The 56,368-nt window shown below is 72.2% G+C and carries 53 protein-coding genes (2 of these 53 only partly in view); 37 read left to right on the top strand and 16 right to left on the bottom strand.

All coding sequences use genetic code 11. The features are described 5' to 3' along the window. Positions 1 to 724: the 3' portion of a proteasome subunit alpha gene (prcA, locus tag AC3IYI_RS07800; protein WP_489409487.1), read on the top strand. 41 nt of this gene lie to the left of the window's left edge; 724 of the gene's 765 nt are visible here — the last part of the coding sequence; its start codon lies off the left edge, out of view; the stop codon is at positions 722 to 724. Positions 725 to 789: 65 nt separating this feature from the next. Here the strand turns inward: prcA and AC3IYI_RS07795 are convergent, their stop codons facing one another. Then, positions 790 to 1,791 carry a LacI family DNA-binding transcriptional regulator gene (locus tag AC3IYI_RS07795; RefSeq protein ID WP_489409486.1) on the bottom strand — a complete coding sequence of 334 codons (1,002 nt, stop codon included), beginning with the start codon at positions 1,789 to 1,791 and terminating at the stop codon, positions 790 to 792. A gap of 146 nt (positions 1,792 to 1,937) precedes the next feature. On the opposite strand from AC3IYI_RS07795, the gene AC3IYI_RS07790 reads away from it, so the two are divergent. The 13 genes from AC3IYI_RS07790 (at position 1,938) to AC3IYI_RS07730 (ending at position 15,014) form a co-directional block, all read left to right on the top strand. Next, a complete protein-coding gene (locus tag AC3IYI_RS07790) occupies positions 1,938 to 3,239 on the top strand; it encodes an MFS transporter (protein ID WP_489411464.1) in 1,302 nt (433 codons plus the stop codon). A 135-nt stretch (positions 3,240 to 3,374) separates the two neighbouring features. Continuing rightward, positions 3,375 to 4,736, top strand: coding sequence for a Pup--protein ligase (gene pafA, locus AC3IYI_RS07785; protein WP_053678744.1), 1,362 nt, complete (start codon positions 3,375 to 3,377; stop codon positions 4,734 to 4,736). 136 nt (positions 4,737 to 4,872) lie between these two features. Then, entirely contained in the window at positions 4,873 to 5,811 is a 939-nt protein-coding gene (locus AC3IYI_RS07780; RefSeq protein ID WP_489409485.1) for an FKBP-type peptidyl-prolyl cis-trans isomerase, read from the top strand. 49 nt (positions 5,812 to 5,860) lie between these two features. Continuing rightward, positions 5,861 to 6,238, top strand: coding sequence for an FKBP-type peptidyl-prolyl cis-trans isomerase (locus AC3IYI_RS07775; protein ID WP_243334032.1), 378 nt, complete (start codon positions 5,861 to 5,863; stop codon positions 6,236 to 6,238). 144 nt (positions 6,239 to 6,382) lie between these two features. Beyond that, positions 6,383 to 7,345, top strand: a complete 963-nt coding sequence (locus tag AC3IYI_RS07770) for a helix-turn-helix transcriptional regulator (RefSeq protein ID WP_489409484.1) — start codon at positions 6,383 to 6,385, stop codon at positions 7,343 to 7,345. A gap of 92 nt (positions 7,346 to 7,437) precedes the next feature. Then, positions 7,438 to 8,412, top strand: a complete 975-nt coding sequence (locus tag AC3IYI_RS07765) for a helix-turn-helix transcriptional regulator (RefSeq protein ID WP_489409483.1) — start codon at positions 7,438 to 7,440, stop codon at positions 8,410 to 8,412. Beyond that, positions 8,390 to 8,647, top strand: a complete 258-nt coding sequence (locus AC3IYI_RS07760; RefSeq protein WP_489409482.1) for a hypothetical protein — start codon at positions 8,390 to 8,392, stop codon at positions 8,645 to 8,647. Before AC3IYI_RS07765 ends, AC3IYI_RS07760 begins: the two co-directional genes overlap by 23 nt. 26 nt (positions 8,648 to 8,673) lie before the next feature. Then, a complete protein-coding gene (locus tag AC3IYI_RS07755; RefSeq protein ID WP_243334039.1) occupies positions 8,674 to 8,874 on the top strand; it encodes a hypothetical protein in 201 nt (66 codons plus the stop codon). A gap of 170 nt (positions 8,875 to 9,044) precedes the next feature. Next, entirely contained in the window at positions 9,045 to 9,344 is a 300-nt protein-coding gene (tatA, locus tag AC3IYI_RS07750; RefSeq protein WP_243334040.1) for a Sec-independent protein translocase subunit TatA, read from the top strand. 61 nt (positions 9,345 to 9,405) lie between these two features. Beyond that, positions 9,406 to 10,371, top strand: coding sequence for a twin-arginine translocase subunit TatC (tatC, locus tag AC3IYI_RS07745; protein WP_489409481.1), 966 nt, complete (start codon positions 9,406 to 9,408; stop codon positions 10,369 to 10,371). A gap of 37 nt (positions 10,372 to 10,408) precedes the next feature. Then, positions 10,409 to 11,335, top strand: a complete 927-nt coding sequence (locus tag AC3IYI_RS07740) for a diacylglycerol kinase (protein ID WP_489409480.1) — start codon at positions 10,409 to 10,411, stop codon at positions 11,333 to 11,335. A gap of 85 nt (positions 11,336 to 11,420) precedes the next feature. Then, complete coding sequence (locus AC3IYI_RS07735; RefSeq protein ID WP_489409479.1) at positions 11,421 to 14,273, top strand: DEAD/DEAH box helicase; 2,853 nt, start codon at positions 11,421 to 11,423, stop codon at positions 14,271 to 14,273. 90 nt (positions 14,274 to 14,363) lie between these two features. Next, positions 14,364 to 15,014 (top strand): TetR/AcrR family transcriptional regulator, encoded by a 651-nt coding sequence (locus AC3IYI_RS07730; RefSeq protein WP_489409478.1) that lies wholly within the window; start codon positions 14,364 to 14,366, stop codon positions 15,012 to 15,014. 20 nt (positions 15,015 to 15,034) lie between these two features. On the opposite strand, the gene AC3IYI_RS07725 is transcribed toward AC3IYI_RS07730, so the two are convergent. From AC3IYI_RS07725 to AC3IYI_RS07710, 4 genes are all read right to left on the bottom strand, one after another. Then, positions 15,035 to 16,006 (bottom strand): RluA family pseudouridine synthase, encoded by a 972-nt coding sequence (locus AC3IYI_RS07725; protein WP_489409477.1) that lies wholly within the window; start codon positions 16,004 to 16,006, stop codon positions 15,035 to 15,037. Positions 16,007 to 16,035: 29 nt separating this feature from the next. Further along, positions 16,036 to 17,583 (bottom strand): serine hydrolase, encoded by a 1,548-nt coding sequence (locus tag AC3IYI_RS07720; protein WP_489409476.1) that lies wholly within the window; start codon positions 17,581 to 17,583, stop codon positions 16,036 to 16,038. A gap of 65 nt (positions 17,584 to 17,648) precedes the next feature. Continuing rightward, positions 17,649 to 18,497: a siderophore-interacting protein gene (locus tag AC3IYI_RS07715; RefSeq protein ID WP_489409475.1), complete on the bottom strand. Its 849-nt coding sequence runs from the start codon at positions 18,495 to 18,497 to the stop codon at positions 17,649 to 17,651. Positions 18,498 to 18,558: 61 nt separating this feature from the next. Beyond that, positions 18,559 to 19,464 (bottom strand): 5'-3' exonuclease, encoded by a 906-nt coding sequence (locus tag AC3IYI_RS07710; RefSeq protein WP_489411463.1) that lies wholly within the window; start codon positions 19,462 to 19,464, stop codon positions 18,559 to 18,561. A 186-nt stretch (positions 19,465 to 19,650) separates the two neighbouring features. Here AC3IYI_RS07710 and AC3IYI_RS07705 point away from each other — a divergent pair, with 186 nt between their 5' ends. Together AC3IYI_RS07705 and AC3IYI_RS07700 are read left to right on the top strand one after the other, a co-directional pair. Beyond that, entirely contained in the window at positions 19,651 to 20,304 is a 654-nt protein-coding gene (locus tag AC3IYI_RS07705) for a helix-turn-helix domain-containing protein (protein WP_279345743.1), read from the top strand. Positions 20,305 to 20,308: 4 nt separating this feature from the next. Continuing rightward, positions 20,309 to 21,028 (top strand): helical backbone metal receptor, encoded by a 720-nt coding sequence (locus AC3IYI_RS07700; RefSeq protein WP_489409474.1) that lies wholly within the window; start codon positions 20,309 to 20,311, stop codon positions 21,026 to 21,028. Positions 21,029 to 21,045: 17 nt separating this feature from the next. Here the strand turns inward: AC3IYI_RS07700 and AC3IYI_RS07695 are convergent, their stop codons facing one another. Next, positions 21,046 to 22,203: a TDT family transporter gene (locus tag AC3IYI_RS07695; protein ID WP_489409473.1), complete on the bottom strand. Its 1,158-nt coding sequence runs from the start codon at positions 22,201 to 22,203 to the stop codon at positions 21,046 to 21,048. A 70-nt stretch (positions 22,204 to 22,273) separates the two neighbouring features. On the opposite strand from AC3IYI_RS07695, the gene AC3IYI_RS07690 reads away from it, so the two are divergent. Beyond that, a complete protein-coding gene (locus tag AC3IYI_RS07690; protein WP_489409472.1) occupies positions 22,274 to 23,215 on the top strand; it encodes a LysR family transcriptional regulator in 942 nt (313 codons plus the stop codon). A gap of 52 nt (positions 23,216 to 23,267) precedes the next feature. Here the strand turns inward: AC3IYI_RS07690 and AC3IYI_RS07685 are convergent, their stop codons facing one another. From AC3IYI_RS07685 to AC3IYI_RS07675, 3 genes are all read right to left on the bottom strand, one after another. Continuing rightward, positions 23,268 to 23,966, bottom strand: coding sequence for a gamma-glutamyl-gamma-aminobutyrate hydrolase family protein (locus AC3IYI_RS07685; protein ID WP_489409471.1), 699 nt, complete (start codon positions 23,964 to 23,966; stop codon positions 23,268 to 23,270). 32 nt (positions 23,967 to 23,998) lie between these two features. After that, the gene (gene eat / locus AC3IYI_RS07680; RefSeq protein ID WP_489409470.1) at positions 23,999 to 25,501 is read right to left on the bottom strand and encodes an ethanolamine permease; all 1,503 of its coding nucleotides are present in this window, start codon (positions 25,499 to 25,501) and stop codon (positions 23,999 to 24,001) included. Positions 25,502 to 25,710: 209 nt separating this feature from the next. Further along, on the bottom strand, positions 25,711 to 26,457 hold the full coding sequence (locus tag AC3IYI_RS07675) for a FadR/GntR family transcriptional regulator (protein WP_489409469.1): 747 nt from the start codon (positions 26,455 to 26,457) through the stop codon (positions 25,711 to 25,713). Between the two features lie 77 nt (positions 26,458 to 26,534). Here AC3IYI_RS07675 and AC3IYI_RS07670 point away from each other — a divergent pair, with 77 nt between their 5' ends. The 4 genes from AC3IYI_RS07670 to AC3IYI_RS07655 all read left to right on the top strand — a co-directional run bounded on the left by AC3IYI_RS07670 (position 26,535) and on the right by AC3IYI_RS07655 (position 31,610). Then, positions 26,535 to 27,914 (top strand): glutamine synthetase family protein, encoded by a 1,380-nt coding sequence (locus tag AC3IYI_RS07670; RefSeq protein ID WP_489409468.1) that lies wholly within the window; start codon positions 26,535 to 26,537, stop codon positions 27,912 to 27,914. Positions 27,915 to 28,024: 110 nt separating this feature from the next. Next, positions 28,025 to 29,389 carry an aldehyde dehydrogenase family protein gene (locus tag AC3IYI_RS07665; protein WP_489409467.1) on the top strand — a complete coding sequence of 455 codons (1,365 nt, stop codon included), beginning with the start codon at positions 28,025 to 28,027 and terminating at the stop codon, positions 29,387 to 29,389. A 5-nt stretch (positions 29,390 to 29,394) separates the two neighbouring features. Continuing rightward, a complete protein-coding gene (locus tag AC3IYI_RS07660; protein WP_243334068.1) occupies positions 29,395 to 30,189 on the top strand; it encodes a 3-oxoacyl-ACP reductase in 795 nt (264 codons plus the stop codon). A gap of 143 nt (positions 30,190 to 30,332) precedes the next feature. After that, entirely contained in the window at positions 30,333 to 31,610 is a 1,278-nt protein-coding gene (locus AC3IYI_RS07655) for a haloacid dehalogenase-like hydrolase (protein ID WP_489411462.1), read from the top strand. Between the two features lie 30 nt (positions 31,611 to 31,640). On the opposite strand, the gene AC3IYI_RS07650 is transcribed toward AC3IYI_RS07655, so the two are convergent. Beyond that, the gene (locus tag AC3IYI_RS07650; protein ID WP_489409466.1) at positions 31,641 to 32,843 is read right to left on the bottom strand and encodes an amino acid deaminase/aldolase; all 1,203 of its coding nucleotides are present in this window, start codon (positions 32,841 to 32,843) and stop codon (positions 31,641 to 31,643) included. Between the two features lie 252 nt (positions 32,844 to 33,095). On the opposite strand from AC3IYI_RS07650, the gene AC3IYI_RS07645 reads away from it, so the two are divergent. From AC3IYI_RS07645 to AC3IYI_RS07635, 3 genes are read left to right on the top strand one after another with little or no spacing between them, the layout of a single operon-like run. Next, positions 33,096 to 33,965: a hypothetical protein gene (locus tag AC3IYI_RS07645; protein ID WP_489409465.1), complete on the top strand. Its 870-nt coding sequence runs from the start codon at positions 33,096 to 33,098 to the stop codon at positions 33,963 to 33,965. Further along, on the top strand, positions 33,962 to 35,146 hold the full coding sequence (gene mycP, locus AC3IYI_RS07640) for a type VII secretion-associated serine protease mycosin (protein WP_489409464.1): 1,185 nt from the start codon (positions 33,962 to 33,964) through the stop codon (positions 35,144 to 35,146). Before AC3IYI_RS07645 ends, mycP begins: the two co-directional genes overlap by 4 nt. Positions 35,147 to 35,188: 42 nt before the next feature. Then, positions 35,189 to 35,929 carry an SseB family protein gene (locus AC3IYI_RS07635; protein ID WP_489411461.1) on the top strand — a complete coding sequence of 247 codons (741 nt, stop codon included), beginning with the start codon at positions 35,189 to 35,191 and terminating at the stop codon, positions 35,927 to 35,929. Positions 35,930 to 36,013: 84 nt separating this feature from the next. Here AC3IYI_RS07635 and AC3IYI_RS07630 read toward each other — a convergent pair whose 3' ends face one another. Then, positions 36,014 to 36,388: a DUF1844 domain-containing protein gene (locus AC3IYI_RS07630; protein WP_243334084.1), complete on the bottom strand. Its 375-nt coding sequence runs from the start codon at positions 36,386 to 36,388 to the stop codon at positions 36,014 to 36,016. 323 nt (positions 36,389 to 36,711) lie between these two features. On the opposite strand from AC3IYI_RS07630, the gene infC reads away from it, so the two are divergent. From infC to pheT, 7 genes are all read left to right on the top strand, one after another. Continuing rightward, the gene (infC, locus tag AC3IYI_RS07625) at positions 36,712 to 37,491 is read left to right on the top strand and encodes a translation initiation factor IF-3 (protein WP_489411460.1); all 780 of its coding nucleotides are present in this window, start codon (positions 36,712 to 36,714) and stop codon (positions 37,489 to 37,491) included. Positions 37,492 to 37,595: 104 nt separating this feature from the next. After that, entirely contained in the window at positions 37,596 to 37,790 is a 195-nt protein-coding gene (gene rpmI / locus AC3IYI_RS07620) for a 50S ribosomal protein L35 (RefSeq protein WP_215021864.1), read from the top strand. A gap of 103 nt (positions 37,791 to 37,893) precedes the next feature. Then, positions 37,894 to 38,280 carry a 50S ribosomal protein L20 gene (gene rplT, locus AC3IYI_RS07615; protein ID WP_214948116.1) on the top strand — a complete coding sequence of 129 codons (387 nt, stop codon included), beginning with the start codon at positions 37,894 to 37,896 and terminating at the stop codon, positions 38,278 to 38,280. Positions 38,281 to 38,413: 133 nt separating this feature from the next. After that, positions 38,414 to 39,274: a TrmH family RNA methyltransferase gene (locus AC3IYI_RS07610; RefSeq protein WP_489366455.1), complete on the top strand. Its 861-nt coding sequence runs from the start codon at positions 38,414 to 38,416 to the stop codon at positions 39,272 to 39,274. A gap of 56 nt (positions 39,275 to 39,330) precedes the next feature. Then, positions 39,331 to 40,626 (top strand): sensor histidine kinase, encoded by a 1,296-nt coding sequence (locus AC3IYI_RS07605; protein ID WP_489409463.1) that lies wholly within the window; start codon positions 39,331 to 39,333, stop codon positions 40,624 to 40,626. 151 nt (positions 40,627 to 40,777) lie between these two features. Further along, on the top strand, positions 40,778 to 41,905 hold the full coding sequence (gene pheS / locus AC3IYI_RS07600; RefSeq protein WP_489409462.1) for a phenylalanine--tRNA ligase subunit alpha: 1,128 nt from the start codon (positions 40,778 to 40,780) through the stop codon (positions 41,903 to 41,905). Next, positions 41,905 to 44,433: a phenylalanine--tRNA ligase subunit beta gene (pheT, locus tag AC3IYI_RS07595; protein WP_489409461.1), complete on the top strand. Its 2,529-nt coding sequence runs from the start codon at positions 41,905 to 41,907 to the stop codon at positions 44,431 to 44,433. The genes pheS and pheT overlap by 1 nt, the downstream gene beginning before the upstream one ends. Before the next feature lie 677 nt (positions 44,434 to 45,110). Here the strand turns inward: pheT and AC3IYI_RS07590 are convergent. Beyond that, a complete protein-coding gene (locus AC3IYI_RS07590) occupies positions 45,111 to 47,165 on the bottom strand; it encodes a proline-rich domain-containing protein (RefSeq protein ID WP_489409460.1) in 2,055 nt (684 codons plus the stop codon). A gap of 175 nt (positions 47,166 to 47,340) precedes the next feature. Here AC3IYI_RS07590 and AC3IYI_RS07585 point away from each other — a divergent pair, with 175 nt between their 5' ends. Continuing rightward, a complete protein-coding gene (locus tag AC3IYI_RS07585; RefSeq protein WP_489409459.1) occupies positions 47,341 to 48,678 on the top strand; it encodes an NsdA family TPR-like regulatory protein in 1,338 nt (445 codons plus the stop codon). 100 nt (positions 48,679 to 48,778) lie between these two features. Beyond that, positions 48,779 to 49,309, top strand: a complete 531-nt coding sequence (locus AC3IYI_RS07580) for an NUDIX hydrolase (protein ID WP_489409458.1) — start codon at positions 48,779 to 48,781, stop codon at positions 49,307 to 49,309. Positions 49,310 to 49,334: 25 nt separating this feature from the next. On the opposite strand, the gene AC3IYI_RS07575 is transcribed toward AC3IYI_RS07580, so the two are convergent. Continuing rightward, complete coding sequence (locus AC3IYI_RS07575) at positions 49,335 to 50,231, bottom strand: 3-hydroxybutyryl-CoA dehydrogenase (RefSeq protein WP_327251867.1); 897 nt, start codon at positions 50,229 to 50,231, stop codon at positions 49,335 to 49,337. Between the two features lie 151 nt (positions 50,232 to 50,382). Here AC3IYI_RS07575 and AC3IYI_RS07570 point away from each other — a divergent pair, with 151 nt between their 5' ends. Continuing rightward, positions 50,383 to 51,645, top strand: coding sequence for a glycoside hydrolase family 10-like protein (locus AC3IYI_RS07570; protein ID WP_489409457.1), 1,263 nt, complete (start codon positions 50,383 to 50,385; stop codon positions 51,643 to 51,645). Between the two features lie 36 nt (positions 51,646 to 51,681). Here AC3IYI_RS07570 and AC3IYI_RS07565 read toward each other — a convergent pair whose 3' ends face one another. Beyond that, on the bottom strand, positions 51,682 to 51,879 hold the full coding sequence (locus AC3IYI_RS07565; RefSeq protein ID WP_489409456.1) for a DUF1918 domain-containing protein: 198 nt from the start codon (positions 51,877 to 51,879) through the stop codon (positions 51,682 to 51,684). Positions 51,880 to 51,919: 40 nt separating this feature from the next. Then, positions 51,920 to 52,870, bottom strand: coding sequence for a DMT family transporter (locus AC3IYI_RS07560; protein ID WP_489409455.1), 951 nt, complete (start codon positions 52,868 to 52,870; stop codon positions 51,920 to 51,922). On the opposite strand from AC3IYI_RS07560, the gene AC3IYI_RS07555 reads away from it, so the two are divergent. The 3 genes from AC3IYI_RS07555 to AC3IYI_RS07545 all read left to right on the top strand — a co-directional run bounded on the left by AC3IYI_RS07555 (position 52,869) and on the right by AC3IYI_RS07545 (position 55,872). Continuing rightward, positions 52,869 to 54,314, top strand: coding sequence for an aminotransferase-like domain-containing protein (locus tag AC3IYI_RS07555; RefSeq protein WP_489409454.1), 1,446 nt, complete (start codon positions 52,869 to 52,871; stop codon positions 54,312 to 54,314). The genes AC3IYI_RS07560 and AC3IYI_RS07555 overlap by 2 nt on opposite strands. Before the next feature lie 114 nt (positions 54,315 to 54,428). Further along, positions 54,429 to 55,004: a histidine phosphatase family protein gene (locus tag AC3IYI_RS07550; RefSeq protein WP_489409453.1), complete on the top strand. Its 576-nt coding sequence runs from the start codon at positions 54,429 to 54,431 to the stop codon at positions 55,002 to 55,004. A gap of 67 nt (positions 55,005 to 55,071) precedes the next feature. Continuing rightward, positions 55,072 to 55,872: an N-acetyltransferase gene (locus AC3IYI_RS07545; RefSeq protein WP_489409452.1), complete on the top strand. Its 801-nt coding sequence runs from the start codon at positions 55,072 to 55,074 to the stop codon at positions 55,870 to 55,872. Here AC3IYI_RS07545 and AC3IYI_RS07540 read toward each other — a convergent pair. Then, positions 55,869 to 56,368 carry the 3' portion of a carbohydrate-binding module family 14 protein gene (locus AC3IYI_RS07540; RefSeq protein ID WP_489409451.1) on the bottom strand. The gene runs 121 nt beyond the window's last position, so the window shows 500 of its 621 coding nt (coding positions 122-621); the start codon falls outside the window, past its right edge — the gene reads right to left on this strand; its stop codon occupies positions 55,869 to 55,871. The genes AC3IYI_RS07545 and AC3IYI_RS07540 overlap by 4 nt on opposite strands.

Raw genomic sequence — 56,368 nt, 5'->3', positions numbered from 1 at the left:
CGACCGGGCGGAATACGCCCGCAAGGGCATTGCCCGCGGTCGCAGCCTTGTTGTGATCCAGTACGCCGACGGCATCGTGTTCGTCGGTGAGAACCCGTCCCGTGCGCTGCACAAGTTCAGCGAGATCTACGACCGGATCGGCTTCGCGGCCGCCGGCAAGTACAACGAGTACGAGAACCTGCGCATCGGCGGTGTGCGGTACGCCGATCTGCGTGGATACACCTACGACCGTGACGATGTGACGGCCCGTGGGCTGGCGAACGTCTACGCGCAGACGCTGGGCACGATCTTCTCGAGTGCGGGGGAGAAGCCGTACGAGGTGGAGCTGGTCGTGGCGGAGGTCGGTGCGACCGCCGCGGGCGATCAGATCTATCGCCTGCCGCACGACGGGTCGATCGTCGACGAGCACGGTTCGGTCGCGGTCGGCGGCAACGCCGAGCAGATCAGCACCTTCCTCGATCAGCGGCATCAGGACGGGATGACCCTGCCCGACGCGCTGAAGCTGGCGGTGCAGGCGCTGTCGAGTCAGGCGAACGGTGCGGACAAGTCGATTCCGGCGGAGCGGCTGGAGGTGGCGGTGCTGGACCGTACGCGGGCCCAGCAGCGCAAGTTCAAGCGGATTCGTGGCCGGCAGCTGTCGCGGCTGCTGGAGGCGGACGTTCCGGCGGCGGCCCAGGCGGACGCCGTGTCGAACGACGAGGCTCCCGAAGAGGAAGCCGAGTAGAGCAGTCTGTAGTGCGTGGGAGCGCCCCTGGCCTTTGGCCGGGGGCGCTTTCGCGTTCCTGGCTCTCAGATGCCGGGTGCGGGTCCGGAGGAGTCGCGGACGACGAGGTGGACCGGGATGTCGACGGGGGTCCAGGGGGTGCCTTCTAGGACGGCGAGGAGGGCGGTCATGCCCTGTTCGCCGACGCGTTCGGCGGGGAGGTGGACGGTGGTGAGTTCCGGTTCGACGGCGGTGGCGAGGGCGAGGTCGTCGAAGCCGGTGACGGAGAGGTCTTCGGGGATGCGCAGGCCGAGGCGGCGGGCGGCTTTGCAGGCGCCGGCGGCGAGGATGTCGTCGTCGCAGACGACGGCGGTGGGGCGGCGGTCCGCGGGGGTGTCCAGGGCGCTCTCCATGGCCGTACGGGCGGCTTCCACGCTGAGGTGGGCCCGTACGGTGCGCAGCTCCGTGGTGGGCGGCAGGAGGGCGGCCAGGGCGTTGGCTCGGACGTCGAAGGTCCAGGAGTCGATGGCGGAGGCGAGGTGGAGGAAGCGGTGGTGGCCGTGGTTGAGGAGGTGTTCGGCGGTTTGGCGCATGCCGTCGGCGATGGCGAGGTTGACGTGGGCGTGGGCGGTGTCGGCGGTGGGGTCGCTGTCGAGCATGACGAGGGGGAGTGCGTCGCCGCCGAGGGCGTGGAGGGCGTCGGCGGCCATGGAGGAGGCGATGACTCCGTCGAGGGCGGCGCGGGCGGAGGCGAAGGGGTTGCGGGCGGGGCCGGTGCCGTCGGGGGAGGGGTAGAGGACGACGCCGAAGCCGTGTTCGGCGGCGATGCGGGCGGCGCCGGTGTAGACGCGGGCGAAGAATTCGTTGGTGAGGGCGGGGACGACGAGGAGGGCGGTGCGGGTGGAGCCGAGGCGGAGGTTGCGGGCGGCGAGGTTGGGGCGGTAGCCGAGTTCGGTGGCGGTGTGGCGGACGTGGTCGGCGGTGCGTTCGGAGACGCGGCCGCGCCATTTGTCGCCGAGGACGAGGGAGACGGTGGCCTGGGAGACTCCGGCGGCGGTGGCCACGTCGCGGCTGGTGGGTCTCGTCACACGGTGCTCCTGTAGCGCGAGGTCACGGGGGTGTGGGGGTCGGGTGGGTGGACCGTCCGACTGTGGTCATGGTACGTATGACCGGTCACGTTATACGTATTACTTGGGTGGTGCCCGGCTGGGTCCGGGCGGAAGAGGGGGCGGACATGGCCGCGGGTTACGCGGAGCTGCTCAGGACCCGGCATGCCGCGAGGCTGCTGGTGGGCACGCTCATAGGCCGGCTGCCGAACGGGACGGGGCCGATCGCGATCGTGCTGTTCACCCGGGCGGAGGGGGGCAGCTACAGCCTGGCGGGGGCCCTGGCGGCCGTGTACGGGGTGTCGAACGCGGTGGGGCAGCCGTTGCTGGGGCGGGCGGTGGACCTGTTCGGGCAGCCGCGGGTGCAGTTGCCGGCGGCTGTGGTGTCGGCGCTGGGCATGGTGTGGCTGGCGTTGGCCGGTACCGGGTCGGTGGTGGTGGCGTACGCGGCGGTGGTGGTCGCGGGGCTGTTCACGCCGCCGCTGGAGGGCGGGCTGCGGGCGCTGTGGCCGAGCGTGCTGGGCGGCAAGGAGGAGCGGGTGCACGCGGCGTACGCGATGGACGCGGTGGCCCAGGAGGTCATGTTCACGGTGGGGCCGCTGCTGGTGACCTTGTGTGTGGCGCTGTGGGATCCGGCGGCGGCGCTGTTGGTGATCAACGGGATCGGGGTGCTGGGGGCGCTGTCGGTCGTGGTGTCGGAGCCTTCGCGTACGTGGCGTTCGGCGCCGCGGGAGGCGCACTGGCTGGGGGCGTTGCGTTCGCGGGGTCTGCTGGCGTTGCTGGGGGCGTTCTTCTTCGTGGGGACGGCGCTGGGGTCGATCACGGTGGCGGGTGTGGCGTACGCGGACGAGCACGGTGGTCAGGCGGTGTACGGCTGGCTGATGGCGGCGCTGGGTCTGGGTGCGCTGTTCGGTGGTGTGCTGTACGGGGCGCGGCAGTGGGCGGGGGCGCCGGAGCGGCGGCTCTGGTTGCTGCTGGCGTTGCTGGCGGTGTGTTACCTGCCGCTGATGCTGGTGCCGGGTGTGGTGGCGATGACGGTGTTCGCGGCGCTGGCGGGTGTGTTCCTGGCTCCGGCTCTGGCGTGTGCGTTCATCGTGGTGGACCGGCATGCTCCGGCGGGCACGGTGACGGAGGCGTTCTCGTGGCTGGTGACGTTCTTCGGGGTGGGTGCGGCGATCGGTACGGCGGCGGCGGGTCCTTCGGTGGAGGCGGGGGGTACGGCGGCGGGTTTCGCGGTGGCGGGCGTGGCGGGGTTCGCGGCGCTGCTGGTGCTGACGGTCACTCAGCGGGTGCTGGCGCGTCCGGGTGGGAGTCGTGCGGTGGCGGGTTCTGGGCAGGGGTCGGTGGCGGGGCGGCCGGCGGGTGGCTCGGCGGGGCCGTTGGAGGGTTCTGCGGAGGCCTCGGTGACGGGGTCTCAGCCGGGCCGGTGAGGGGCCCGGTGGCGGGCCGGTGGGCGGCGGGTGGTCGGCCGGTTGGCGGGCTTCGGGGTGGTCTCTCGGGAAAATGATCGAAACGGCGCCTGCGAACTCGGTTTCAGAACAGAGCAGAAGGCGTAATGTTCAGTCATGGACCGCCGCATTTTCGGGCTGGAGAACGAGTACGGCGTCACGTGCACGTTCAGGGGACAGCGCCGACTGTCTCCTGACGAAGTGGCGCGCTACCTCTTCCGCCGTGTTGTGTCATGGGGCCGCAGCAGCAATGTCTTCCTGCGGAACGGCGCCCGCCTCTACCTCGACGTGGGTTCGCATCCGGAGTATGCAACTCCCGAATGCGACAACCTGATCGAACTGGTCACCCACGACAAGGCCGGCGAGCGCATTCTCGAAGGCCTTCTCGTCGACGCCGAACGCCGCCTGCACGAGGAGGGAATCGCGGGCGACGTCTATCTGTTCAAGAACAACACCGACTCGGCGGGAAACTCGTACGGCTGCCATGAGAACTACCTGGTGGCCCGGCACGGGGAATTCTCCCGGCTGGCGGACATTCTGATCCCGTTCCTCGTCACGCGGCAGCTGATCTGCGGTGCGGGCAAGGTGCTGCAGACGCCCCGGGGCGCGGTCTACTGCGTGAGTCAGCGGGCCGAGCACATCTGGGAGGGCGTCAGTTCCGCCACGACGCGTTCGCGGCCGATCATCAACACGCGGGACGAGCCGCACGCGGACGCGGAGCGTTACCGGCGTCTGCACGTGATCGTGGGCGACTCGAACATGTCCGAGACGACCATGCTGCTGAAGGTCGGGGCGACCGATCTGGTGCTGCGCATGATCGAGGCGGGCACGGTGATGCGGGACCTGACGCTGGAGAACCCGATCCGGGCGATCCGGGAGGTCAGTCACGACATCACGGGTCAGCGCAAGGTGCGCCTCGCGAGCGGCCGGGAGGCCTCCGCGCTGGAGATCCAGCGGGAGTACTACGACAAGGCGGTGGACTTCGCGGAGCGCCGGGGCATCCGTACGGGTGTCGTGGACCAGGTGCTGGAGCTGTGGGGCCGGACGCTGGACGCGATCGACGCGGAGGACCTGGACCGGATCGGGACCGAGATCGACTGGGTGATGAAGTACCAGCTGATCGAGCGGTACCGGGCGAAGCACAACATGACGATGTCGAATCCGCGGGTGGCTCAGATAGACCTCGCGTACCACGACATCCACCGCAGGCGCGGGCTGTACTACCTGCTGGAGCGCAAGGGGCAGGCGGCGCGGATCTGCAACGACCTGAAGATCTTCGAGGGCAAGTCGGTGCCTCCGCAGACGACGAGGGCGAGGCTGCGGGGTGACTTCATCCGTCGTGCGCAGGAGCAGCGGCGGGACTTCACGGTCGACTGGGTGCATCTGAAGCTGAACGACCAGGCGCAGCGCACGGTGCTGTGCAAGGACCCGTTCCGGTCGGTGGACGACCGGGTGGAGAAGCTGATCGCGGGGATGTGAGGGCAGGCAGGTCGCTGCCTGGCGTCGTGTGACATCGCACTGATCTTGGCCAGGGCCTCGTACGGATCTCGTACGGGGCCCTGTCCACGCCTTAGAGTGGCGACGACCTATGTGCCGTCTGAGATCTGAGGAACACGTGCGCCGACTTGCCGGCCTGCTTGTCGTACCCCTTCTGCTGCTGTCGACAGCGGCCTGTGGCGACAGCGGCTCCGACTCCGCCGAGATGAAGAACGGGGCGCCCGCGATCACGAAGGGCGCCAAGTTCGGGGAGACCCCCACCCTGTCGAAGGGGAAGGGCACCCCGCCGAAGGAACTGAAGGTGGTGACCATCAGCGAGGGTGACGGCCCGGCGCTGAAGAAGGGCGACATCGCCCAGGTCAACTACCTCGGCCAGGTCTGGGACGGCAAGGAGCCGTTCGACCAGAGCTTCGGCAAGGGCAAGCCGTTCGACGTGACCATCGGTGCGGGTCAGGTCATCAAGGGCTGGGACCAGGGCCTGGAGGGCAAGAAGGTCGGCAGCCGTCTGGAGCTCGTGATTCCGCCGGACCTCGGTTACGGCGACCAGGGCTCGGGCGACAAGATCAAGGCGAACGCCACGCTGGTCTTCGTCGTGGACATCGTCAAGGGCACCTCCGTCCCGGTTTCGGCCAAGGGCAAGGAGGTCCCGCAGACGGACGCCGCCCTGCCGAAGGTCGGTACGAACACGGACGGCAAGGAAGTCTCCGTGGCCATCCCGAAGGACGTCGCGCCGCCGACGAAGCTCGTGTCGAACTACGTCCTGGAGAGCGACGGGGCCGTCGTGAAGGACACCGACAGCGTCGTCGTCAAGTTCAACGGCAAGACGTGGAAGGACGACAAGTCCTTCGAGAGCACGTACGCCACCGACACGACGGTGACGTGGCCGCTGGCGGAGCTCCAGGTCAAGGGTCTGAAGGACGGGATCGTCGGCAAGAAGGCCGGCAGCCGCATCCTGCTGGTCATCCCGGCGGACCAGGGTTTCGGTGACAAGGAGCAGGGCACCATCCCGGCCAACTCGACGCTGGTCTTCAGCCTCGACATCCTCGCCGTGGTGTAAGACTGTCCGGGTTGTACCCCCTGTAGTTAAGTTTTTGAGGAGCAGTTCCGTGAGCAACGAGCTCAAGAAGCCCGAGATCGACTTCCCCGAGGGCCCGGCCCCCACCGACCTCGTGATCGAGGACATCTGGGTCGGCGACGGCGCCGAGGCCAAGGCCGGTGCCATGGTCTCCGTCCACTACGTGGGCGTGGCCTTCTCCACCGGTGAGGAGTTCGACGCTTCGTGGAACCGCGGTTCCGCGCTGCAGTTCCCGCTCGGTGCCGGCCGCGTCATCGCGGGCTGGGACCAGGGCGTCCAGGGCATGAAGGTCGGCGGCCGTCGCAAGCTGACGATCCCGGCCCACCTGGCGTACGGCGACCGTGGCGCCGGCGGTGCCATCGCCCCGGGCGAGACGCTGATCTTCGTGTGCGACCTGATGGCCGCCTGATCGGTCCGCTGTGAAGCATGTGGGCCCCTGCCTCGAAGGCAGGGGCCCTCGCTTTTGCCCTGGACCATCGGGGCGGTACGGTCAGCGGTCACGAGGGTGTACCGGGGACACGACTCGAAGGTCTGGAAGGGCGGATGGGCGTCGATGGCGATTGCCAAGGCCGAGCGGCTGATGAATCTGGCGCTGTGTCTGCTGGGGACGCGGCGGCCGCTCAGCAAGCGGGAACTGCGCGGTTCCATCGAGGCCTACATGGAAGCCGGGAACGACGAGTCCTTCAACCGCATGTTCGAGCGGGACAAGGATGATCTGCGGGAGCTCGGGCTGGTCATCGAGACCGTCGAGAACCTGGAGGGCGACACGGGCTACCTGGCCCGGCGCGATTCCAACCGGCTGCCGCCCGTGGCGCTGGACGCCGAGGAGGCCGCGGCCCTCGGGCTCGCCGCCAAGGTCTGGCAGCAGGCCCGGCTCGCCGGGGCGGCCAGCGGCGCCCTGCAGAAGCTGCGCGCCGGCGGCATGCCGGAGGCATCGGACCCGTACGAGGGCCAGCACAGTGCCATCGAGCCGCGGATCCCGGTGCACGAGGCGGCCTTCGAGCCGCTGATGCTCGCCTGCCGCGACCGCCGTCCCGTCGTCTTCGACTACCGCAAGTCCACCGCCGCCCGGCCCGAGACCCGCCAGGTCGAGCCGTGGGCGCTGGAGTGCTGGCGCGGCCACTGGTACCTGGCGGGCTTCGACCGCGACCGCGGGGCGGAGCGGGTGTTCCGGCTCTCCCGGATCACGGGCAAGGTCCGCTCGCGCGCCGCCAAGTACACCGCCGAGGTCCCGGACGTGGTGACCGTACGGGAGACCGTGGCGAGCTGGGCCGGGGAGAGCGCGGAGCGCTCCGCATTGATCCGGCTGCGTGCGGGGGCGGGCTATCCGTTGCGGGCCAAGGCCACGGCGGTGCGCGAGGGGGCCGGCGGGGCGGACTGGGACGAGCTGGAGATCCCCTACGGGCACGGGCTGGACGCCTGGCTGGTGGAGTTCGGCCCCGATGTCGTGGTGCTGGAGCCGGCCGACCTGCGGGCCGATGTGGTGGACCGGCTGCGGGCCGTGGCCAAGGGCTGACCCGGACCGCGCGCAGCCGCGCGCGGGGGTTGGGTGGGCCGGGTGACCGGGCAAGATCAGTGAGCAACGCCCTGAGGGGGAGACGTACCAGCATGGCTGCCAACGCCATCGACCAGACGCGCCGGATGCTGTCCCTGGTGACGTACCTGCGCGAGCGCCCGGGTGCGCACGTCGCGGACGTGGCCCGGGCCTTCGGGATCACCGAGGACGAGCTGATTTCGGACCTCGACGTGCTGCCCATGTGCGGGACCAGCTTCCGGGGCGGTGACCTGCTCGACATCGACACCGACGGGGAGCGCATCTGGTGGCGCAACCCCGATGCGTCGGGGGAGTCCACGGCCGAGCCGCTGCGGCTGGCCGCCGACGAGGCGACGGCGCTGCTGGTGGCGGCACGGGCCGTGGCCACGCTGCCGGGGCTGCGCGAGGGGGACCGCCAGGCCCTGCTGCGGGCCACCGCCAAGCTGGAGGCGGCCGCGGGCGAGGCGGCCGGGGCCAGTTCCCGGCTCTCGGTGACCTTCGAGTCCGAGGGCGGGGTCTTCGCCGACGTGGACCGGGCCATCTCCGAGCAGCGCCGGCTGTGGCTGCGCTACTACTCGCCGGCGCGCGACGAGCTCACCGAGCGCACGGTGGACCCGATCCGGCTGTTCGCCGTCGGGCACACCTACATGGAGGGGTGGTGTCACCTCTCCGAGGCCCGGCGCACCTTCCGTCTGGACCGGGTGGCCGAGATCCGGCTGCTCGACGAGCGGGCCGATCCGCCCGCCATCGAGCCCCGTGATCTGTCCGAGGGGCTGGTCCAGCCGGCCGCCGAGGACCCGGAGGTCGTGGTCGAGGTCGGTCCGGGCGGGCGCTGGGTGGCCGAGTACTACCCGCACGACAGCGCCGAGGAGCTGCCGGAGGGGGGCCTGCGGATCACCTTGCGCACCCCCGACCCGGGCTCGCTGCGGCGCCTCGCGCTGCGGCTGGGCCGTGAGGGGCGGATCGTGGCCCCCGTGGAGCTGGCGGACAGCGCCCGCCGGGCGGCCCGGGAGGCGCTCGCCGCGTATGAGGGCGGGGAACAGGGCTGAGGGGCCGAGGGGGATCCGCGCGATGTCGGTCGCGTTCAAGGCGTCCTGTCCCGACTGCCGGGCCCGCTTCGAGCTGGACGCAGGCTCCCTGCGGCTGGCCATCGGCGGCAGTCGGCGCACGACCTTCTACTCCTTCACCTGTCCCGAGTGTGGGGCGCCGGTACGCAAACCGGCCGGTGAGCGCATCGTGGAACTGCTGACCGGTGGCGGCGTGAGCACCCTGCGCAGCGTGTGAGGCGGCCGGTGGCCTAGGCTCGTCGCATGCTGTGGCCGATGTTCGCAATCGCTCTGGGCTTCCTCGGGCTCGCCGTCCTCGCCGTGCTCGCCGTGCGGGTCTTCGTGGAGGTGCGCAGGCTCTCGGTCCAGGTCGCGGACGCCGGGCGCCGGATCGCGGAGGCCTCCGCTGAGCTGGAGCAGGCCGCGACGGGCCTGGCCAGGGCCGGGCGCTCCGTGCGGCCGTAGCCATCGTCGGGCAACCGTCGTACTGTCTGACCACGCAAGCGGTGATGCCCCAGGGGATTGCCTGGCGTTAACCCCCGGGGGTTACGATCCATGTCAGAACGGCTCGCCGATCTCGGTCCGGGCCGTCTTGACTACCACAACCAGCCGTTTCGGTGAGAAGGAAGACACACATGATCGGCAACCTGAAGCCCCTCGAAATCCTCCTGATCGTCGCCGTGATCTTCCTGCTGTTCGGTGCCAAGAAGCTTCCCGACATGGCCCGCTCGCTCGGCAAGTCCGCCCGCATCCTCAAGAGCGAGGCGAAGGCGATGAAGAAGGAGGGGGAGGCGGAGGACGCCGCCACCGCCGCTTCCGTCGCCGACCCGGCGCCCCAGCAGCAGGCCACGGCCCCGCGCACGATCCAGGCCTCGCCCGGTGACGTCACCAGCGCGCGCCCCGTGAACGAGCCCAACCACACCACGCAGGGCTGACGGCGGCCGCCTCGCCGGTCGCGCTCGCACCAGTCAACTGCAACGAGACAAGGGACGTGGGTTGCTCAAGTCTGCCCGCAAGCAGGAGAAGCAGGACCAGAAGGCACGGGACGCCGAAGGGCGGATGCCTCTCGTCGAGCACCTGCGTGAGCTGAGAAACCGGCTGATGAAGGCGGTCCTCGGGGTTCTTGTGGTCACCATCGTGGCCGCGTTCTTCTACAAGGACCTCATCGACTTCATGATGAAGCCGATCCTGGACTCCGTCGGCTGTGCCAACGGCGTGGTCGTGCAGCGCAACGGGAATCCCTGCGCCGCCATGACGGTCAACGGCCTCATCGCTCCGTTCTCCATCGCCCTGAAGGTCTCGCTCACCGCCGGTGTGGTGCTCTCCGCGCCGGTGTGGCTGTACCAGCTGTGGGCCTTCGTGGCCCCGGGGCTGCACAACCACGAGAAGAAGTACGCCGTGGCCTTCGTGGCGGTCGGCGCGCCGCTGTTCGGCGCCGGCGCGGTCCTCGCGTACAACGTCCTGCCGCAGACCGCGGTGATCCTGCTGGAGTTCACCCCCGACAACGCGAGCAACCTGCTGCCGGTCGACGACTACCTCGACCTGGTCACGCGCATGATCGTGGTCTTCGGCCTGGCCTTCGAGCTGCCGCTGCTGCTGATCCTGCTCAACGTCACCGGGGTGCTGACCGCGAAGCGGCTCGCGAGCTGGTGGCGGGCCATGGTGCTGGGCATCACGCTCTTCGCGGCCTTCGCGACGCCCTCCGGTGACCCGCTGACGATGCTGGCGCTGGCCGCGCCGATCGTCGCCCTGTACTTCATCGCGCTCTTCGTCTGTTACCTCAACGACCGCAGGCGGGCGCGGAAGAACCCCGACGCGGGCCTCGACGACGACGAGGCCTCCGAGGTGGACCTGACCCCGGCGCAGGTGGGTGCGGTCGAGCCCGTGGCCGCCCCGGGCGCCCTGCCCGAGCAGGCCGACGGCGGACGCCAGCGGATCAACGGCTACGACGACGCCACCTGATCGACGCGGGCCGGACCTGGCGGGTACATTCCCGCGGGTGAGTGCTGAGATCACCCTCTTCGTCAATCCCACCGCAGGAAGCGGCCGGGCCGCGCACGCCGCGCAGCCGGCCGCTTCCGCGCTTCGCGAGGCCGGTTTCTCGGTGCGGACCGTCGTCGGCGCCGATGCCCCGGACGCCCTGGCCCGGCTGCGCACCGCGGTGCGCGAGGGCACCGGAGCGGTGATCGCGGTCGGCGGTGACGGGATGGTCTCCCTCGCGCTGCAGGCGCTGGCGGGCACCCTGGTGCCGCTCGGGGTGGTCGCGGTGGGCACCGGGAACGATTTCGCGCGCGCGATGGGACTGCCCGTACGGGACCCGGCGCGGGCGGGCCGGCTGGCCGCCGAGGCGCTCAAGGAGGGCCGGGTCCGCGAGATCGACCTCGGCAGGGTGACAGGGACCGGGGCCGGGGCCGGCGCCGGGGACGGCGCTGGTGGTACCTGGTACGGGACCGTGCTGTGCTCCGGTTTCGACTCGCGGGTCAACGACCGGGGCAACCGGATGCGGCTGCCGGCCGGCCGGTTCAAGTACGACCTGGCGATGGCTCTGGAGCTGGCCGCCTTCCGGCCCTTTCCGTACCGGATCACCCTGGACGGCGGCCCGGTGCTGGAGACCGAGGCCACGCTGGTGGCCGTCGGCAACGGCTCCTCCTACGGCGGCGGGATGCGCATCTGCGCGGACGCGGTCCCCGACGACGGGCTGTTCGACGTCACCGTCGTCGGCGACTGCAGCCGGGCCACCCTGCTGAAGGTCTTCCCGCGGGTCTACAAGGGCACTCACCTCGACCATCCGAAGGTCACCGTCCACCGGGCCGCGAAGGTGACCCTGGAGGCGGCCGGCATCACGGCCTACGCGGACGGCGAGCCGCTGGGTCCGCTCCCGGTGAGCGCGAGTTGCGTCCCGGCGGCCCTGCGGCTCCTGACGTAGGACGTCCGGGCCCGGACGGGCCCGTCCGGGCCCGCGCAAAAGACCGCGACTGTTGTCAGAGGCGGCGGGTAGGCTCGATGACAAGATGACCGAAGAACTTTCTCCCGCCGAGCGGTACGCCGCTGCCCGGATTCGCGCCGCCGAAGAGGCGACCGCTCTGTGGCCCTTCCGCGAGATGTACGAATTCGACCTGGACCCCTACCAGATCGAGGCCTGCAAGGCACTGGAGGCCGGCAAGGGCGTCCTCGTCGCCGCCCCGACCGGCTCGGGCAAGACCATCGTCGGCGAGTTCGCCGTGCACCTGGCCCTCCAGCAGGGCCGCAAGTGCTTCTACACCACGCCCATCAAGGCCCTGTCGAACCAGAAGTACGCCGACCTCGCCAAGCGCTACGGCGCCGACAAGGTCGGCCTGCTCACCGGCGACAACAGCGTCAACGCCAATGCCCCGGTGGTCGTCATGACCACCGAGGTGCTCCGCAACATGCTGTACGCGGGCTCGCAGGCGCTCATCGGTCTGGGCTACGTGGTGATGGACGAGGTGCACTACCTCTCCGACCGGTTCCGCGGAGCCGTCTGGGAGGAAGTGATCATCCACCTCCCCGAGTCGGTGACCCTGGTCTCGCTCTCCGCCACCGTCTCCAACGCCGAGGAGTTCGGCGACTGGCTCGACACCGTGCGCGGCGACACCCAGGTGATCGTCTCCGAGGAGCGGCCCGTACCGCTGTGGCAGCACGTCATGGCCGGCCGGCGGATCTACGACCTCTTCGAGGAGGAGTCCGACCACGGCGGCCGCGGCTCCGCGCGCCGCGAGGTCAACCCCGACCTGCTGCGGATGGCGCGCGAGGAGAACAGCAGCCGGTACACCCCGAAGGACCGGCGGCGCGGAAAGATGGTCCGCGAGGCCGACCGCGAGCGCGAGCGGCGCTCCCGCGGCCGGATCTGGACCCCCTCGCGTCCCGAGGTCATCGCCCGGCTGGACGGCGACGGACTGCTGCCCGCCATCAACTTCATCTTCAGCCGGGCCGGCTGCGAGGCCGCCGTCCAGCAGTGCCTGTACGCGGGGCTGCGGCTCAACGACGACACCGCGCGCCTCAAGGTGCGCGAGATCGTCGAGGAGCGGACCGCCTCCATCCCCACCGAGGACCTGCACGTCCTGGGGTACTACGAATGGCTCGAAGGCCTGGAGCGCGGCATCGCCGCGCACCACGCCGGCATGCTGCCGACCTTCAAGGAGGTCGTCGAGGAGCTGTTCGTACGGGGTCTGGTGAAGGCCGTCTTCGCCACCGAGACCCTGGCGCTGGGCATCAACATGCCGGCGCGCACGGTCATCCTGGAGAAGCTCGTCAAGTGGAACGGCGAACAGCACGCCGACATCACCCCCGGCGAGTACACGCAGCTCACGGGGCGGGCCGGGCGGCGCGGCATCGACGTCGAGGGCCACGCGGTGGTGCTGTGGCAGCGGGGCATGGACCCGGCGGGCCTGGCCGGGCTCGCGGGTACCCGGACCTATCCGCTGCGCTCCAGCTTCAAGCCCTCGTACAACATGGCCGTCAACCTGGTTCAGCAGTTCGGGCGGCACCGTTCGCGCGAGCTGCTGGAGACCTCCTTCGCGCAGTTCCAGGCCGACCGCTCGGTCGTCGGGATCTCCCGGCAGGTGCAGCGCAACGAGGAGGGCCTGGACGGCTACCGGGAGGGCATGACCTGCCACCTCGGTGACTTCGAGGAGTACGCGCGGCTGCGCCGCGACCTCAAGGACCGCGAGAACGACCTGGCCAAGCAGGGTGCGTCCCAGCGGCGGGCGCAGGCGGCAGCGTCGCTGGAGAAGCTCAAGCCGGGCGACGTCATCCACGTCCCGACGGGCAAGTTCGCCGGGCTGGCCCTGGTGCTGGACCCGGGGGTCCCGGCCGGGCGGTCCAACGGGCACCGCGGGCACGAGTACACCGAGGGCCCGCGCCCGCTGGTGCTCACCGTGGAGCGGCAGGTCAAGCGGCTCGCCGGGATCGACTTCCCGGTCCCCGTCGAGGCCATCGAGCGGATGCGGATCCCCAAGACGTTCAACGCCCGCTCCCCGCAGTCCCGTCGGGACCTGGCGTCCCAGCTGCGGAGCAAGGCCGGGCACATCACCGTGGAGCGCCACGCGCGCGGGCGGGCGGCCGCGGCCGACGACCGGGAGATCACGCGGCTGCGCACCGCACTGCGGGCACACCCGTGCCACGGCTGCGACGAGCGCGAGGACCACGCCCGTTGGGCGGAGCGGTACCACCGGCTCCAGCGGGACACGCGGCAGCTGGAGCAGCGCATCGAGGGCCGGACGAACACCATCGCCCGCACCTTCGACAGGATCCACGCGCTGCTGACGGACCTGGACTACCTGCGCGAGGACGAGGTGACCCCGCACGGGCGCCGGCTCGCCCGGCTCTACGGAGAGCTCGACCTGCTGGCGTCGGAATGCCTGCGGGCCGGCATCTGGGAGGGACTGAGCCCGGCCGAACTGGCCGCCTGTGTCTCGGCGCTGGTCTTCGAGGCGCGGCAGTCCGACGACGCGGTGGCGCCGAAGGTTCCGGGCGGTGCGGCGAAGGCCGCGCTCGGCGAGATGGTCCACATCTGGGGCCGGCTCGACGCGCTGGAGGAGGAGCACGGCATCAACCAGGCGGAGGGCGTGGGCCAGCGCGAGCCGGACCTCGGCTTCGCGTGGGCGGTGTACCAGTGGGCTTCCGACAAGAGCCTGGACGAGGTGCTGCGCGAGGCGGAGATGCCGGCCGGTGACTTCGTGCGCTGGTGCAAGCAGGTCATCGACGTACTGGGGCAGGTGGCCGCCGCGGCGCCCTCCTCCTCCGCGCCTCCCTCTTCGGAGGGCGGCAGTACGGTGGCCCGCAATGCCCGCAAGGCGGTGGACGCGCTGCTGCGGGGTGTGGTGGCCTACAGCTCGGTGGGGTAGTCGGACTTGTAGGTTCCTCCAAGAGTGGTCATGGCTGGATCTCATCTCTTGCCATGATCACTTCGGTGTGTCCTGTGGGAAAATCAGGCCATGACTGGTGGAACGGATGACGGGCCGAGACGGGTCGGTCGGCCACGCGCCGATCAGCTGAGACCGGCGAGCGGGCGGCCGCCGCGCGAGGAACTTCTCTACGCGGCGGCCGAATTGTTCACGGTGAAGGGGTATGCGGCCACCACCACGCGGTCGGTCGCCGAACGGGCCGGAATGCGCCAGGCCACGATGTACCACTACTTCGGCGGCAAGGAGGAACTCCTCGCCGAACTCCTGGAGTCCACGGTCGCGCCCTCCCTGGAGCTGGCCGGCCGCCTGGTCCGGGAAGCGGACCGGCCCGCCGCCCGCCGGCTCTGGGAGCTGTGCCGCTCGGACGTGATGCTGCTGTGCGGGGGGCCGTACAACCTGGGCGCGCTCTACCTGTTGCCCGAGGTCTCCGGTGCGCGCTTCGCCCGCTTCCGCCGGATGCGTCAGGAACTCAAGGACATCTACCGGGAGTTGCTCGACGGAACCTGTGTCGGAGTCGAACTCGCCGGTGACCGGGCTGGGTTGATGCTCCGCAACGATCTCGTCTTCGGTCTCATCGAAGGCGTGATGCTGATCCACCGCTCCGATCCGGCGCGCCCGGTGGCCGCCTTCGCGGAGGCCACCGCCGACGCGGCGCTGCGGATCGCGGACGTCGGCCGCTAGGGACTCAGGCCCGCAGGCCTTCAGGCCCGGTCTTCGGATCCCGCTTCCCAGCCGGGCCGGTCCTCCCAGGCCCGCAGGGTGCGGCGGCTCTCGATCCGGTGCGCGATCCCGGTGACCGGGTCGGTGAACTCCAGGGTGCGGGCCAGGAGCTGGAGCGGACGCCGGTAGTCGTCGGGCGCCGGGTCGCGGACCACCGGATAGACCGGGTCGCCCAGGATCGGCAGGCCCAGGCTGTTCATGTGCACGCGCAGCTGGTGGGTGCGCCCGGTGTGCGGGGTCAGCCGGTAGCGCCCGGTGTCCCCCTTGACCGCGAGGAGTTCGGCCCGGGTCTCGGCGTTGGGCTCGGCGCCCGCGACCTCCGTCGCCGCCATCACCCCGCGCACCTTCTCGATGTGGCTGCGCAGGGTCAGGGGGAACTCCACCGCCGGGTCGTGGGGCGCGAGCGCCTCGTACTCCTTGCTGATCCGCCGCTCCTGGAACATCAGCTGGTAGGCGCCCCGGTCCTCGGGGTGGATGCTGAACAGCACCAGCCCGGCGGTCATCCGGTCCAGCCGGTGCGCGGGGCTCAGCGCGGGCAGGCCGAGCTCCACCCGGAGCCGGGCCAGGGCCGTCTGGAAGACGTGGCTGCCGCGCGGGGTGGTGGCCAGGAAGTGCGGTTTGTCGGCCACCAGCAGGTGCTCGTCGCGGTACACGACCCCGATGGGGAAGGGCACCACGGGCTCGGGCGGCATGTCCCGGTGGAACCACAGGAAGCCGCCGGGCTCGTACGGGTCCTGCGGCCGCAGCACCCGGCCGCCGGGGCCCAGCACCCGGCCGTCCCGCAGCAGGCGGGCCATGGACTCGGCGCCGCGCGTGCCCTCGTAGCGTGCCGTGAGGTAGGAGCCGAGGTCCGGCCAGGTCCCGTCCGGGTCGGGGGGCAGCCGCATGCGGACCGGGTCGATGCCGGAGACCTGGGGCAGGGGCGCGTCGGGGATGTGGGATCTGCGCTTCACCGGGTACAGGCTATGCGGCCCGCGACGGCCTACCGGCCGGTGAAGGTTCCCAGGTGGTCGGCGTCCAGGTACTCGATGCGGACCGTGCGGTCGGCGGGGGAGAAGAACACCCCGGTGCGGCCGACCGCGTTCTCCCCGGCGGTCTCGTAGCTGAAGGTGTTCCCGTCGTAGTGGGTGAGCGGGAAGACCATCGGCTCCGGGCCGAGGGACAGGGTCAGCTTGCCCTCGCTCGTGGCGGCCACGGTGGCCTTGCCGTAGTAGGGGTTCTCGTAGGTACCGGTGTACGCGGAGTCCTCCGCGGCCGGCTTCGCCCCGGTGGGCGGGTGGGCGTAGTCGGTGGGCGAGCGGCCCTCGGCGTTGAGCTGGGCGTAGAGGGCGCCCGTCAGGGCCAGCCAGTCGGTGGTGGCCTTCCCGTGTTCGGCGGTGTCGAAGAAGTCGGCCGCGACGGCGTCGGGGAGGCCGACGGGGGCACCGTTGGTGAGGACGACGATGCCGAGCTTCTCCAGCGGGAGCATGCCGACGCTGGTGTTGGCGCCGAGCTCGAAGGCGCCGGAGTGGCTCAGGCGCAGCCGGCCGGCGTCGTCGTAGTTGACGTTCCAGCCCAGCCCGTAGAAGCCGGTGCGGCCGGTGGGGGAGGCGGGCGGCTGCGACACGATCTCGGGGAGGTGGGTGCGGGCCAGGGTGTCGGCGGGGATGATCCGCTTGCCGTCGAGGGTGCCGCCGGAGAGCTGGAGCCGCAGCCAGCGGGACATGTCGCGGGCCGTGCTGCTCACCCCGCCGGCCGGGGCCTGGGCGTCGGGATCGCGGACGTAGCGGGGGCTCCAGGTGCCGCCGTCAGGGTTCTTCACGTGGGTGGCGGCGTGGTCGGGGGCGTCGACGAAGGCCTGGAACTCGGTGCTGGTGTGCGTCATCCCGGCGGGCTTGAAGAGGGTGTCGGCGCTGAGTTTCTGCCAGGTGGCGCCCTGGGCGCGGGCGATCGCCTCGGCGGCGGCCGTGAACCCGTAGTTGGTGTAGGCGTAGCTCGCGCGGAAGGGGGTCAGGGGCGCCAGGCGCAGGTGGTCGAGGATGTACGCCTGGTCGTAGCCGAGGTCTTCGAGGAGGTCGCCGGCGTGATCGGGCAGGCCGCTGCGGTGGGAGAGCAGGTCGGCGGCGGTGACGTGGGAGGTCACCCACGGGTCCTTGAGGGCGAAGCCGGGCAGCTCCGTGTGCCGGTCGAAGTCGGCGGGGGCCTTGAGGACCCCGGCCACGACGGTCGAGGAGATCGGCTTCGAGAGCGAGGCGACCTGGAAGACGGTGTCGGGGCCCACCGTGGCCGGGTCGCCGACGCGGCGCAGGCCGAAGCCCTTGAGGTAGACCACCTTGTCGTCGTGGACGACGGCGACGGAGACGCCCGGGACCCCGGTGCGGCGCATCATCTCGGCGACCGTCGCATCGAGGCGCGCCACCGCCGTGGCGACTTGGGCGTCGGTGAGCTGGGCGGTGGGCGCGGGCGGCGGGCTCGGAGCGGCGGTCGCGGTCCCGGCCGTGGCCAGGAGGGCGGCTGCTCCGGCTGCCGTGAATGCGCGGAGCGTACGCATGCGACCCATTGTGCCGCCGAACGGGTGATGCCGCCTCGCGGGGCCGCTCGCCGCGGGATTCCGCGTCAGGACGCGGCGCCGGCCAGGGTCCGTTCCTGCTCGGCTTCGACTTCCGCGTTCCAGTCCCGCTTGATCGCGCGCCAGCCCTCGTCCGTCTGGCCCAGGCGCCAGTAGCCGGAGATGGACAGGCGCTCGCTCGGGATGCCCCGGTCGATGCGCAGGTGGCGGCGCAGGGATCTGACGAAGCCGGCTTCGCCGTGCACGAAGGCGTGTACGTCGGTGGAGGGGAAGTGCAGGGCATGGACGGCCTCGTTCAGCGCCTCCCCGACCGGGCGGGAGCCGCGGTGGATCCAGACCGGGACGATGCCGTCGGGGGTGGTGATCTTCAGTTCGTCGTCCGGGCCCTGGACCTCCACGAGCGCGTGGACCCGCGCCCCGACCGGCATCCGCTCCATCGCCGCGCCGATCGCCGGCAGGGCGCTCTCGTCGCCGACCAGCAGGTGCCAGCCGGCGGCCGGGTCCGGGGCGTAGGCCCCGCCCGGGCCGAGGAAGCGTACGAGTTCACCCGGCTGGACGCGGGCCGCCCAGGGGCCGGCCAGCCCCTCGTCGCCGTGGACCACGAAGTCGAGGGTCAGCTCCAGGCGGGCCGGGTCCCAGGCGCGCACCGTGTACGCGCGCTGGCGCGGCCATTCCTCGCGGGGGTGGGCCGCGCGGATCCGGTCCAGGTCCCAGGGGGTGGTGTAGGTGACGCCCGTCGGTGCGAAGAGCAGTTTCACGTAGTGGTCGGTGTAACTGCCCGCACCGAATCCGGCCAGTCCCGCACCGCCCAGCACGATCCGCACCATGTGCGGACTCAGCCGCTCGGTCCGCACGACCACTGCGGTGCCGACCTTGCGGGCGCGTCCTTCTGCCACGACGTCTCCCTGACTTTCCGACCCTGACTCCGTGAAGCTTAGGATTACCTAAGTTAGCACCTCAGGGGCGCAGTGCGCTGCTCAGACGTTCAACTGCTCCACTGAGGCCCCATCGGTGGGCCAGGGCCGCGACCAGATCCGGCTGGGCCGGGGCGGCCGGGAGCGCCGGGTCGAACGGCGGAAGAGGAACGTCCGAGGCGACCTGGACCACCTTCGGGGCGACCGCCAGATATGGCCTGGATTCGTCCAGCCGCTTGCGCTGGGTGGGGGTCAGCTTCGACGTGGGGTCCTCGATCGCGGCGATGATCCCGGCCAGGTCTCCGTAGGCGTCCAGCAGCTTCGCCGCCGTCTTCTCGCCGATGCCGGGGACGCCCGGCAGACCGTCGCTCGGGTCCCCGCGCAGGAGCGCCAGGTCGGCGTAGCCGGGGCCGTCCACCCCGTACTTCTCGCGGAGCCACGCCTCGTCGGTCACCTGGAGCGTGCCCACGCCCTTCAGCGGGTAGAGCACCCGGCGCTGCTTCGCGTCGTCGACCAGCTGGTACAGGTCCCGGTCGCCCGTGACGATGTCCACCGGGCCGGTGGCGCGGCCGGTCAGGGTGCCGATCACGTCGTCGGCCTCGTATCCGGCGACCCCCACACGGGCGATGCCGAAGGCGTCCAGGGCCGCCTCGATGATCGGGACCTGCGGGGCCAGGGTGTCCGGGGTCTCCTCGACGTCCGGGCCGACCGCGGTCTCCTGCGCGACCCGGTGGGCCTTGTAGGACGGGATCAGCTCCACCCGCCAGTGGGGCCGCCAGTCGGCGTCCATGCAGGCGACCAGGTCGTCGGGCCGGTGGTCCTGCACGAGGCGGCCGATGAAGTCGAGCAGGCCGCGCACGGCGTTGACCGGGGTTCCGTCGGGGGCCTTCACGGAATCCGGCACGCCGAAGTACGCGCGGTAGTAGAGGGAAGCGGTGTCCAGGAGCATCAGGCGTCGTGTCGTCGTCACGATCACGATGATGCACCGGGGGGAAACGGAAAGTGGCGCGGGTACGACCTCCTCTGCCCTTGAGCGCGAAACCGGAGCCGGTTGCTGCGTAAGGTGCTTACAGCACACCGATGTGCGTGGTGCGACGGAACGGAACACCGGAAACAAGGGGAGGGCAGCCCCGCCATGGACGACAGGGACGGCACCGACGGCAAGAACGGACGCGGAGCGACCACCGGCGCGGACGACAAGGAGCGGGACCGGGACAAGGACTCCAGGGAACCGCTCCGGGTGGGCGTGGCGGTGCGCAAGAGGCGCCGGGCCCTGCACCTGACCCTGGCCGCCGTGTCCGCGCGCAGCGGACTGTCGGTTCCCTTCCTGAGTCAGATAGAGAACGAGCGGGCCCGGCCCAGCATGCGGTCCCTGGAGCGGGTCGCCGACGCGCTGGAGACCACGGCCGTCGACCTGCTGGCCGCATCCGACACCGCGCGCACCGTGGACCTCGTACGGGCCGGCGACGACTCGGCGCTGACCCCCGTTCCCGGCGTACGGCCCCTCGTGCGCGGGCACCACCAGTTGCACGCGCTGGAGTTCACCGGGGACCAGGACGCGGGCCGCGAGTACCAGCACCGCAACGACGAGCTGATGTACGTGGTCTCGGGCGCCTGCCAGGTGGAGGCCGAGGGGCGGGCGTACCGGCTGGAGAACGGCGACGCGCTGTTCCTGTCCGGCGGGGTGCGCCACCGCTGGCGGGCCGTCACCGAGGACACCCGGATCCTGATCGTCGCGGTCGGCGAACACATCCACGCGACCTCCGAGCCGCCCTCGCCGGGGCGCTGACCGGATGCGGGTCGTCTCGCTGGTGCCGTCCCTGACCGAGGCGGTGGCCGTGAGCGCGCCCGGGGCGCTGGCCGGGGTGACCGACTGGTGCACGCACCCGGCCGCGCTGGGGGACGTGGCGCGCATCGGGGGGACGAAGAACCCCGACGTGCGGGCGATCGTAGAGCTGCGCCCGGATCTGGTCCTCGCCAACGAGGAGGAGAACCGGGCGCCGGACCTGGCGGCGCTGCGGGCGGCCGGGCTGGAGGTCCTGGTCACCGAGGTACGGGACCTGCCGCAGGCGTTCACCGAACTGGACCGGGTGCTGGTGGGGGCCATGGGGCTGGAGCGGCCCCGGTGGCTGGCGGAAGCGGAGGCCGCGTGGGCCCGCGTGGAGCCCGCCGGAGAGCCGAGGACGGCCTTCGTGCCCATCTGGCGCCGCCCCTGGATGGTGCTGGGCCGCGACACCTTCGCGGGGGACCTGCTGGCCCGCCTCGGCGTGCGCAACGCCTACGCCGGGCACGCGGAGCGGTACCCGAGGATCCCGGCGGCCGAGCTGGCCGCCGCCGGCTGCGAGCTCGTGGTGTTCCCCGACGAGCCGTACCGCTTCACCGCCGGGGACGGGCCCGAGGCCTTCCCCGGTATCCCGGCGGCGTTCGTCGACGGCCGCCACCTGACCTGGTACGGGCCCTCGCTGGCCGAGGCCCCGGCGGTGCTGGGGGCGGCCCTGCGGGCTGCGCTCTAGCGGGCCTTCCTCCAGCTCTAGCGGGGCGCGGCGAGCAGGCGGCCGGTGGCGAGGCCGCGCAGGGTGTTCGCGGCGGCCAGGAGCCAGGCGGTCAGCAGGGCGAGGAAGAGGGCCGCGGCCAGCCAGGAGAAGGCGGTGAGGCCGGTGTGGCGGGCCAGTCCGGCGGCGCCGGTGACGCAGGTGCCGACGGGGAAGGTCAGCGCCCACCAGGTCATGGCGAACCCCATGCCGTTGCGGGCGGCCCGCAGCAGCATCGCCGCGGCCAGCGCCAGCCACAGCAGGGCGAATCCCATCACGGGGACCCCGTAGACGACCGCGAAGGCGGAGAAGGCGCCGGAGTAGGGGCCGGGCATCGACTGGGGAGCCATGTCGGCGAGGGAGTTCACCGCGGTGGTGGACTGGCCGAGGGGGCCCAGGACCAGGAACAGGGTGGGGGTCAGGGCCAGGGGGAGGGGGCCGCTGACGATCAGCCGGCCGAAGATCAGGGGGAGCAGCAGCAGGGTGGCGAGCAGGCTCAGGCCGAACATCGCGTAGCAGCCGAGCAGCATGGCCTCGCGGGCCTGGCCGGCGGGGAGGTGGGGGATGAGCAGGGGGCCCAGCGCGGCGGAGACCATGGGGGCGACCACGGGGAGCAGCCAGACGGGGGTGGCCTGGTGGGCCTCCACCTTGTGGCGGACCACCATCAGGTAGGGGACGGCGACGGCCGCGAGGAGGCCTATCGCGGTGCCGGCGGTGAACAGGACCGTGTCCACGGCCACGGCGGCGGGGACGCCGATGATGTCCTTGCCGACGATGAGCGCGCCGCCGCCGACGGCCAGCAGGGCCATCGAGAGGCAGCCGTAGAAGGGGGCCACGGCGGGGTCCAGGAGGTGGGCGCGGGCCTGGTCGCGGTGGTGGAGCCAGTGGCCGGACCGGGCGGTCAGCAAGGCCGCGAGGGCGGTGGCGGCCAGCACCCAGAAGATCTGGCAGACCACGCGCTGGCCGGGGAGCTGGTACGGGAGGGTCGCGCCGGCATTGGCGATGATCGCCGTGCCCATGACGGAGGCGTACCAGTTGGGGCCGAGGTGCCGCAGGAAGGGGGCCTTGTGGGCTGCGGCGCCGAGGCTTGCGGGGGCCCCGGGGGCGGCGGGGGTCCCGGGGGTGGTGGGACCGGGGCGTACGAGGGTGGTGGCCATGGGTCCAGCGTCCCGCCGGGCGGGGCCGGACGGCAGAGGGTCTCTTCCTATGAGGGCATAAACTGAAGTTATGGGTAATGGGCGCGGTAACGAGGAGTGGGTCGAGGGGCAGCTTCCGCTGGCCCACCGGGTCCCGGACCTGGGGGCCATGGAACTGCTGCTCGCCGTGGCACGCGTGGGCAGTCTGAGCGCCGCCGCGCGGCGGCTCGGGATCACCCAGCCCGCCGCCAGCAGCCGGATCCGGGCGATGGAGACCCGGCTCGGGGTCGCGCTCGTGGACCGCTCCCCGCGCGGATCGACGCTGACGGCGGAGGGTGCGCTGGTCACGGACTGGGCCCGGCGGGTGGTGGAGGCGGCCGAGGCCTTCGACGCGGGCGCGCAGGCGCTACGGGGCCGCCGCGACTCCCGGCTGCGGGTCGCGGCCAGCATGACCATCGCGGAGTACCTGCTGCCCGGCTGGCTGATCGCGCTGCGCGGGCAGCGGCCCGACACGGCGGTGTCGCTGCACGCGGGGAACTCGGCGGTGGTGGCGGAGCGGGTGCTGGCGCACGAGGCGGACCTCGGCTTCGTGGAGGGGCTGAGGGTGCCGGAGGGACTGGACTCGGTGGTCATCGCGCAGGACCGCCTCGTGGTGGCGGTGGCCCCCGGGCACCCCTGGGCCCGGCGCACGCGCGGGGTGGAGCCGGCGGAGCTGGCGGCGACCCCGCTGATCCTGCGGGAGCGGGGGTCGGGGACCCGGCAGGTCCTGGACGCGGCGCTGGCCGGGTGCGGGGGGCTGGCGGAGCCGCTGCTGGAACTGGCCTCCACCACCGCGGTGAAGGCTGCGGCGGTGAGCGGGGCCGGGCCGTGCGTGCTGTCGGAACTGGCGGTCGGGGACGAGCTGGCGGGGCGGCGGCTGGTGTGCGTGCCGGTGCTCGGGGCGGGACTGGAGCGGGAGCTGCGGGCGGTGTGGCCCGCGGGAGCCCGCCCGGCCGGTCCGGCCCGGGACCTCCTCTCGCTGACCCGACGCTGACCCCCGGCCCGGCCCGGCCCGGCCCGTGGAAGAGCCAGGGCGGCCGTCCTGGTCAGGGGCGGGTTGGGCTGGATGCCGCTGTGATCAGGGCTGACATGACGCGGGTGTCCTTGTCCTGTTCCGGGTGCCATTGGACGCCCAGGGTCCAGGGGGAGGGTGCGGGGAGTTCGATGGACTCCACCGTGCCGTCGGTGGCGTGGGAGGAGGCCATCAGGCCCCGGCCCAGGCGGTCGACGGCCTGGTGGTGGTAGGTCGGGACCTCCGACTCCTCCGGGACCAGCGCCGCGTACCGCGTGCCGGGGACCGGGCGGACCGGGTGCCAGGACATCACGCCCGGGCCCGCGACGTGGCCGTCGATGTGCTGGATCAGGGTGCCGCCCAGGGCCACGTTCAGCGCCTGCATGCCACGGCAGACGCCGAGCAGGGGCATGCCCGCGGCCAGGGCGGCGGAGGTCAGGGCGAGCTCCCACGAGTCGCGCAGGGTCGCCGCCGGTCCGGTACGGGGATCGCGCGGAGCCCCGTACCGGACCGGGTCCATGTCCGGGCCGCCCGCGACGACCAGGCCGTCCACCCGGCTGAGCACCTCCGCCGCCGCCTCCGGTTCGTCCGGCGGGAGCAGCACGGCGATGCCGCCCGAGGCCTGGACGAGCTCGTAGTACCCGGTGGGGGTGAGGGCCGTCGGAATGTCCCACACCCCGTAGCGGGTGGATTGCTCGACGTAGGTGGTGATGCCGATGAGCGGCCTGGGCAAGGGGGGTACCTCCGGAGGACGGCGGGTGGGGATCAGTCGCGGGAGAGCTCGGCCTCGGCTTCCGCCAGCGCCGCGAACTCCTCCTCGGGCGCGGAGGCCACCAGGTGGTGCCGACTGTAGAACGCGAAGTAGGCGAGGGCGACGGCGTACACGGCCAGCGCGATGAACGCCGCGTCCTTGTCCACCAGGAAGGTGGCGACCAGGGCCGAGAGGGCGAGGACGAAGGCCACCGTGGAGGTCGCGATGCCGCCCGGAGTGCGGTACGGGCGCTCCAGGCCGGGCTCGCGGCGCCTCAGCACGATGTGGGAGAGGGCCATCAGCGCGTAGGAGATGGTCGCCCCGAACACCGCCATGTTCAGCATGCGCGGCCCGTTGCCGGTGGCGGCGGCCAGTGCGAAGCCGATGGCGCCGGGGATGAGCAGGCCCAGGTACGGGGCCTTGCGCTTCGAGGTCAGGGACAGGAAGCGCGGGAGGTAGCCCGCCCGGGACAGGGCGAAGAGCTGGCGGGATCCGGCGTAGATGAGGGAGAAGAAGGAGGCCACCAGCCCGGCCAGGCCCGCGTAGTTGACGAAGGTCTTCAGCCAGGACAGGCCGGGGTCGCCTTCCAGGGCGACGACGAGCGGGTTGCCCGCGTCCTTGATGGCGTCGGCTCCGCGCGCACCGGTGGAGGCGAGGAAGGTGACCAGGGCCAGCAGCACCAGGATGCCCATGGAGATCGACAGGGCGCGCGGTACCGAGCGGACCGGGTCCTTGGCCTCCTCGGCGGCCAGCGGCACGCCCTCGACGCCGAGGAAGAACCACATGCCGAAGGGGAAGGCGGCCCAGATGCCGAGGATGCCCAGCGGCAGCCAGGAGCTCGCGCCGGCGGCGGTGGTGTCGACGGCGATGTCGTCGAGGTTCCCGGGGTCGAACTGGGTGAAGGCGCCGACGGCGAAGACGACCAGCGCGATCACGGCGATGGCGGTGACGACGAGCGAGAAGCTCAGGGCCTCGCCCACGCCCCACAGGTGGATGCCTATGAAGACGACGAAGCAGGCGAGGTAGACCGGCCAGCCCGAGGTCAGGCCGAAGAGGTTCAGGGATTCCACGTAGTCGCCGATGAAGATGGCGATGGCGGCCGGGGCGAGGATGTACTCGATGAGGATCGCGGTGCCGGTGAGGAAGCCGCCCCAGGTGCCGAGCGCCCGGCGTGCGAAGCCGTAACCGCCGCCGGCGGTGGGCAGGATCGCCGACAGCTCGGCGAGGGAGTAGACCAGGCAGGCGTACATGACGCCCATCAGGACGGTGGCGATGGCGAGGCCGCCGAAGCCGCCCTGGGCGAGGCCGATGTTCCAGCCGGAGAAGTCGCCGGAGACCACGTACGCGACGCCCAGACCGGTCAGCAGCAGCCAGCCGGCGCTGCCGCGGCGCAGGGTGCGGCGCTCCAGGTAGCCGTCGGTGCCGTTCCCGGGGGCGGGGGTTTGGGGGACAGCGGCCTCGGGGGACGGGGTGGGTTCGGGCACGGCTGCCAGCCGTGCGCCGGTGTCGTCGGCCATGTGCGCTCCTGCCTAGGGCAATGGTTGTGGGGCGTACCTTTGCTGCTCGGGCGTGGCGGGCGCAAGACCCCTGCGTTAAACGGGGGTTACGAATGCCTCTCGGCCGGATCTCCGGTCGGCTTTCCGGCCGGGTCTTCGGCCGGGTCTTCGGCCGGCTTTCCGGCCGGGTCTCCGGTCGACTCCCCGGCCGACCTCCGGCCGGGTCCGGGTCAGGTCAGGAACCCCCGCAGCAGCGCCGCCGTGCCGCAGCAGTGCTCGCGCATCACCGCGCGCGCCGCCTCCGGGTCCCGCTCCAGCACCGCCTCCACGAGCGTGCTGTGCTGCTGCTGGGAGTGCTCCAGATTGCGCACCAGCAGCGGGATGCAGTCCAGCAGGTCGTTCACGGTGGCCCGGACGGCCGCGTACTGGGCCGTCAGGGTGGCGGATCCGGCGAGTTCGCACAGGGTGAGGTGGAAGAGCGTGTCCTGGCGGCGGTAGTCCGGCAGCGGGGCGTCGTGGGTGGCGGTCAGCGCCCCGAGCAGCCGGTCGGTCTCCTGCTCCGAGAGTCCCTGGGAGGCGCACAGGCCCGCCGCTCCCACCTCCAAGACCTCGCGGAAGCGCAGGACGTCCTCGATGTCCACGCCCGCGACCCGGCGCCGCAGCTCCTCCTCGGTGCCCCCGGCCGGCGTGTCGGGGCGGGGCAGCACAAACGTTCCGCCGTACCGCCCGCGCCGGGCCTCCACCAGGCCCTGGTCCTGGAGTACCTTCAGCACCTCGCGGAGCGTCACCCGGCTGATCCCCATCCGCTCGGCCAACTCGCGCTCCGGCGGCAGCCGTTCCCCGCCCGGTACCAGTCCGAGCCGGACCACCTGGAGGATCTGCTCCAGCGCCTCCTCGAAACCGTTGCCCGCCCGCACCTGCCGCAGTACGGGATTGAGCCGCCGGGCGGCCTCGTCCTCGCTCGCCGTATTGGTCATCTCGCCTCCTCCCCTTCCCAAGCAATGGTTCTATTCAATACCTTAGGCCTACTCGGCTCACCGAAGGAGAAAATCCCGTGGTAGACCGCAAGCCGCCGCTTTCGCCCGAGGAGCTCCGCGCTCTCGTGGCCAGCGGTGAAATCGACACAGTGGTCCTGGCCTTCCCCGACATGCAGGGGCGCCTCCAGGGCAAGCGGTTCGCCGCACAGTTCTTCCTCGACGAGGTCCTCGCGCACGGCACCGAGGGCTGCAACTACCTCCTCGCCGTCGACACGGACATGAACACCGTCGACGGGTACGAGATGTCCTCCTGGGACCGGGGCTACGGCGACTTCGCCATGCACCCCGACCTCGCCACCCTGCGCCGGATCCCCTGGAACCCGGGCAGCGCCTTCGTCCTCGCCGACCTCGCCTGGAACGACGGCTCGCCCGTGGTCGCAGCGCCCCGGCAGATCCTGCGCCGCCAGCTCGAGCGCCTCGGCGAACACGGCTACACCGCGATGGTGGGCACCGAGCTGGAGTTCATGGTCTTCCTGGACACCTACGAGCAGGCCTGGAACTCCGACTACCGCGGCCTGACCCCCGCCAACCAGTACAACACCGACTACTCCATCCTCGGGACCGGCCGCGTCGAACCCCTGCTGCGCCGCATCCGCAACGAGATGCAGGCCGCCGGCCTGGTCGTCGAGTCGGCCAAGGGCGAGTGCAACCTCGGCCAGCACGAGATCGTCTTCCGCTACGACGAGGCGCTGACCACCTGTGACCAGCACTCCGTCTACAAGACGGGGGCCAAGGAGATCGCGGCCCAGGAGGGTGTCTCGCTCACCTTCATGGCCAAGTTCGACGAGCGCGAGGGCAACTCCTGTCACATCCACCTCTCGCTCAACGATGCCGACGGGCGCAGCGCGATGGCCGGTGAGGGCCCGGACGCGGACGACCACAGCGGTATGTCACCCGTGATGCGCCACTTCCTGGCCGGCCAGCTCGCCGCCCTGCGCGACTTCTCCCTTCTCTACGCCCCCAACATCAACTCCTACAAGCGTTTCCGGCCGGGATCCTTCGCGCCGACCGCCGTCGCCTGGGGCGTGGACAACCGGACCTGCGCACTGCGCGTGGTCGGCCACGGCCGCTCCATGCGCTTCGAGAACCGCCTGCCCGGCGGCGACGTCAATCCGTACCTCGCCGTCGCCGGCCTGGTCGCGGCCGGGATCTACGGCATCGAGAACCGCCTGGAGCTGCCCGAGGCCTGCGCCGGCAACGCCTACACCGCCGACTTCGCGCACGTTCCCACCACCTTGCGCGAGGCCGCCGAGCTCTGGGAGAACAGCGAGATCGCCAAGGCCGCCTTCGGCCCCGAGGTCGTCGCCCACTACCGGAACATGGCCCGCGTCGAACTGGACGCGTACGACTCCGCCGTGACCGACTGGGAGCTGCGCCGCTCCTTCGAACGCCTCTAGGGCCGGAGCCGTCCCGTAGGGCCGGAACCGTCCCGGCATCCGCCGCCCCGCCGCACCGCATTACCGGACCCACCGCACCCACCGCACCCGAACGTCTGAAAGGCCACCACGTGTCCGATGCGCTGGAAGTCTTGAATCCGGCCACCGAGGAACTCGTCGCCGTCGTCCCGGCCGCCACACGGGACGACGTCGACGCCGCCGTCGTACGGGCCACCGCGGCCCAGCGGGCCTGGGCGGCCGCCGCGCCCGCAGACCGGGCCAGGCTGCTGCGCCGCTTCGCCGCGGTCGTCGACGGGCACATCGAGGAACTGGCACAGCTGGAGGTCCGGGAAGCGGGCCACACCATCGGCAACGCCCGCTGGGAAGCCGGCAACGTCCGTGACGTGCTCGACTTCGCCGCCGGGGGAGTGGAACGGCTCTCCGGCCGCCAGATCCCCGTCGCCGGCGGCATCGACGTCACCTTCCTCGAACCCCTCGGCGTCATCGGCGTGATCGCGCCGTGGAACTTCCCCATGCCGATCGCCGCCTGGGGCCTCGCCCCGGCACTGGCCGCCGGCAACGCGGTCATCCTCAAGCCCGCCGAGACCACCCCGCTCACCGCGCTGCGCCTCGCCGAGCTCGCCCTGGAGGCCGGACTCCCCGAGCACCTCTTCCAGGTGCTGCCCGGCCGGGGCGAGGTGGCGGGCGACGCCCTCGTCGAGCACCCGGGGGTGGCCAAGATCGTGTTCACCGGCTCCACCCGGATCGGCAAGCGGATCATGGCCAAGTGCGCCGACCGGGTGAAGCGCCTCACCCTCGAACTCGGCGGCAAGAACCCCAACATCGTCTTCGCCGACGCGGACCTGGAGGCGGCGGCGGCCTCGGCCCCGATGTCCTTCCTGGACAACACCGGGCAGGACTGCTGCGCCCGCACGCGGATCCTCGTACAGCGCTCCGCGTACGACCGGTTCATGGAACTGCTCGTCCCCGCCGTCGAGAAGGTGGTCGTCGGAGACCCGTACGACGAGAACACGCAGCTGGGGCCGCTGATCTCGCGGGCGCAGCTGGACCGCGTACGGTCCTACGTCACCGATGACCTCGACGTCGTCCGGGGCACCGCGCCCGAGGGCCCCGGCTTCTGGTACCCCCCGACCCTCGTCACCGGCGTCGACCCCACCGCCGCCGTGGCCACCGAGGAGGTCTTCGGACCGGTCGCCGTCGTCCTGCCCTTCGAGGACGAGGAGGACGCCGTACGCCTGGCCAACGCCACCGACTACGGCCTCGCGGGCTCCCTGTGGACCCGCGACGTGGGCCGCGCGCTGCGCGTCTCGCGCGCCGTCGCCGCCGGCAACCTGTCGGTCAACTCGCACAGCAGCGTCCGCTACTGGACCCCCTTCGGCGGCTACAAGCAGTCCGGACTCGGGCGCGAGCTCGGACCCGACTCCCTCACCGCTTTCACCGAGACCAAGAACGTCTTCATCAGCACGGAGGCCTGAAGAACATGAGCATCGAGCCCACCGAAGAGATCGTCTGCCGCCGCCTGGTCGGCCGTACCGCCGTCATCACCGGAGCCGGCAGCGGCATCGGCCTCGCCACCGCCCGCCGGCTGGCCTCCGAAGGCGCCAACGTCGTCTGCGGCGACATCGACGAGACCGCAGGCAAGGCCGCGGCCGAGGAGGTCGGCGGCACCTTCGTGAAGGTCGACGTCACCAGCCCGGAGGAGGTCGAGGCCCTGTTCAAGACCGCCTTCGACACCTACGGCTCCGTGGACATCGCCTTCAACAACGCCGGCATCTCGCCCCCGGACGACGACTCGATCCTCACCACGGGCCTGGAGGCCTGGAAGCGGGTCCAGGACGTCAACCTCACCTCCGTCTACCTGTGCTGCAAGGCCGCCCTGCCCTACATGCAGCGCCAGGGCCGGGGCTCCATCATCAACACCGCCTCCTTCGTGGCCCGGATGGGCGCCGCCACCTCGCAGATCTCCTACACCGCCTCCAAGGGCGGCGTGCTCGCCATGTCCCGCGAGCTCGGCGTGCAGTTCGCCCGCGAGGGCATCCGCGTCAACGCGCTCTGCCCGGGGCCCGTCAACACCCCGCTCCTGCAGGAGCTGTTCGCCAAGGACCCGGAGCGGGCAGCCCGCCGGATCGTGCACATCCCGCTGGGCCGGTTCGCCGAACCCACCGAGATCGCCGCCGCCGTCGCCTTCCTCGCGAGCGACGACTCCTCCTTCATCAACGCCACCGACTTCCTGGTCGACGGCGGGATCTCCGGCGCGTACGTCACCCCTCTCTAAACGCTCACCCCCCACCACTACCCACCCGGCAGCCGGGCGTCGCACGACGCCCGGCTGTCGTGCTCCTCCGTCCGCGACGCTGTTGACCGTGATGATCCTTCTGAGAACCAGGAGAACCCACCTCAGTGACCCGACCCAGCTCGATGCGGCGGCTCCAGGCCGTCGGCGCCGCCGTCGCGATAGCCGCCGGCACCCTCGTGGCCGCCGCGCCCGCCGCCGAGGCCCACCCCGGCGGCCCCTGCACCGCCCCCCAGCTCACGGCAGCCTGGTACGGGGACAACCAGGCCCGGCTGCAGCAGCTCATCGACGACTACGGGACGTGCAACCCGTACCGGCCGAACCGCAACAAGCCCGTCGCCGTCTTCGACTGGGACAACACCGTCGTCAAGAACGACGTGGGCGACGCGCAGATGTTCTGGCTGCTGCGCAACGGCAAGATCCGCCAGCCCGCGGCGGGCGACTGGAGCGGCACCAGCCGCCACCTGACCCCGGCCGCCGCCCAGGCCCTGGCCGAGGCCTGCGGCACCCTCGCGGAGCCCGGCGCGCCGCTGCCCACCGGAAGCCCCGAGGGCGCCGGCTGCGCCGACGAGATCAACGCCGTCTACGGCACCGCCGCCACCCGCGCGGCCGCCCCCGCCTTCGCCGGCTGGGACCGCCGTACGACCGAGCCCGCCTACGCCTGGCTGCCGCAGCTCATGCAGGGCTGGACCGCGCGCGAGATCCGCGGCTTCACGGCAGCCGCGCGGGCCGAGAACCTGGCCGCCCCGGTCGACGCCAAGCAGCAGGTCGGCAGCACCACCGCCACCGGCTGGGTGCGCTACTACGACCAGCAGAAGGAGCTGATCGGCGCGCTGCAGAAGGCCGGCTTCGACGTCTGGATCAGCTCGGCCTCGCCGCAGCCGGTCGTCGAGGTGTGGGCCGAGGGCGTGGGCATCGACGCCGGGCACGTGATCGGCATCCGCAACACCACGACGTACGACGGGAAGTTCACCTCCCACCTGCAGGGCTGCGGGTCCGTCGCGGACGGCGCCGACACGATGATCACGTACATCGACGGCAAGCGCTGCTGGATCAACAAGGAGATCTTCGGGGTGCGCGGCGCCGCGGCCGAGAAGGTCCAGCCGGCCGCCCGCCGCCAGGTGTTCGCCGCGGGCGACTCCGACACCGACATCTCGTTCCTGCGGGACGCGACCGTGCTGCGGCTCGTCGTCAACCGCAACAAGAACGAGCTGATGTGCCGCGCCTACGACAACAGCGACGGCAATTGGATCGTGAATCCGATGTTCATCCAGCCCAAGAAGCAGAAGGCCACGCCGTACCCGTGCGCGACCACCGGCTTCACCGGCCGCGACGGCACCCCGGGGCCCGTGCTCCGGGGTGACGCCGGCATCATCCCGGACCAGACGGACTCCGTCTTCTAACAGGGCCAGGAAAGATCCGAAAGAGACGACCTAAAGGAAGGTGTGGCCCTCGCCCCGGTAGGTCGGGGCGGTGGCCGTCACCCGGTCGCCCTGGACCAGGTGCAACGTGTCGAAGCGCTCGCACAGTTCACCGGCCTTCGCGTGCCGGAACCAGACCCGGTCGCCGATCAGTAGATCGTCGGCCGGACTGCCGAGCAGCGGGGTCTGTACCTCGCCGGCCCCCTCCTGCGGGTCGTAGCGCAGCCCCTCGGGGAGGTACGGAACCGGCAGCCGGTCCGCGCCGGGCGCCCCGGAGGCCGGGTACCCGCCGCCGAGCACGGTGACCACCCCGACCCCGGGCCGGCGGACCACCGGCTGGGCGAAGAGCGCCGCCGGGCGGCCGCTGAACGAGGTGTAGTTGTCGAACAGTCGCGGTACGTACAGCCCCGACCCGGCGGCGATCTCGGTGACCGCGTCCTCGGCGGCGGTCTGCTGGACGCTGCCGGTGCCGCCGCCGTTGACGAACTCCAGGTCCGGGACCACCGCGCGCACGGCCCGTACGGCCTCGGCCCGGCGGGCGGCCAGCTCCTTGCGGGCCGCACCCTGCATCAGCCGGATGGCGCGCGACCTGAGCGGACGCCCCGCGAGCGCGTCGCCGACCCCGGCCACGTGGCCCTCGTAGCCCATCAGCCCGACCACCCGGAAGCCGGGCCGGGCGCTCACCGCGCGGGCCAGCTCGGCGAGCTGGGCGGGCTCGCGCAGCGGGGAGCGGCGGGCGCCGACGCGCACCCTGCCGCCGAAGAGGTGCAGGGCGGTGTCCAGTTCCAGGCAGACCCGGATCTCCTGGGTGCCGCCGTCGCGGGCCCGGTCCACGAGTTCGAGCTGCGCGAGGTCGTCGACCATCACGGTGACCGCGCCGGCCAGCTTCGGATCGGCGGCGAGCTCGGCGAAGCCGGCCCGGTCGGCGGACGGGTAGGCGAGCAGCACGTCCTCGAAGCCCGAGCGGGCCAGCCAGATGGACTCGGCGAGGGTGTAGGACATGATCCCGGCGAACCCGGGCCGCGCCAGGACCCGTTCGAGCAGGGCACGGCACCGTACGGACTTGCTCGCCACCCGGACCGGCTTCCCGCCGGCGCGACGCACGAGATCGTCGGCGTTGGCGTCGAACGCGTCAAGATCCACGAGGGCGAGCGGAGCGTCGAGATGGGCGGTGGCCCGGTCGTAACGGGCCCGGTCGGCGGCGGGGGAGTTCATGGGCGGCAGCCTGCCAGATGGGTTTACCCGTGGGTAGGGGGTTCGCGCGGGCCGCGGACGCCCTGCCAGGTCAGAGGCCCGGGAGGGCGCTCCGGTCACATCTCGGTCTCGACCTCGGGATGCCCCTTTTGGTCATTGAGACGGCAGTTCGAATGTGTTTACTGTCGCTCCTCCCCGGCCGACGTTTCAGGCGCTGACGGGCGCGTAAAGTAAGGGCAGGCAGCCGACGGGAACGGGGGGCTGAGCCGCCGGATGAGTACGTCCACACCGCACGGCGGGGTCCTGACCACGCCCGACCAGATCCCGGTACCGCCACGGCGGCGCCCGGGAACGGTCCTCGCCGCCGCCCTGTGCGGCCTCCTCGGCCTCGGTCTCACCGGTGCGGCCGGGTACAAGGCCGTCTCCGACCACCAGGCCGCACACCGGCCCGTGGACCCCGCCAAGGCCTACCGCAAGGCCGCGTCCCTCTGGCACAGCACCCCCGTCGACACCCTGTTCCCGCTCGTCCTCGACGGCCAGGACGCCGGGCCGGGCGGCGCCGACCGCACCTGGACCCGGATCACCCCCGCCGCCGACGCCGGCTGCTCCGAGGCGCTCGGGGCCGACTGGCGGGCCCTGTTCGCCACGACCGGGTGCACCCGCGTGCTCCGCGCCACCTACACCGACGCCACCCGCAGTTCCCTGGTCACCGTCGGCATGGTCTTCACCCCCGCCGAGGCCGCCGTCATGGACTCGCTGCGCGGCCGGCTGACCGCCCCGACCGGCTATGGGTTCCGCGACAACCGCCGCGGCGCCTGGACCGCCTCGGTGCTCGCCGAAGCCCCGGTCGTCGTCTACGCCGTCTCCGCCTTCGCCGACGGCCGCCGCCTGAACGCCCCCAGCCCCGCAGAGGACAAGATGGCCGAGGACGCCCGCGGACGCGTGGCCCAGGCGGGCCTCGGCCACGAGACCAAGGCCGTCGCCGATCTGGTCGAACGCACCCTGCGCAGCCTCGCGACGTCCCCGCCGGGCCGGCCGCCCGCGCAGCCGACGCGGAACCCGCAGGATCCGCAGACCTCGCAGGATCCGCAGACCTCGCAGCCGTCACAGGCCCCGACGGCGACCCCGGAGGCCGCCCGGTGACCCGCCGCGCCCTGTTCCCGGCGGCCCTCGCGCTCGGAGCCCTGTTCACCGTCACCGCCGCGCCGCCGGCGGCCGCCGACGCCATCCGCGACCGCCAGTGGGGGCTGACCGCCCTGCGCGCCGAGGAGGCCTGGGGCACCACGCGGGGCGACGGGGTCACCGTGGCCGTCCTGGACACCGGGGTCGACCCGACCCACCCCGACCTGGCCGGCCAGGTCCTGGAGGGCGCCGACCTCGTCGGGATGGGCGCCGTACGGGGCGACCGTGCCTGGGCCCGTCACGGCACCGCCATGGCCGGGATCATCGCCGGGCACGGCCACGGCTTCGAGAGCGGGAAGGGCATCCTGGGCATCGCCCCCGGGGCGAAGATCCTCCCGGTCCGGGTGATCCTGGAGGAGCGCGACCCCGGCCGGGACAAGGCCCGCGACAGCAAGGGCGGCGCCCTCGCCGAGGGCATCCGCTGGGCCGCCGACCACGGCGCGGACGTGATCAACCTCTCGCTCGGCGACGACAGCAGCTCCGCCCACCACGAGGCCGCCGAGGACGAGGCCGTCCAGTACGCCCTGGCCAAGGGCGTGGTCGTCGTCGCCTCCGCCGGCAACGGCGGCAAGGAGGGGGACCGCATCTCCTACCCGGCCGCCTATCCCGGGGTCATCGCCGTCACGGCCGTCGACAAGAAGAACCGGAAGGCGTCCTTCTCCACCCGCAGCTGGTACGCGACCGTCAGCGCCCCGGGCGTCGGCGTGGTCATCGCCGACCCCGACCGCTCCTACTACGAGGGCTGGGGCACCAGCGCCGCCTCCGCCTTCGTCTCCGGCGCCGTCGCCCTGGTCAAGGCGGCCCACCCGGACCTGTCCCCGGCGCAGATCAAGAACCTGCTGGAAGACACGGCCTCCAGTTCCCCGCCCGGCGGCCGCGACGACTCCCGCGGCTTCGGCCTGGTGGACCCGGTCGCCGCCCTCCAGGCCGCCGACGAGGTGCCCCCCGAGCCGGTGCTGCCCGCACCCGTCGCGGCCGGGAGCCCCTACTTCGGCCCCGGTCCCGACCCGGTGCGCGACGCCGGCCTCTGGGCCCGTCTCGGGGCCCCGGCGGGCGTCGCGGCGGGGCTTGCCCTGCTCGCGGCGGCCGGCGTACTGGTCCGGCGGCCCCGGGCCGGACGGCAGGATCCCGACGCGGGATAGGCTCGGGGAACTGTGCTGAACGAAGCTGAGTTGGACAAGGCCGTGCTGAACAAGAACATCCCCGACCCCGGTTTCTCCGACGACGACGGCTCCGCCGACCCCCGGCTGGGCGCGGCCCTGGCCGCCTGGGCCGAGGACAGAGCCAAGGAGCCGGAGGTACTGGCGGCCCTCAAGGACGCCCGCCTGCTGGTTCCCGTCGTCGCGGTCCTCGGCGAGGTCGAGACCGACCCCGAGACGGGGCTCAAGCGCGAGAAGACCAGCGACATGGCCGTCCCCACCCTGCGGGCGGGGGACCGGCGGGCGCTGCCCGCCTTCACCTCCATCGCCTCGCTGGCCCTGTGGGACCCGGCCGCCCGCCCGGTGGCGGTGCCGCTGCACCAGGCGCTGGCCGCCGCCGCGCACGAGAAGGCCGACACCATCGTCCTCGACCTGTCCGGGCCGGTCCCGTACCAGCTGGCGGGCTCCGCGCTGCTCGCCCTCGCCGAGGGCCGCACGGACGCCGGCCCGCTCGCCGACCCCGCCGTGCGCGAGGCGGTACGGGCCGTCGTGAGCGCCGAGCCGGCCGTACTCGGCGCCCACCTCGGCCCGGGCGGCGCGGACGCCGACGGAACCCTGGCGATCGTGCTGGCGGCCGGTCCGCAGGCCGCGGCGGCGGCCCGCCGGGTGGCCGAGGCCCTGGCGGCCGACGAGACCCTGCGCGCACGCCTCGTAGGCGGCCTGGACCTGGCGCTGCTCCCCGAGGGGGCCCCGGTCCCGCCGGGCGAGCCGCTCTTCACGCGCTGAACGACCCGGAACGCCGAAGGACCACACCGTGACGTCGCGGTGTGGTCCTTCGGCGTCGCGCTTCCGCGGTGACGCGTTGGGCGGTTACGCGTACACGGGACCCGTGAACTTCTCGCCCGGGCCCTGCCCCGGCTCGTCCTGCACCAGCGAGGCCTCGCGGAAGGCCAGCTGGAGGGACTTCAGGCCGTCGCGCAGCGGGGCGGCGTGGAAGGAGCTGATCTCGGTGGCGCTCGCGGTGACCAGGCCCGCCAGGGCGGTGATCAGCTTGCGGGCCTCGTCGAGGTCCTTGTACTCGGAGTCCGGCTTGTCCAGGCCCAGGTTGACCGCCGCCGCGCTGAGCAGGTGGACGGCCACCGTGGTGATGACCTCGACGGCCGGCACGTCCGCGATGTCGCGGGTCAGGTCGTCGTAGTCGGGGGCGGAGTCAGGAGTGGAACCGGAGGGCGTCGCGTCAGTCATGTGCCACACGATATGCCGTGCGGCGGGCTTGCAACGCGGGTGGTAGTATGTACTTCGACCGGCCGGACACTTATGTGCCCGGCCCACAAGTGGAGGCTCCGATTCTCCCACCCAGCCGCCCTCACGGGAGGCGGGTCACCGGTCAGGCGGTATCCATCGTTCCGTACGGACGATGGAAAGCTGCCCGATTTTGCGCCCCGCGGTTCGCACGCGACGGTGCTCCGGTTGTATTGGAGCCCTCGCCTGTGCCCGGCGGGGCTTTTTTGATTCTCCGCCGCGGTCGGTCTGACGGAAAAACGTCAGCGGCTGTCCTCCAGGCAGCCGTGTGGTGCTACCGAGGAGGATCCATCAGCACCGAGCCCCGCATCAACGACCGGATTCGCGTTCCCGAGGTACGACTCGTCGGCCCGAGTGGCGAGCAGGTCGGCATCGTGCCGCTTGCCAAGGCGCTTGAGCTCGCGCAGGAGTACGACCTCGACCTGGTCGAGGTCGCGGCGTCCGCACGCCCGCCGGTCTGCAAGCTCATGGACTACGGCAAGTTCAAGTACGAGTCGGCCATGAAGGCCCGTGAGGCGCGCAAGAACCAGGCGCACACGGTCATCAAGGAAATGAAGCTCCGGCCGAAGATCGACCCGCACGACTATGACACCAAGAAGGGTCACGTCGTTCGGTTCCTCAAGCAGGGCGACAAGGTCAAGATCACGATCATGTTCCGCGGTCGCGAGCAGTCCAGGCCGGAACTCGGCTACCGACTGCTGCAGCGTCTGGCTTCGGACGTCGAGGACCTCGGGTTCATCGAGTCGAACCCGAAGCAGGACGGCCGAAACATGATCATGGTTCTCGGTCCGCACAAGAAGAAGACCGAGGCGATGGCCGAAGCCCGCGAGGCGCAGGCCGCCCGCAAGGCCGAGCGCCAGGGTGTTGCGCACAGCGACGAGAGTGGTGACGAGGCCCTGGCCGCCGACGCCGCGCTCGAGGCCGAGAACGCCGCACTCGAAGCCGAGGACGTGGACGCCGAGGACGCTTCCGACGAAGCGGCCGACGCGACCGAGGCCGGCACCGACGAGGCAGTTGCCTCCGACGAGGCTTCTGACCAGGCCTGATTCCGAGGCAGCCCGTCTCGGATCACCGATACAACATGACGCTCCCGTGAGCCGGCCCCCACCAGGGCCGGTGGGGGCGCCACCGACGAGGAGATAACGGCGCTATGCCGAAGAACAAGACGCACTCCGGGACCAAGAAGCGCTTCAAGATCACCGGCTCCGGCAAGGTGCTCCGCGAGCGCGCCGGCAAGCGCCACCTGCTCGAGCACAAGTCGTCCCGTGTCACCCGCCGCCTGACCGGCACCGCGGAGATGGCCCCCGGCGACGCCAAGAAGATCAAGAAGCTTCTCGGCAAGTGACGTCCTCCGCTCCCCTTCCGGGAGCGGGAGCACGTCAAGACCGGGACCCCATCGAATTCGGGCCGTGTGAGGACTTCCACGGCCCCGCTACAAGGAGTACACAGTGGCACGCGTCAAGCGGGCAGTAAACGCGCACAAGAAGCGTCGGGCAATCCTCGAGGCTGCGAAGGGTTACCGCGGTCAGCGTTCGCGCCTGTACCGCAAGGCCAAGGAGCAGGTCACCCACTCCCTGGTCTACAACTTCAACGACCGCAAGAAGCGCAAGGGCGACTTCCGTCGTCTCTGGATCCAGCGCATCAACGCGGCTGCCCGTCAGAACGGCATGACGTACAACCGCCTCATCCAGGGTCTGAACGCCGCCAACATCGAGGTGGACCGCAAGATCCTCGCCGAGCTGGCCGTCAACGACGCCAACGCGTTCGCCGCGCTGGTCGAGGTCGCGCAGAAGGCCCTCCCGGCCGACGTCAACGCCCCGAAGGTCGCTGCCTAAGCAGCACGCCCTCAAGGCTGCAGTAACTTGCCCGGACCCGCAGGCCTCGCGCCTGCGGGTCCGGTGCGTTGACCCACCATTTCCCTCGATCAGGGCAGCCACCCGCTGTACGTACGGAAGCGAGCCGACCGCCATGGGCACCCCCGCCGAGCTGATCTCCCCCCGGTCCACCCGGGTGGCCGCCGCCAGGCGACTGGCGCGACGCAATTTCCGTACCAAGGAGCGCCGCTTCATCGCCGAGGGCCCGCAGGCCGTCCGCGAGGCCGTGGAGCACCGCGGCGCCGGGGGCGAGTCCACGCTGATCGAGCTGTTCGCGACCGTGGAGGCCGCCGAGCGCTACGCCGACATCGTCGACGCCGCCCACGCCGCCGGAGCCCGCGTCCACTACGCCTCCGACGAGGTGCTCGCGGAGGTCTCCCAGACGGTCACCCCGCAGGGCCTGGTCGGCGTCTGCCACTTCCTGGACTCCCCGTTCGAGGAGATCCTGAAGGCCCGGCCCAAGCTCGTCGCCGTCCTCGCGCACGTCCGCGACCCCGGCAACGCCGGTACGGTGCTGCGCTGCGCGGACGCCGCCGGAGCCGACGCGGTCGTGCTGACCGACGCCTCCGTCGACCTGTACAACCCCAAGTCGGTACGCGCCTCCGTGGGCTCCCTCTTCCACCTCCCGGTGGCCGTCGGCGTGCCCGTGGAGCAGGCCGTCGAGGGGCTGCGCGCGGCCGGCGTACGGATCCTCGCCGCCGACGGGGCCGGCACCGACGACCTCGACGCCGAGCTCGACGCGGGCACCATGGGCACCCCCTCGGCCTGGATCTTCGGCAACGAGGCCTGGGGTCTGCCCGAGGAGACCAGGGCGCTCGCCGACGCCGTCGTACGGGTTCCGATCCACGGAAAGGCCGAGAGCCTGAACCTCGCCACGGCCGCCGCGGTGTGCCTGTACGCCTCCGCGCGTGCACAGCGGGCGCCCGGAGGGTGCCGCTCCGTGACCCCCAGCTAGTAATGTGGCGGCCCGGGGGGCCCACTGCGCTACTCGGAGATGTGGGGTACGGGGACATGACCGTCGGTACGAACAGCTCGCCAGCTGCCGCCAAGGCGGCCGGTGCACCGGTCCTGGCGACCGTGCCCCCGCCGGCCGCGCCCGCCGCCCGGGTGCCCGTACAGCAGCCCCAGGGTGCCTCGGCCCCGCAGCCCCGGCCCGCGCCCGCGAGCCCCGTAGGCCCCGCAGCGGGTCCGGGGCCGGACGCGCCGGAGGATCCGGACGGGCTCGGCGGCGAATACGCCGCGCTGGGGATCGACCCCGACGACCTGCCCGACGGGCTGGTGATCGCCGACGCCACCGGCCGGGTCATCTGCTTCAACTCCGCCGCCGCCCGGATCACCGCACTCGTGGCGGGCGAGGCCCTGGGCCTGGGGATCGAGCGCGCACTCCCGCTGGAGGACCTCGAAGGCCGCCGCTGGTGGGCGCTGACCGACCCCTACGGAGGCCTCGCCACCCGGCGCGGACAGCCCGAGCGCAACCTGCTGCTCCCCGGCGGCCGCGAGGTGCTCGTCTCCGCCCGGTACGTGCGCACCCACCCCAAGGGCCCGGTGCGCCGGCTCGTGGTCACCCTGCGGGGCACCGAGGCCCGGCGGCGCACCGAGCGCAGCCACGCCGAGCTGATCGCCACCGTCGCGCACGAACTGCGCTCCCCGCTGACCTCCGTGAAGGGGTTCACGGCGACCCTGCTGGCCAAGTGGGAGCGGTTCACCGACGACCAGAAGCGACTGATGCTGGAGACCGTCGACGCCGACGCGAACCGCGTCACCCGGCTCATCGCCGAGCTCCTGGACATCTCCCGCATCGACTCGGGCCGCCTGGAGGTGCGCCGCCAGCCGGTCGACATCTCCACCGCCGTGGGCCGCCACGTCCAGGCGCTCACCGCGAACGGGCAGGCCCCGGAGCGGTTCCTGGTCAGCGTGAGCCGGCCGCTGCCCGATTGCTGGGCGGACCCCGACAAGATCGACCAGATCCTCGGCAACCTGCTCGAAAATGCGGTGCGGCACGGCGAGGGAACCGTCACCATCGACGTGACGCCGACCAGCTTCGCGAACGCCGCGGGGAAGACCGAGAAGGGAACCGCCGTCACCGTGACCGATGAAGGCCCTGGTATCCCCGAGGAGTCGATGGGCCGCGTCTTCACCCGTTTCTGGCGGGGCAGCAAGCGCGGCGGCACCGGTCTGGGCCTCTACATCGTCAAGGGCATCGTGGAAGCCCACGGCGGCACCATCAAGGTCGGCCGCGGCCCCGGCGGCGGCGCCGAGTTCCGATTTATCCTGCCCGTCGGCGCCCCGGCGTACCTCACGCAGTAGCCCTGCGGAGCGTCTCGCCAGGCGGCCCACGGGCCCCTTCACCCCCAGCGACCTTTAGACTCGACCTTTGGCACCTTTGTGTCCTAGTGCCGAGCGCGTCCTGCGCGTCGCGCGGGGGACCACCAGCCAGCCATCGGAAGTACGGGAAGAGATGTCGGCACCGAACAAGTCCTACGACCCTGTCGAGGTCGAGGCACTGAAACCGGAAGAGATCGAGCGCATGCGGGACGAGGCGCTCGCCGCCTTCGCCGCCGCAGGCGACCTCGACGAACTTCGCGAGGCGAAGACCGCGCACATGGGCGACCGCTCGCCCCTGGCGCTCGCCAACCGAGAGATCGGCGCGCTGCCCCCGCAGGCCAAGGCCACCGCGGGCAAGCTCGTGGGCCAGGCCCGCGGCGCCGTGAACAAGGCCTTCGGGGCCCGCACGGTCGCGCTCGAAGCCGAGCGCGACGAGCGGGTGCTGGTCGAGGAGGCAGTGGACGTCACGCTGCCCTACGACCGGGTTCCGGCCGGCGCCCGGCACCCCCTGACCACGCTGATGGACCGCATCGCGGACATCTTCGTGGCCATGGGGTACGAGGTCGCGGAGGGCCCCGAGGTCGAGGCGGAGTGGTTCAACTTCGACGCCCTCAACTTCACGCCCGACCACCCCGCGCGCCAGATGCAGGACACCTTCTTCGTCCGGGGGCCGGAAGGCACCGAGGGCGACGAGTCCGGTGTCGTGCTGCGTACTCACACCTCCCCGGTGCAGGCGCGCTCGCTGCTGGAGCGCAAGCCCCCCGTCTACATCGTGTGCCCGGGGCGGGTGTACCGCACCGACGAGCTCGACGCGACGCACACCCCGGTCTTCCACCAGGTCGAGCTGCTCGCCGTGGACGAGGGCCTGACCATGGCGGACCTCAAGGGCACCATGGACCACATGGTGCAGGAGCTGTTCGGCGAGGGCACCACCACGCGCCTGCGCCCGCACTTCTTCCCCTTCACCGAGCCGTCCGCCGAGATGGACATGCAGTGCTACGTGTGCCGCGGCGAGTCGGTGGGCAACCCCGACCGGCCGTGCCGCACCTGCTCCAGCGAGGGCTGGATCGAGCTCGGCGGCTGCGGCATGGTCAACCCGAAGGTGCTCACCGCCTGCGGTGTGGACCCGGAGAAGTACAGCGGGTTCGCCTTCGGCTTCGGCATCGATCGGATGCTGATGTTCCGCCACAACGTTGAAGACATGCGAGACATGGTCGAGGGTGACATCCGTTTCACCCGGCCGTTCGGGATGGAGATCTGATGCGGGTCCCGCTTTCTTGGCTGCGGGAGTACGTCGACCTCCCCGCGGGTGAAACCGGTCGCGACGTGGCCCACAAGCTCGTCGACGCCGGCCTCGAGGTCGAAACCGTCGAGCAGCTCGGCGGTGGGCTCAAGGGCCCGCTCGTCGTCGGCCAGGTGCTGACCATCGAGGAGCTCGAGGGCTTCCGCAAGCCGATCCGCTTCTGCACGGTGGACGTCGGCCAGGCCAACGGAACCGGCCTGCCGCAGGAGATCGTCTGCGGCGCCCGGAACTTCTCCGTCGGCGACAAGGTCGTCGTGGTCCTGCCCGGCGCGGTCCTGCCCGGCGACTTCGCGATCGCCGCGCGCGAGACGTACGGCCGCACCTCGCACGGCATGATCTGCTCCGGCGACGAGCTGGGCATGGGCGACGACGGCACGCACGGCATCATCGTGCTGCCGCACGAGCACGAGGTCGGCACCGACGCGATCAAGCTCCTGGAGCTCGTCGACGAGGTCCTCGACATCGACATCACCCCGGACCGCGGCTACTGCATGTCCATGCGCGGGGTGGCCCGCGAGGCCGCCACCGCCTACGGCCTGCCGCTGCGCGACCCGGCGCTGCTCGACGTGCCCGCGCCGAACTCGTACGGCTACGCCGTCAAGATCGACGACCCGCAGGGCTGCGACCGCTTCACCGCGCGCACGGTGACCGGCCTCGACCCCGAGGCGCGCTCCCCGATCTGGCTCACGCGCCGCCTCCAGAAGGCGGGCATGCGCCCGATCTCGCTCGCCGTCGACATCACCAACTACGTGATGCTCGAACTCGGCCAGCCGCTGCACGCCTACGACCGCTCGCGGATCGACGGCACCATCGGCGTCCGCCGGGCCGAGCAGGGCGAGAAGTTCACCACCCTGGACGGCGTCAAGCGCACGCTCGACGCCGAGGACCTGGTGATCACCGACAACAGCGGCCCGATCGGGCTCGCCGGTGTCATGGGCGGCGCCAACACCGAGATCGCGGACTCCGTCACCGACCCGCAGACCGGAGCCGTCAGCGGCACCACCGACGTGGTCGTCGAGGCCGCGCACTTCGACTCCGTGTCGATCTCGCGCACCGCCCGCCGCCTCAAGCTGTCCTCCGAGGCCTCCAAGCGCTTCGAGCGCGGCGTCGACCCGCAGGCCGCCGCCGCTGCCGCGCAGCGCACCGTCGACCTGCTCGTGCTGCTCGCGGGCGGCACCGCCGAGGCCGGCGTCACCGAGCTCACCGCCCCGGGCGCCCCGCGCACCATCGCGATGAGCGCGGACCACCCCGACAAGGTCGCGGGCATGGAGTACGGCCGGGAGACCGTCGTACGCCGCCTGCAGGAGGTCGGCTGCGACGTCTACGGCCAGGACGAGCTCGTCGTCACGGCGCCCTCGTGGCGGCCCGACCTCGCCGAGCCCAACGACCTCGCCGAGGAAGTCATCCGGCTGGAGGGCTACGGGAACCTCCCCTCCACCCTCCCGCAGGTGCCCTCCGGCCGCGGTCTGACCGCCCGGCAGCAGCTGCACCGCCGGGTCGGCCGCGCGCTGGCCGGCGCGGGCTACGTCGAGGCGCTCAGCTACCCCTTCCTGGGCGAGGGCGTCTTCGACCAGCTCCAGCTGCCCGCCCACGACGCCTCCCGCCAGGTCGTCAAGCTGGTCAACCCGATCTCCGACGAGGAGCCGGCGCTGCGCACCACGCTGCTGCCGGGTCTGCTCGGCGCGCTGCGCCGCAACGACAGCCGGGGCAGCCACGACCTCGCCCTCTTCGAGACCGGCTCGGTCTTCCGGGCCGCCGCGCAGCCGGGCGTCGCCGTACGCCTCGGCGTCGACCGGCGTCCCACCGACGAGGAGATCGCCACCCTGAACGCGGCCCTGCCCGCGCAGCCGCGCTACGCCGCGGTCGTGCTCGCCGGTGCCCGTGAGCAGGCCGGCTGGTGGGGCAAGGGCCGTCCGGCCGACTGGGCCGACGCGGTCCAGGCGGCGCGCTCGCTGGCCGTCGAGGCCGGTGCGGAGCTCGTCATCCGCCAGGGCCAGTACGGCCCCTGGCACCCGGGCCGCTGCGCCGAGCTGCTCGTCACCCTGGACGGGGTGGAGACGGTCATCGGCCACGCCGGTGAGCTGCACCCGCGCGTGGTCAAGGCGATGGGCCTGCCGGCCCGCACCAGCGCCATGGAGCTCGACCTGGACCGCCTCGCGGCGGCCGGCGGCGAGGCCCTCCAGGCGCCCCGGATCTCCTCCTTCCCGGTGGCGACCCAGGACGTCGCGCTGATCGTGGACGCGTCGGTGCCGGCTTCGGCCGTCGAGGACGCGCTGCACAAGGGCGCCGGTGAACTGCTGGAGTCCCTGCGGCTGTTCGACGTGTTCGAGGGCGAGCAGGTGGGCGAGGGCAAGAAGTCCCTCGCGTACGCGCTGCGCTTCCGCGCGACCGACCGGACGCTGACCGCCGAGGAGTCCACGGCGGCCCGTGACGCGGCGGTCGCCCTCGCGGGCGAGCGTACGGGGGCGGTGCTGCGCGGCGCGTAGCCGCTGCCGCTCTGTGCTGAGGGGGTGCATCCCGGTTCCGGGGTGTGCCCCCTCACCCGTACCCGGGCTGCGCAGGGTGGTGGGCCGGCCCTGCGGGGCTTGTCCCCTACCCGCCCTTCGCCCGTTCCCCGGGCTGCGCCCGGACCCCCTCGGGGCTCCGCCCCGGACCCCGCGCCTCAAACGCCGGCGGGGCTGGATTGAGCCTGCCCGGCGTTTGAGGGCAACGGGGGGCTGGGGGCAGCGCCCCCAGGTTCGGGAAGGGGCGGGGTGGGGAAGCCGCCCGCAGGGCTTCGTGGTCGGGCCGGGGCGCGGACGTCCGTGCGGCTGGGGCGCGGACGTCCGGGCCGGAATCGGGGACCACGCGGGCCGGGCCCGGTGGGTGGGCCCGGCGCGCGCTCGGTCCGGCTCGGCCGGGGCCCGGCGACCAACCAGGCCCCGGCGGAGCCGAAGCGCGCCGCCCGCCTGCCGTGGAGTGTCGGGCAGACAACAGGACGGGCGGCGCGGTTGACGGGTCGTCGCACTGTACGAGGGGGAGCCGACGACCCGAGCTACCTCTTGGCGAGGCCCTTAAGTGAAGCGCTCGGACGGACCTCCGCGGCAGGGTGCGTATCGCATTTATGCGCGTACAGCGTTCACACCCCGTGTGAACCCCGCACCCACTAGCGTCTCGGATGAGCTTAGGTTTTCCCGGGTGGGGCTGGATGTTCGGCCCCTTGGGACAAGAGTCTCGGGTCGCGCCGTGGCCGCTGTTTGGGCGGGGTGGCGTGGGTGTGCAGGTGGAAGCCTGCGCCGAGTCTGGCCCCGGTCGGCTGGTGCCGGTGGGGGGTGCTCATCGTGTGCGGTGCCTGCCGCCCACGTCGCCGCTGGGTGCGGTGGGTGGGTTGCTGGGGCGGTCGCCCCGCCGGACGCTTTCCACCCGGGCCGGTCGATGCCGGTGTTGCGGGTGGGGCGGGGACCCTGCGTCGTTGCCTGGGCACAGGGCGGTCTCTGGTCCGGCCCGCCTTCGTCCGGTCCGCGCAGGAGTCCTGCGGCCCGGAGGGGGACGGGTCGGGGTGGGTTGGCTCGGGGTGCTGGACGGGTTGGTCCAGTTCCGGGAAGGTGCGGCGGATCAGATAGGTGCCACTCGCACGGTCCAGGACGGTCAGGTGCTGATGTTGTAGCCCGCGGGCGCCGATGCGCTGCCAGGCGGCGACGTCCCGGTCCGCGCTGTAACCACAGTCGGGGTTGGGGCAGGTGGCCCATTTCCAGCCAGGCCGGGTGTTGTCGGGGGCGGCGTAGTGACGGAAGGCGGTCAGACAGCGGGGGCAGTATGTGGAGGTGCCGCGTGCGGGGACGATGACCACGGCGATGCCGTGCCGGGCGGCCTGATGACGCACATCAGCCACGATCTGCCCGCGCACCGAGCCGGAGAGGCGGGTGTTGAGCGTGCGGCCCTTCCCGCGGGACTCCAAGTCCCGCAGGTCCTCCAGATAGATCACCGACGCCCCCCAGCCGCGGGCGTGATCCACCATGAACCGTGCGGCCCCCTTGGCGATCTGCGAATTCAGGCGTTCACGACGCCTGCTGACCCGGGCGTGCTCGGTGCGCAGCACCGCGAGCTTGACGACGGTCTGCGGGTCGGGGCGTCGATCGAGGGCATGTTGGCCGTCGAGGAGTGTCTGGAGGTGGGTGGTTTTGGTCCAGAGGTGTTCGGCGTGGGTGCGGAGTCGGTCGGCTTTGGCCAGTGCCCCGTTCATGCGGAGGAAGACGGGCTGTCCGTCGGTCAGGACGGCCGGTTGGACGCCGCCGGTCAGGGTGAGGGTGCCGCCGGTGAGCAGGGTGTTCAGTCCGTAGTCGAAGGCCACCGCCTGACCGTGCCCGGAGCGCAGCGTCCTGGGCACGGCAGTGGTGTGGGCGACATCCAGGCGCAGCCGCCCGGCGCGCAGGCGCAGGGTCGGGGTGTGCAGCGCTGCGGCGGCGTCGACGGTGGGCGGCAGGCGGAGCCGGATCCGTACCGGACGCCAGTCGGCACGGGTGCGCGGGTCGGGGCGTACCGGGAGCCGCACGGTCAACACCGCATGGTGGGTGGGGTCGTCCTCGCACCGAGTCAGGGTGGCGAGCTGTTTGTCGGCGGCCGCCAGCACCACCTGATGGCCGCCGCCCGGGGCCGCCTCCAGCTCACACAGACCAATCGGCAGACGACGGTGTTGGGTGGCGAAGCGCTGTACCTGCCGGGTACGGGAACGGAAGACAGAAGCGGGCACCGCAGCTCCGTCCGGGCAGGCGTCCCGCAGTGCCGTCCATTCCTCCTCGGTGCGTTTCATCGGGTCACCGCCGGCAGGCCAGGTGGTCAGGACCGCGTCCACCAGCCCGGCCCGCCATTCGGCCGAGCGCAGTACCCGCCCGGCCTGCTCCTCCGCGACCCGCCGGACCCGGTCAGGCACATACAGGCCCTCCAGCACGGTCGCGGTCCAGCCCAGCGTCCGCAACGCCATCCACGCGTTCGACGGCAACCGCTCACCCGACGGCCCGACACCCGAAGCAAGCAGGGCCAGCTCCGCCCGAGACCAGTGCCCGCCGATCACCCCGGCGGCCATCGACTCCACCAATGCCGTCAGCCAGCCCACCCGCTCACCCAGCGCGGCGGTATTCAGCACCTCACCAGAAACGGTGTCCAGGCCCCGGAACGCCGTCGCGGACGCGCACGCCACCCGGCCCGTCTCCCCTTCACCCAGCGCGATCTTCCGCCGCACACCCACACCCCCGCCCCGCCCGCGACCTACTGTCCGATCATCGGACCCACATGCGAAACGAGCCCAACCCGACAAGGACACGCAACACGACAAGATCCCGTCCAACACCCAGGAAAACCAGACCAACCCAACGACTGCGTGCGACCCTGGATCCGACGAGCCCTTGGAGCGGCCCATGCAGCCCAATGCCCTGCTCGACGCCCTCCTCGCCGAGGCGGGCATGTCCCACGCAGGACTCGCCGCGTACGTGAACCAGGCGGGACGCTCCCGCGGACTCGCCCTGCGCTACGAACACACCGCCGTGGCACGGTGGTTGAAGGGCCAGCGCCCGCGCGGCCAGGTACCGGACCTGATCTGTGAGGTGATCGGGGGCCGGCTGCGGCGGCCGCTCACCCTCGACGACATCGGCCTCGGCGTTCCCGGACAGCCCGCCGAACCGCACGGGTCTGCGCTCAGCGGCTTCGTCGACCGCGCCGCCGCCCTGTGGCGCTCCGACGGCAACGGCCGGCAGCCCCTCGACGCCGGGGCCCTCACCGGCACCCCCGCGGTGATGCCCGTGTGGGAGTGGGAGAACCCGCCGGAGGACGCCGACGTGTCCCGCGAGGGGCCGACCCGCGTCGGACCCGAGCACGTGGAGATCCTGAAGGCCGCCCGCGCCCACTACGAGCTGATGTACCGCCGGGCCGGCGGCGTGGCCACCCGCGACCGGGTCGTCCGCTTCCTCGGCACCGAGACCGCCCCCATGCTGCGCGGCAGTTACTCCGATGGACTCGGCCGCAGCCTGCACCGGGCCGGAGGTTCCCTGGTGGCCGTGGCGGGGATCTGCGCGTACGACTCGGACGCGCACGGGCTGGCCCAGCGCTACTTCCACCAGGCGCTGAGGCTGGCCAAGGCGAGCGGGGACCGCGGGCTCGGGGCCTATGTGATCGCGCTGATCGTCAACCAGTGCCTGCACCTACGGGAGTTCCGCCAGGCCGTGGCCTTCGCCGAGGCCGCCCTGCGCGCGGCCGGCCCGCACACCACCCCGGCCCTGGCCGCGGACCTGTACGCCATGCAGGCCAAGGCGTACGCCCAACTCGGCGATACGAGAGCCGCGTTGGCCTGCATCCTCAAGGCGGAGGCGGCGGCGGAGCGGATCCATCCCGGCACGGAGCCGGACGAGACGGGGTACGTACAGCCCGGGCTGGTCAACGTACAGGTGGCGGAGGCGCTGCTCGGTCTGGGGGATCTGCGGGCGGCCCGGGAGCAGGCTTCGGCCGCGGTCGGGACTCCCGCGCACGACCGGGGCCGGGTGCACCGGCTCGCGATGCTGTGCGAGATCCAGCTGCGCCAGGGCGAGGCCGATCAGGCGGTGGCCTCGGCGGCCGAAATGGCCGAGCGGGCCAAGGGGATGGAGTCCCTGCGCCTGCGCGACCGGCTGCGCGCGGTCCGGGAACAGCTGCTGACCAGTGGTTGTTCGGGGGCCGAGGGTGCGGCCGAGCTCATCGACGGGGCGCTGCGCGTTCCGCTGTGACATCCCCGCGGCGTTCTCTGCGCCGCCCTTTGCGCGTTCCCCTGGGCGGGGGTGAACTGCTGCCATGTTGCCACCTACTCGATCGGAAGGTGGCAGAACCGTGCAGTGGACGAACCTGAGTGAGCAAACCGTGTACACGAACCGCTGGTTCGACGTGAATCTCGCCGATGTGGAGCTCCCCGACGGCCGGCACCTGGACCACTTCGTCATCCGGCTGCGCCCGGTCGCCGTCGCCACGGCCGTCAACGAGGCCAACGAGGTGCTGCTGCTGTGGCGCCACCGCTTCATCACCGACAGCTGGGGCTGGGAACTGCCCGCCGGGGTCGTCGAGGACGGGGAGTCCGTGGAGCGCGCGGCCGCCCGCGAGATGGAGGAGGAGTCGGGCTGGCGGCCCGGCCCCCTGCACCACCTGATGACCGTCGAGCCGTCCAACGGGCTGACCGACGCCCGCCACCACCTCTACTGGGCGGACGGGGCCACGTACACGGGCCACCCCGAGGACGACTTCGAGTCCTCGCGCCGCGAGTGGGTACCGCTCAAGCTGGTCCCCGACATGATCGCGCGAGGCGAGATCCCGGCCGCCAACATGGCGGCCGGGCTGTTGCTGCTGCACCACCTGCGGCTCGGCTGAGCCGCAGGTGGGCGCCCGTACGGGGTCAGCTGTACGGGTAGAAGCCCGAGCCGGTCTTGCGGCCGAGGCGGCCGGCGTCGACCATGCGCTGGAGCAGCGGGGGAGCCGCGTACAGGGGCTCCTTGAACTCCGCGTACATCGAGTCGGCCACCGAGGCCACCGTGTCCAGACCGATGAGGTCCGCGAGCTTCAGCGGGCCCATCGGGTGGGCGCAGCCCAGCTCCATGCCGTTGTCGATGTCCTCGCGGCTCGCGATGCCCGACTCGAACATCCGGATCGCGGACAGCAGGTACGGGATGAGGAGCGCGTTGACGACGAAGCCGGAACGGTCCTGGGCGCGGATCGCGTGCTTGCCCAGCGCGCCGCCGACCAGGGCCTCGGCGCGCTTGATCGTCTCGTCGCTCGTGGTCAGCGCCGGGATCAGCTCGACGAGCTGCTGCACCGGGGCCGGGTTGAAGAAGTGGATGCCGATGACCTGGTCGGGACGCGAGGTCGCGACGGCCAGCTTGACCAGCGGGATCGAGGAGGTGTTGGAGGCCAGGATCGCGTCCGGGCGGGTGACCACCTGGTCGAGGACCTGGAAGATCTCCGTCTTGACCTGCTCGTTCTCGACGACCGCCTCGATGACGAGGTCGCGGTCGGCGAACTCGCCGAGGTCGGTGGTGAACGAGAGGCGGGCCAGCGTCGCGTCCCGCTCCTCCTCGCTGATCTTGCCGCGTTCGGCGGCCCTGGTCAGAGAGGTGTGCAGCCGGGTCCGCCCGAGTTCGAGGGCCTCGCCGGTGGTTTCGGCGACCATCACCTCGAGCCCGCTCCGGGCGAACACCTCCGCGATGCCCGCGCCCATCTGGCCGCAACCCACTACGCCGACGCGTGCGATGTCGTCTGGGAGGTCCGTCACATCGTGCCTTTCGCTGCTCTCCATCGCGGGTCCCCCGTACTCGTGCAGTGGTAACTGCGTTCCGGCGCCCGCCACGCCCCCCGACGTTACCCCCGTCCTTGCCCGGCGTGGCGGGCCGGGGCGGGCATGCTGGGCGGACACGGGGCAATGTCACGGAGCGGAACGGAGTCGTCACATGGCGTCCATCGGAAGGCGGAGCATGCTCGCGGTCGCGGCCGGGGTGCTGGCGGCGGTGGCGACGGCGGCCCCGGCGAGAGCGGGGCGGCCGTCGGAGGCGGGCGAGGGGGAGCGGGTGCGCGGCGCGGGCGAGGCAGCGTTCCGCGGGATGTGGGTCGCCTCCGTGCAGAACGTGGACTGGCCGTCGCAGAGCGGGCTCTCCGCGCGGGAGCAGCGCGCCGAACTGCTGGCGCTCCTCGACACCGCCGTCGCCCGCCGCCTCAACGCGGTGATCCTCCAGGTCCGGCCGACCGCCGACGCGATGTGGCCCTCGGCGCGCGAGCCCTGGTCGCAGTGGCTGACCGGCGAGCAGGGGGTCGACCCCGGCTGGGACCCGCTCGGCACGGCGGTCGCCGAAGCGCACGCCCGGGGGCTGGAACTGCACGCCTGGTTCAACCCGTACCGGGTGGCCAACCACACCGACCGGAGCCTGCTGGCACCCGGGCACCCGGCCCGCCGCAACCGGGGCTGGACCGTGCCCTACGGCGGCAAGCTGTACTACAACCCCGGACTTCCGGAAGTCCGCCGCTTCGTGCAGGACGCCATGCTCGACGCCGTCGCCCGCTACCCCCTCGACGGGGTCCACTGGGACGACTACTTCTACCCCTACCCCGTCGAGGGCCGAGACTTCGACGACGACGCCGCCTACGAGCAGTACGGCCGGGCCTTCGCGACCCGCGCCGCCTGGCGCCGCCACAACACCGACACCCTGGTCCGCGAGATGTCCGAGCGGCTGCGGGCGCTGCGCCCCCGGGCGCGCTTCGGCATCAGCCCCTTCGCCGTCTGGCGCAACTCCGACCGTGATCCGCTCGGTTCGCCGACGCGGGCGGGCGTCGCCACGTACGACGACCTGTACGCGGACACCCGCAAGTGGGTGCGCGAGGGCTGGATCGACTACATCGTGCCGCAGGCGTACTGGCAGCTGGGGCATCCGGCCGCCGACTACGCCGCCATCGTCCCCTGGTGGGCGCGCACGGTCGCGGGCACCCGCGTGCAGCTCTACGTGGGGGAGGCGCTGTACCGCTGCGATGCGCAGAGCTCCACCGCCGCCTGGCGCGATCCGCGCGAGCTGTCCCGGCACCTGCGGTTCGCCGCCGGATACCCGGAGGTCCGCGGCCACGCCTACTTCTCCGCGAAGCAGGTGGTCGCGGACCCCAACGGGGCGTTGGCCCAGGTGGTCGCCGACCACTATCCGACGGTGGTGGCGGTGCCACCGCGCTGACCCGGCTCTGTTCGGGGAGCCCTCAGGGGCGGCCCGTCAGTCGTCGTGGTCGGCGGGGTGCTTCACGACGCAGTCGGGGCCGGGGGACATGACGGCCTCGTGTCCGTCCGTGAAGCGGACGCGGTAGGGAGGGGTGCCGTTCTCTCCCAGGACCTGGGTGATCTCACCGACCTTGTCGTGCTGGCCCACGATCCTGCCGTGCTGAACCAGCTGGTCGCCCTCGGTCGCGCGCATGCTGACCTCCTCGGTGGCGGTCCGATCCGGTGCTAGCAGTTTAGGTCGTGTCGCCCCTTTTTGGCCCATCGGGCCGCTGCGTCACCGCGATGCAGACGAGCACAGCGCAGGCGGCGACGGGCGCGGCCGGGGACAGGCGTTCGCCGAGCAGCAGCACCGACCACAGCAGGGTCAGCAGCGGCTGCGCGAGCTGGAGCTGGCTGGCGCGGGCCGCGCCGATCTCGGCCATGCCCCGGTACCAGACGAAGAGGCCGAGGAAGGAGGAGCCGACCGCCACCCAGACGAGCCCGGCCACCCCGCGGCCGGTCGGATCGGCCGGTTCGCAGGCGAGCCCGAGCACGGAACCGGCCACGCCGATGGGCAGGCACAGCACCAGCGCCCAGGCGATCACCTGCCAGCCGGGCAGCAGCCGGGCCAGGCGCCCGCCCTCGGTGTACCCGGCGGCGCACACCAGCAGTGCGGCGAAGAGGAAGGCGTCGCCGGCCGAGAGGGCGCCGCCGCTCTGGGCCACGGTGAAGCCGAGGACGACGACCGCGCCGGCGACGGCCGCGGCCCAGAACCGCCGGGAGGGCCGGGCTCCGGTGCGCAGTGAGGAGACGACCGCGGTGGTCAGCGGCAGCAGGCCGACCACCACGGCGGCGTGCGAGGTGGTGGAGGTCTGCAGGGCGAGGGTGGTCAGCAGGGGGAAGCCGACGACCACACCGCCCGCGACGACCGCCAGCCCCGCCCAGTGAGCGCGGGCGGGCACCGGGACGCGCAGGGCCAGCAGGAAGGCTCCGGCCGTCAGGCCCGCGAGCAGACAGCGCAGGCCGAAGAGCGACCACGGGCCGAAGCTCTCCAGGCCCCATGCGGCGCCGGGGAAGGTCAGCGAGAACGTGACGACGCCGGCCGCCGCGAGGGTGGTGCCCCCGAGGACGGGGCGGGGCCGACGTGCCGCGGTACCTCGAACTGCTATCGCGTTGCGGAGAGTAGCGCTATTCTGTGCTGTCATGTACGAGCGTAGCAGCGTGGCAGAACTGGCGGAATCCCTTCGGGTCGAGCTCGACCGCTACTCGGTGGGTGGAAAGCTCCCGTCGAGCCGGGCCCTGGTCGAGCGGTACCGGGTCAGTCCCGTCACCGTCTCCCGGGCCCTCGCCCAGCTCGCCGCCGAAGGCCTGGTGGTCACCCGCCCCGGCGCCGGGGTCTACCGCGCGCAGCCCCGTACGCAGGCCCCCGCGCCCGGCGACACCTCCTGGCAGGCCGTCGCCCTGAGCGCCGAGGACTCCGACGAGGTGGTGCCGCGCTCCGTCGACGCCTCCGGGGTGCTGGTCACCCTGGCCGCCCCGCCCGCCGGGGTCATCGAACTGCACAGCGGCTACCTGCACTCGGCGCTCCAGCCCGAGCGGGCCATGGCGGCGGCCCTCGCCCGGGCCGGCCGGCGGCCCGGAGTGTGGGGGCGGCCGCCCGTGGAGGGCCTGGCGGAACTGCGGGACTGGTTCGCCCGCGAGATCGGTGGCCCGATCGCGGCCGGGGACGTGCTGGTGACCGCGGGCGGCCAGAGCGCGCTCGCCACCGCACTGCGGGCGCTCGCCCCGCCCGGGGCGCCGATCCTCGTCGAATCCCCGACCTACCCGGGGCTGCTGGCCCTCGCGCGGGCCGCCGGCTGCCGGCCGGTGCCCGTCCCGGTGGACGCGGACGGGGTTCGGCCGGAGCTGCTGGCGGCCGCCTTCGAAGCGACCGGGGCGCGGGTGTTCGTATGCCAGCCGCTGTTCCAGAACCCGACCGGGGCCGTACTGTCCGGCGAGCGGCGGGGAGAGGTCCTGCGGATCGCGCGCGCCGCAGGGGCGTTCGTACTGGAGGACGACTACGCGCGGTCCCTGGCCCACGAGGACTCGGGCCCGCTGCCCGCGCCGCTCGCCGCCGAGGACCCGGACGGGGTGGTCGTCCACGTGCGGTCGCTGACCAAGGTCACCTCGCCCAGCCTGCGGGTGGGCGCCCTGGCGGCCCGGGGCCCCGTCTTCGACCGGCTGCGCGCCATCCAGGTCGTGGACACCTTCTTCGTGCCCCGGCCGCTCCAGGAGGCCGCCCTGGAACTGGTCGGCGCGCCCGCCTGGCCGCGCCACCTCAAGGCCGTCGCCTCCGAGCTGCGCCACCGCCGGGACGTGCTCACGGGGGCGCTGCGGCGGGAACTGCCGGAGCTGGAGGTGCCCCATCCGCCGCGCGGCGGCTACCAGTTGTGGGCGCGGCCCGGCGGGGGCGGCGACGACGCGGCCTTCGTGGCGGCCGCCCTGCGGGCCGGGGTCGCGGTCGCGCCGGGACGGCCGTACTTCTGCGCGGAACCGCCCGGTCCGTATCTCCGGCTGAGCTTCGCCGGGGTGTCCGGCGCGGGCGAGCTGACGGAGGCCGTCCGGCGGCTGCGGACGGCCGGCCTGGGAGGCGCCGGCGGCGGGGGCTGAGGCGGGCCCTGAGAGGCGCTGAGGCGGCGGCCGAGCCGGGGGCCCGGGATCCCGGCCGGGGCGGGCTTCGTCTCGATGCTTGACCTCGTGCGACACGCGGATCACCATCGCCGCATGCATGTTCGGGTTTCGCTAGTCGCAGCAGCCCGTGGTACCTCGCTGCTCGCCGAGCGCTTCGACGACGACCGCCCCCTCGACGTGGACGGCTGGCGCGCGGTGGAATCCGCCGCGCGCGGGCTCGTGCCGCTGGGCTCGGCCGAGCTCCGCTACTGTTCGCCGACCTCGCGCAGCCGGGCCACCGGGGCCGCCCTCGGCTACGCCCCGATGGCACAGCCCGCGCTGCGGGAGTGCGACATGGGCTACTGGCGCGGACTCACCCTGGCCGAGGTGGCGGCCCGGGACCCCGCGGCCGTGGACCTCTGGCTCACCGATCCGCACGCCGCCCCGCACGGCGGGGAGTCCCTCCTCGCCTTCATCGCCCGGATCGGCGGCTGGCTCGACACCCGGCCGGCCGACGACGGGGGAGCGATCGTGGCGGTGGCCGAGCCGTCGGTGGTCCGGGCGGCCCTCGTGTACGCCCTGAACGCCCCGCCGCTGACGTACTGGAACGTGGACGTCCGCCCCCTGTCCACGCTCACCCTCGCCGGCCGGCCGCGGAGCTGGCACCTCTCCCTCCAGGCGCCCGTCTGAACCGTCTGAACCGTCTGAACCGGCTAAATCGGTTGAGGCGCACGAGGGGCGTGCCTAGCCTGCGGGCATGGACGACATCACCGACGCGGGCGCCCGGGGCATCCGGATCACCACGCTCGCGGAGCGGCCCGAACTGGCGGCCCGGCTCTGGGACATGAAGGACTCGTGGCCCGAGTTCGCCCAGCACGACGCGCTGGCCTGGCTGCTGTATCCGCGGATGGTGGCCGAGTTCCCGGAGTACGTCCTGATCGCCACGGACGGCGACGCGGTGGTCGCCCGGGGCTTCAGCGTGCCCTTCGCGCAGCACGCGCCGGGCCGCGACGGGGCGCTGCCCGCACAGGGCTGGGACCGGATCCTGATGTGGGCCTTCTCCGACCAGCGGCGCGGGGTCGAGGCCGACACCGTGAGCGCGATCGAGATCAGCGTCGCCACCGACCGGCAGGGCGAGGGCCTGTCCGGCCGGATGCTCGCCGCGATGCGGGAGACCGCCCGGGCGCGCGGTTTCGCCGAGGTGGTGGCACCGGTCAGGCCCAGCGGAAAGCCGGCCGAGCCGGACACCTCGATCCACGCGTACGCGTACCGCATCCGCGAGGACGACCTCCGATCCGTGGATCGAAGGCGCGGAGCGCCGGAGTTCGCTAGAGTCACTGATGACCTCAGTGATAACCAAGCTGAAGTCGCTGAGGTGCAGCATGACTTGAGCGAGTCTCGTACTTGCTCCGGCGGCCGGGAGGGTCGTCGCCGGACAGGCGTGACCTGTCAAACCTGCCAGGGCAACCTAGGGGGGAATCTCCCGGCTTCAGCCGGGAGAGAGCTTCAAGTGGAGCCGAACGTCTGGGTCCGGCGCGAGCTGGACCCCGTCTCCTAGAGCGGCGCGATGGGCGCGGTGGCGGAGGAGGGGAGGTAGATCCCTCCGATGCCCGCGTAGGTAGCCCGGTAGCCGCGCAGGATTTCGTCCAGCGGGATCGTCAGCCGGGCCGGGGTGTCGCACCGGGCGGCTCCGAACTGGTCGGTGACGGCGGTGCAGAGCGTCCGGCCGCCGACGGTGGTGAAGGTGACCGGTACGCCGTCCAGCCCGGCCGGAGCGTCCGCGATCCGCACGGTGGTGCTGAGGTTCTTGACCCCGAAGAGCAGCCCGTTCAGCTTCGCCGGACCGGCCGTGGTGACCGTGGCCACCGCGGGCCGGACCAGCTCGGGGGCCTCGCAGAGCTGCGCGCCGGGGGAGTAGACCTGCCCGGCGGGGCAGGCCACGACGGTGGCGACCCCGCCCGCGCACTGGACGTAGAACCGGTGGTCCTGCAGTCGCGGCAGCCGCCCGGTGGCGCCGCCGGCGCACGAGCCCTCGGCGGCGCTCGCGGGCGCGG

This window comes from Streptomyces sp. GL_148, from assembly GCF_057834205.1.
This window is presented reverse-complemented; position numbering and strand designations above follow the sequence as displayed.

Coding starts and splice junctions, on each gene's coding strand:
- pheT (WP_489409461.1), top strand. CDS start 41,905: ATGCGGGTCCCGCTTTCTTGGCTGCGGGAGTACGTCGACCTCCCCGCG.
- AC3IYI_RS07645 (WP_489409465.1), top strand. CDS start 33,096: ATGAGTACGTCCACACCGCACGGCGGGGTCCTGACCACGCCCGACCAG.
- AC3IYI_RS07630 (WP_243334084.1), bottom strand. CDS start 36,388: ATGACTGACGCGACGCCCTCCGGTTCCACTCCTGACTCCGCCCCCGAC.
- rpmI (WP_215021864.1), top strand. CDS start 37,596: ATGCCGAAGAACAAGACGCACTCCGGGACCAAGAAGCGCTTCAAGATC.
- AC3IYI_RS07760 (WP_489409482.1), top strand. CDS start 8,390: ATGAGGGCGGGGAACAGGGCTGAGGGGCCGAGGGGGATCCGCGCGATG.
- AC3IYI_RS07675 (WP_489409469.1), bottom strand. CDS start 26,457: ATGACCAATACGGCGAGCGAGGACGAGGCCGCCCGGCGGCTCAATCCC.
- AC3IYI_RS07555 (WP_489409454.1), top strand. CDS start 52,869: ATGTACGAGCGTAGCAGCGTGGCAGAACTGGCGGAATCCCTTCGGGTC.
- eat (WP_489409470.1), bottom strand. CDS start 25,501: ATGGCCGACGACACCGGCGCACGGCTGGCAGCCGTGCCCGAACCCACC.
- AC3IYI_RS07735 (WP_489409479.1), top strand. CDS start 11,421: ATGACCGAAGAACTTTCTCCCGCCGAGCGGTACGCCGCTGCCCGGATT.
- AC3IYI_RS07570 (WP_489409457.1), top strand. CDS start 50,383: ATGGCGTCCATCGGAAGGCGGAGCATGCTCGCGGTCGCGGCCGGGGTG.
- AC3IYI_RS07550 (WP_489409453.1), top strand. CDS start 54,429: ATGCATGTTCGGGTTTCGCTAGTCGCAGCAGCCCGTGGTACCTCGCTG.
- AC3IYI_RS07650 (WP_489409466.1), bottom strand. CDS start 32,843: ATGAACTCCCCCGCCGCCGACCGGGCCCGTTACGACCGGGCCACCGCC.
- AC3IYI_RS07545 (WP_489409452.1), top strand. CDS start 55,072: ATGGACGACATCACCGACGCGGGCGCCCGGGGCATCCGGATCACCACG.
- AC3IYI_RS07585 (WP_489409459.1), top strand. CDS start 47,341: ATGCAGCCCAATGCCCTGCTCGACGCCCTCCTCGCCGAGGCGGGCATG.
- AC3IYI_RS07605 (WP_489409463.1), top strand. CDS start 39,331: ATGACCGTCGGTACGAACAGCTCGCCAGCTGCCGCCAAGGCGGCCGGT.
- AC3IYI_RS07695 (WP_489409473.1), bottom strand. CDS start 22,203: ATGGCCACCACCCTCGTACGCCCCGGTCCCACCACCCCCGGGACCCCC.
- AC3IYI_RS07660 (WP_243334068.1), top strand. CDS start 29,395: ATGAGCATCGAGCCCACCGAAGAGATCGTCTGCCGCCGCCTGGTCGGC.
- AC3IYI_RS07705 (WP_279345743.1), top strand. CDS start 19,651: ATGGACGACAGGGACGGCACCGACGGCAAGAACGGACGCGGAGCGACC.
- AC3IYI_RS07565 (WP_489409456.1), bottom strand. CDS start 51,879: ATGCGCGCGACCGAGGGCGACCAGCTGGTTCAGCACGGCAGGATCGTG.
- AC3IYI_RS07790 (WP_489411464.1), top strand. CDS start 1,938: ATGGCCGCGGGTTACGCGGAGCTGCTCAGGACCCGGCATGCCGCGAGG.
- AC3IYI_RS07765 (WP_489409483.1), top strand. CDS start 7,438: ATGGCTGCCAACGCCATCGACCAGACGCGCCGGATGCTGTCCCTGGTG.
- AC3IYI_RS07730 (WP_489409478.1), top strand. CDS start 14,364: ATGACTGGTGGAACGGATGACGGGCCGAGACGGGTCGGTCGGCCACGC.
- AC3IYI_RS07655 (WP_489411462.1), top strand. CDS start 30,333: ATGCGGCGGCTCCAGGCCGTCGGCGCCGCCGTCGCGATAGCCGCCGGC.
- AC3IYI_RS07700 (WP_489409474.1), top strand. CDS start 20,309: ATGCGGGTCGTCTCGCTGGTGCCGTCCCTGACCGAGGCGGTGGCCGTG.
- AC3IYI_RS07560 (WP_489409455.1), bottom strand. CDS start 52,870: ATGACAGCACAGAATAGCGCTACTCTCCGCAACGCGATAGCAGTTCGA.
- AC3IYI_RS07690 (WP_489409472.1), top strand. CDS start 22,274: ATGGGTAATGGGCGCGGTAACGAGGAGTGGGTCGAGGGGCAGCTTCCG.
- AC3IYI_RS07610 (WP_489366455.1), top strand. CDS start 38,414: ATGGGCACCCCCGCCGAGCTGATCTCCCCCCGGTCCACCCGGGTGGCC.
- tatA (WP_243334040.1), top strand. CDS start 9,045: ATGATCGGCAACCTGAAGCCCCTCGAAATCCTCCTGATCGTCGCCGTG.
- pheS (WP_489409462.1), top strand. CDS start 40,778: ATGTCGGCACCGAACAAGTCCTACGACCCTGTCGAGGTCGAGGCACTG.
- AC3IYI_RS07770 (WP_489409484.1), top strand. CDS start 6,383: ATGGCGATTGCCAAGGCCGAGCGGCTGATGAATCTGGCGCTGTGTCTG.
- AC3IYI_RS07720 (WP_489409476.1), bottom strand. CDS start 17,583: ATGCGTACGCTCCGCGCATTCACGGCAGCCGGAGCAGCCGCCCTCCTG.
- pafA (WP_053678744.1), top strand. CDS start 3,375: ATGGACCGCCGCATTTTCGGGCTGGAGAACGAGTACGGCGTCACGTGC.
- AC3IYI_RS07710 (WP_489411463.1), bottom strand. CDS start 19,464: ATGCTCCTGGACACCGCTTCCCTCTACTACCGCGCGTACTTCGGCGTG.
- AC3IYI_RS07755 (WP_243334039.1), top strand. CDS start 8,674: ATGCTGTGGCCGATGTTCGCAATCGCTCTGGGCTTCCTCGGGCTCGCC.
- AC3IYI_RS07575 (WP_327251867.1), bottom strand. CDS start 50,231: ATGGAGAGCAGCGAAAGGCACGATGTGACGGACCTCCCAGACGACATC.